General features: G+C 42.6%; 51 protein-coding genes and 2 riboswitches (2 of these 53 cut by a window edge). Of the genes, 44 read left to right on the top strand and 7 right to left on the bottom strand.

Translation table 11 applies throughout. The features are described 5' to 3' along the window. Positions 1-347: the 5' portion of a tungsten cofactor oxidoreductase radical SAM maturase gene (locus tag KHM83_RS01540; protein WP_213235138.1), read on the bottom strand. Its footprint begins 841 nt before the window's first position; only the first 347 of its 1,188 coding nucleotides appear in the window; the start codon lies at positions 345-347; the stop codon falls past the left edge of the window. 63 nt (positions 348-410) lie between these two features. Continuing rightward, positions 411-532, bottom strand: a riboswitch (molybdenum cofactor riboswitch). A 248-nt stretch (positions 533-780) separates the two neighbouring features. Here KHM83_RS01540 and KHM83_RS01545 point away from each other — a divergent pair. From KHM83_RS01545 to KHM83_RS01625, 17 genes are all read left to right on the top strand, one after another. Further along, on the top strand, positions 781-1,077 hold the full coding sequence (locus KHM83_RS01545; RefSeq protein WP_213235139.1) for a Nif11-like leader peptide family RiPP precursor: 297 nt from the start codon (positions 781-783) through the stop codon (positions 1,075-1,077). A gap of 15 nt (positions 1,078-1,092) precedes the next feature. Beyond that, the gene (locus KHM83_RS01550) at positions 1,093-1,365 is read left to right on the top strand and encodes a Nif11 family protein (RefSeq protein ID WP_213235140.1); all 273 of its coding nucleotides are present in this window, start codon (positions 1,093-1,095) and stop codon (positions 1,363-1,365) included. Positions 1,366-1,422: 57 nt separating this feature from the next. Continuing rightward, positions 1,423-2,847, top strand: coding sequence for a radical SAM family RiPP maturation amino acid epimerase (locus tag KHM83_RS01555; protein ID WP_213235141.1), 1,425 nt, complete (start codon positions 1,423-1,425; stop codon positions 2,845-2,847). A gap of 40 nt (positions 2,848-2,887) precedes the next feature. Beyond that, positions 2,888-3,148 carry a Nif11-like leader peptide family RiPP precursor gene (locus tag KHM83_RS01560; protein WP_213235142.1) on the top strand — a complete coding sequence of 87 codons (261 nt, stop codon included), beginning with the start codon at positions 2,888-2,890 and terminating at the stop codon, positions 3,146-3,148. Between the two features lie 247 nt (positions 3,149-3,395). Continuing rightward, positions 3,396-5,879 (top strand): LuxR C-terminal-related transcriptional regulator, encoded by a 2,484-nt coding sequence (locus KHM83_RS01565; RefSeq protein ID WP_213235143.1) that lies wholly within the window; start codon positions 3,396-3,398, stop codon positions 5,877-5,879. 147 nt (positions 5,880-6,026) lie between these two features. After that, positions 6,027-6,260, top strand: coding sequence for a DUF2442 domain-containing protein (locus tag KHM83_RS01570; RefSeq protein WP_213235144.1), 234 nt, complete (start codon positions 6,027-6,029; stop codon positions 6,258-6,260). Positions 6,261-6,271: 11 nt separating this feature from the next. After that, positions 6,272-7,162 (top strand): HlyD family efflux transporter periplasmic adaptor subunit, encoded by an 891-nt coding sequence (locus tag KHM83_RS01575; protein ID WP_213235145.1) that lies wholly within the window; start codon positions 6,272-6,274, stop codon positions 7,160-7,162. A 39-nt stretch (positions 7,163-7,201) separates the two neighbouring features. Then, complete coding sequence (locus tag KHM83_RS01580) at positions 7,202-9,340, top strand: NHLP family bacteriocin export ABC transporter peptidase/permease/ATPase subunit (RefSeq protein WP_213235146.1); 2,139 nt, start codon at positions 7,202-7,204, stop codon at positions 9,338-9,340. A gap of 49 nt (positions 9,341-9,389) precedes the next feature. Next, on the top strand, positions 9,390-11,570 hold the full coding sequence (locus KHM83_RS01585) for an NHLP bacteriocin export ABC transporter permease/ATPase subunit (protein WP_213235147.1): 2,181 nt from the start codon (positions 9,390-9,392) through the stop codon (positions 11,568-11,570). Positions 11,571-11,745: 175 nt separating this feature from the next. Continuing rightward, positions 11,746-12,849: an ABC transporter substrate-binding protein gene (locus KHM83_RS01590; RefSeq protein WP_213235148.1), complete on the top strand. Its 1,104-nt coding sequence runs from the start codon at positions 11,746-11,748 to the stop codon at positions 12,847-12,849. A gap of 23 nt (positions 12,850-12,872) precedes the next feature. Then, complete coding sequence (locus KHM83_RS01595) at positions 12,873-13,346, top strand: DUF3574 domain-containing protein (RefSeq protein ID WP_246542828.1); 474 nt, start codon at positions 12,873-12,875, stop codon at positions 13,344-13,346. Next, positions 13,343-14,269: a DMT family transporter gene (locus KHM83_RS01600; protein ID WP_213235150.1), complete on the top strand. Its 927-nt coding sequence runs from the start codon at positions 13,343-13,345 to the stop codon at positions 14,267-14,269. Before KHM83_RS01595 ends, KHM83_RS01600 begins: the two co-directional genes overlap by 4 nt. Next, positions 14,238-15,023: a QueT transporter family protein gene (locus KHM83_RS01605; protein ID WP_213235151.1), complete on the top strand. Its 786-nt coding sequence runs from the start codon at positions 14,238-14,240 to the stop codon at positions 15,021-15,023. Before KHM83_RS01600 ends, KHM83_RS01605 begins: the two co-directional genes overlap by 32 nt. 63 nt (positions 15,024-15,086) lie before the next feature. After that, positions 15,087-16,397: a helix-turn-helix domain-containing protein gene (locus KHM83_RS01610; protein WP_213235152.1), complete on the top strand. Its 1,311-nt coding sequence runs from the start codon at positions 15,087-15,089 to the stop codon at positions 16,395-16,397. Positions 16,398-16,906: 509 nt separating this feature from the next. After that, positions 16,907-18,442 (top strand): AbgT family transporter, encoded by a 1,536-nt coding sequence (locus tag KHM83_RS01615; RefSeq protein WP_213235153.1) that lies wholly within the window; start codon positions 16,907-16,909, stop codon positions 18,440-18,442. 56 nt (positions 18,443-18,498) lie between these two features. Beyond that, entirely contained in the window at positions 18,499-19,881 is a 1,383-nt protein-coding gene (locus KHM83_RS01620) for an amidohydrolase (RefSeq protein WP_213235154.1), read from the top strand. Between the two features lie 129 nt (positions 19,882-20,010). After that, positions 20,011-21,471, top strand: a complete 1,461-nt coding sequence (locus tag KHM83_RS01625; RefSeq protein WP_213235155.1) for an amidohydrolase — start codon at positions 20,011-20,013, stop codon at positions 21,469-21,471. Positions 21,472-21,584: 113 nt separating this feature from the next. Here KHM83_RS01625 and KHM83_RS01630 read toward each other — a convergent pair whose 3' ends face one another. The 5 genes from KHM83_RS01630 to KHM83_RS01650 form a co-directional block, all read right to left on the bottom strand. Then, entirely contained in the window at positions 21,585-22,256 is a 672-nt protein-coding gene (locus tag KHM83_RS01630; protein WP_213235156.1) for a GntR family transcriptional regulator, read from the bottom strand. Between the two features lie 107 nt (positions 22,257-22,363). After that, entirely contained in the window at positions 22,364-23,338 is a 975-nt protein-coding gene (locus KHM83_RS01635; RefSeq protein WP_213235157.1) for an ABC transporter ATP-binding protein, read from the bottom strand. Further along, positions 23,335-24,375 (bottom strand): ABC transporter ATP-binding protein, encoded by a 1,041-nt coding sequence (locus tag KHM83_RS01640; protein ID WP_213235158.1) that lies wholly within the window; start codon positions 24,373-24,375, stop codon positions 23,335-23,337. The genes KHM83_RS01635 and KHM83_RS01640 overlap by 4 nt, the downstream gene beginning before the upstream one ends. Before the next feature lie 16 nt (positions 24,376-24,391). Beyond that, entirely contained in the window at positions 24,392-25,258 is an 867-nt protein-coding gene (locus KHM83_RS01645; protein WP_246542820.1) for an ABC transporter permease, read from the bottom strand. A gap of 9 nt (positions 25,259-25,267) precedes the next feature. Further along, positions 25,268-26,200, bottom strand: coding sequence for an ABC transporter permease (locus tag KHM83_RS01650; RefSeq protein ID WP_213235159.1), 933 nt, complete (start codon positions 26,198-26,200; stop codon positions 25,268-25,270). 174 nt (positions 26,201-26,374) lie between these two features. On the opposite strand from KHM83_RS01650, the gene KHM83_RS01655 reads away from it, so the two are divergent. The 26 genes from KHM83_RS01655 (at position 26,375) to KHM83_RS01775 (ending at position 54,575) form a co-directional block, all read left to right on the top strand. Then, positions 26,375-28,336 (top strand): FAD-dependent oxidoreductase, encoded by a 1,962-nt coding sequence (locus tag KHM83_RS01655; RefSeq protein ID WP_213235160.1) that lies wholly within the window; start codon positions 26,375-26,377, stop codon positions 28,334-28,336. Further along, positions 28,323-28,607 (top strand): 4Fe-4S dicluster domain-containing protein, encoded by a 285-nt coding sequence (locus tag KHM83_RS01660; RefSeq protein WP_246542821.1) that lies wholly within the window; start codon positions 28,323-28,325, stop codon positions 28,605-28,607. Before KHM83_RS01655 ends, KHM83_RS01660 begins: the two co-directional genes overlap by 14 nt. A gap of 106 nt (positions 28,608-28,713) precedes the next feature. Then, positions 28,714-29,730: a M42 family metallopeptidase gene (locus tag KHM83_RS01665; RefSeq protein ID WP_213235161.1), complete on the top strand. Its 1,017-nt coding sequence runs from the start codon at positions 28,714-28,716 to the stop codon at positions 29,728-29,730. A gap of 18 nt (positions 29,731-29,748) precedes the next feature. Beyond that, positions 29,749-31,320, top strand: coding sequence for an ABC transporter substrate-binding protein (locus tag KHM83_RS01670; RefSeq protein WP_213235162.1), 1,572 nt, complete (start codon positions 29,749-29,751; stop codon positions 31,318-31,320). Positions 31,321-31,392: 72 nt separating this feature from the next. After that, complete coding sequence (locus tag KHM83_RS01675; protein WP_213235163.1) at positions 31,393-32,625, top strand: amidohydrolase family protein; 1,233 nt, start codon at positions 31,393-31,395, stop codon at positions 32,623-32,625. Between the two features lie 23 nt (positions 32,626-32,648). Further along, positions 32,649-32,783, top strand: coding sequence for a hypothetical protein (locus tag KHM83_RS19825; RefSeq protein WP_281415016.1), 135 nt, complete (start codon positions 32,649-32,651; stop codon positions 32,781-32,783). A gap of 328 nt (positions 32,784-33,111) precedes the next feature. Next, positions 33,112-33,555, top strand: a complete 444-nt coding sequence (locus tag KHM83_RS01680; protein ID WP_213235164.1) for a hypothetical protein — start codon at positions 33,112-33,114, stop codon at positions 33,553-33,555. A gap of 8 nt (positions 33,556-33,563) precedes the next feature. After that, positions 33,564-34,223, top strand: coding sequence for a response regulator transcription factor (locus tag KHM83_RS01685; protein WP_213235165.1), 660 nt, complete (start codon positions 33,564-33,566; stop codon positions 34,221-34,223). 87 nt (positions 34,224-34,310) lie between these two features. Then, a riboswitch (cobalamin riboswitch) is annotated at positions 34,311-34,495 on the top strand. Between the two features lie 161 nt (positions 34,496-34,656). After that, positions 34,657-35,751: an ABC transporter substrate-binding protein gene (locus KHM83_RS01690; RefSeq protein WP_213235166.1), complete on the top strand. Its 1,095-nt coding sequence runs from the start codon at positions 34,657-34,659 to the stop codon at positions 35,749-35,751. Then, positions 35,752-36,891, top strand: coding sequence for a FecCD family ABC transporter permease (locus KHM83_RS01695; protein ID WP_343213095.1), 1,140 nt, complete (start codon positions 35,752-35,754; stop codon positions 36,889-36,891). Next, positions 36,888-37,670: an ABC transporter ATP-binding protein gene (locus tag KHM83_RS01700; protein WP_213235167.1), complete on the top strand. Its 783-nt coding sequence runs from the start codon at positions 36,888-36,890 to the stop codon at positions 37,668-37,670. The genes KHM83_RS01695 and KHM83_RS01700 overlap by 4 nt, the downstream gene beginning before the upstream one ends. A 14-nt stretch (positions 37,671-37,684) precedes the next feature. Continuing rightward, positions 37,685-38,020: a CGGC domain-containing protein gene (locus KHM83_RS01705; RefSeq protein WP_213235168.1), complete on the top strand. Its 336-nt coding sequence runs from the start codon at positions 37,685-37,687 to the stop codon at positions 38,018-38,020. A gap of 251 nt (positions 38,021-38,271) precedes the next feature. Next, positions 38,272-39,504: a hypothetical protein gene (locus KHM83_RS01710; RefSeq protein ID WP_213235169.1), complete on the top strand. Its 1,233-nt coding sequence runs from the start codon at positions 38,272-38,274 to the stop codon at positions 39,502-39,504. Between the two features lie 417 nt (positions 39,505-39,921). Next, positions 39,922-40,860, top strand: a complete 939-nt coding sequence (locus KHM83_RS01715) for a carboxymuconolactone decarboxylase family protein (protein WP_213235170.1) — start codon at positions 39,922-39,924, stop codon at positions 40,858-40,860. Between the two features lie 743 nt (positions 40,861-41,603). Further along, positions 41,604-42,641: a tripartite tricarboxylate transporter substrate binding protein gene (locus KHM83_RS01720; protein WP_213235171.1), complete on the top strand. Its 1,038-nt coding sequence runs from the start codon at positions 41,604-41,606 to the stop codon at positions 42,639-42,641. A gap of 112 nt (positions 42,642-42,753) precedes the next feature. After that, entirely contained in the window at positions 42,754-43,302 is a 549-nt protein-coding gene (locus KHM83_RS01725) for a tripartite tricarboxylate transporter TctB family protein (protein ID WP_213235172.1), read from the top strand. Continuing rightward, positions 43,302-44,816: a tripartite tricarboxylate transporter permease gene (locus tag KHM83_RS01730; protein ID WP_213235173.1), complete on the top strand. Its 1,515-nt coding sequence runs from the start codon at positions 43,302-43,304 to the stop codon at positions 44,814-44,816. Before KHM83_RS01725 ends, KHM83_RS01730 begins: the two co-directional genes overlap by 1 nt. Then, entirely contained in the window at positions 44,816-45,661 is an 846-nt protein-coding gene (locus KHM83_RS01735; RefSeq protein WP_213235174.1) for an MBL fold metallo-hydrolase, read from the top strand. The genes KHM83_RS01730 and KHM83_RS01735 overlap by 1 nt, the downstream gene beginning before the upstream one ends. Before the next feature lie 248 nt (positions 45,662-45,909). Next, positions 45,910-47,988 (top strand): sigma 54-interacting transcriptional regulator, encoded by a 2,079-nt coding sequence (locus KHM83_RS01740; protein WP_213235175.1) that lies wholly within the window; start codon positions 45,910-45,912, stop codon positions 47,986-47,988. A 201-nt stretch (positions 47,989-48,189) separates the two neighbouring features. Then, the gene (locus tag KHM83_RS01745; RefSeq protein WP_213235176.1) at positions 48,190-49,152 is read left to right on the top strand and encodes a 2-hydroxyacid dehydrogenase; all 963 of its coding nucleotides are present in this window, start codon (positions 48,190-48,192) and stop codon (positions 49,150-49,152) included. A 16-nt stretch (positions 49,153-49,168) separates the two neighbouring features. After that, positions 49,169-49,864, top strand: coding sequence for an RraA family protein (locus KHM83_RS01750; protein WP_213235177.1), 696 nt, complete (start codon positions 49,169-49,171; stop codon positions 49,862-49,864). A 116-nt stretch (positions 49,865-49,980) separates the two neighbouring features. Beyond that, on the top strand, positions 49,981-51,114 hold the full coding sequence (locus tag KHM83_RS01755) for an amidohydrolase family protein (protein WP_213235178.1): 1,134 nt from the start codon (positions 49,981-49,983) through the stop codon (positions 51,112-51,114). 395 nt (positions 51,115-51,509) lie between these two features. After that, positions 51,510-52,226 (top strand): CoA transferase subunit A, encoded by a 717-nt coding sequence (locus KHM83_RS01760; protein WP_213235179.1) that lies wholly within the window; start codon positions 51,510-51,512, stop codon positions 52,224-52,226. A gap of 14 nt (positions 52,227-52,240) precedes the next feature. After that, positions 52,241-52,894 carry a 3-oxoacid CoA-transferase subunit B gene (locus KHM83_RS01765; RefSeq protein WP_213235180.1) on the top strand — a complete coding sequence of 218 codons (654 nt, stop codon included), beginning with the start codon at positions 52,241-52,243 and terminating at the stop codon, positions 52,892-52,894. A gap of 37 nt (positions 52,895-52,931) precedes the next feature. Beyond that, a complete protein-coding gene (locus tag KHM83_RS01770; protein WP_213235181.1) occupies positions 52,932-53,711 on the top strand; it encodes a short-chain-enoyl-CoA hydratase in 780 nt (259 codons plus the stop codon). Positions 53,712-53,726: 15 nt separating this feature from the next. Beyond that, positions 53,727-54,575, top strand: a complete 849-nt coding sequence (locus KHM83_RS01775; protein WP_213235182.1) for a 3-hydroxybutyryl-CoA dehydrogenase — start codon at positions 53,727-53,729, stop codon at positions 54,573-54,575. A gap of 329 nt (positions 54,576-54,904) precedes the next feature. Here KHM83_RS01775 and KHM83_RS01780 read toward each other — a convergent pair whose 3' ends face one another. Further along, positions 54,905-56,602 carry an HD-GYP domain-containing protein gene (locus KHM83_RS01780; protein ID WP_213235183.1) on the bottom strand — a complete coding sequence of 566 codons (1,698 nt, stop codon included), beginning with the start codon at positions 56,600-56,602 and terminating at the stop codon, positions 54,905-54,907. Positions 56,603-56,906: 304 nt separating this feature from the next. On the opposite strand from KHM83_RS01780, the gene KHM83_RS01785 reads away from it, so the two are divergent. Beyond that, positions 56,907-57,671 carry the 5' portion of an extracellular solute-binding protein gene (locus KHM83_RS01785; RefSeq protein ID WP_213235184.1) on the top strand. The gene runs 678 nt beyond the window's last position, so the window shows 765 of its 1,443 coding nt (coding positions 1-765); its start codon is at positions 56,907-56,909; the stop codon falls past the right edge of the window.

Genomic DNA, 57,671 nt, shown 5'->3' on the forward strand with positions numbered 1-57,671 from the left:
GGATGCATCATTGGTTCGCCAAAGCCGCCAAAGTGAATGGTGTCAAGTTCCGGCAGCAGGACAAGACTCTCCAAAATACTTTCAAAAGTTTGCCAAGGCATGTGGCAGTGAGAATCTGTCCATGAGTGTCTGATGCATGTAACGCAGTTAAAATTACAATCGGTTGTTACCTCTATATAGATTTTTCGAACATCTGGTTTAAGCGGAATCAGACGAATATCCTGCATGGTTTCAACCATCAGATAATCATTGGCTGTGTGATCAGCGTGCTTGCCACAGATACTGCCGCTGACGATTTTACCGGATGTAAAGAGTGAAACATCCATTGACGGTCTTGTTTTTTTCATCGTATACACCTCCCAAATTTGAAAGTCACTAACTGTCGAAAAGGCAAATTTATGCAGTAATCCCCTTAACAGCGTAAAATCCTTTCCAAATAACGGGAGGCGGCAACGTTTCCATTACTGCCTGTAGGTCATCGTCCATAGCACTCAGGTGCCTTAGCAGCGAGGACTCGGATAAACGCATTGGTGCATAAGGCCGTCTAAATGAAGGCCTTTAGAACCGCGATTCATAAAAAATGATTAGGTTTGATTATTTCTATTATAACATGAATAAACGATGCTTTGGGAAATCCTTTTTGGGAGGATCGCATTGGCACAAGCTAAACGTTAGCGTATAGTTGATAAAACAGTATCTTCAATAATATCGGATGCGATAATATACAGTATGCCTCAAATGTTGTAGTTTTATAATATAATTCGATGAGGAGGCAAATATATGGATGCATACAAACGTTTTCAAGAGGCTGTAAAAGCAAGTGAAGCGATGCAGTCGGAAGTAAAAGCTTTAGGAAATGACGTGACAAAGATTATTGCATATGCCAATGCAAAAGGATTCGATTTTACATATGAAGATGTTAAATCGTTGATCGTTGGCGACAGTGAATTGTCTGAAGAAGACTTGGACACAGTTTCGGGTGGGAGTGCGACAATTATTGCAGGTGCAGTTGTCGATGTAACGAAAGATACCTCTGTTTTGGCATCTGGTGTTGCCAGTACTATTTTTATTATGTAGTGAAAGGAGTTTCCTATGTCAGTTGAAGCAATCAAAGCATTTCAATTATTCTTAGAAAAAGATGAAACGGCGCGCAATGAAGTTGCTGCGCTAAAAATGGATGATGCTGCAATCGTCAGCTATGCCAATGCCAAGGGTTTTGATTTTTCACTTGAAACGCTGACGGCACTTCGAAAGGGTGAAGCAGAACTCGATATGGAATCGCTTGGCGATGTATCAGGCGGTACGCGCGTTGGTGCACTGGTGACAACTGTAACGGCTGTTGGCGTGGTGCTGATTATCAGTTGATTTATGGCACGACGTATTGAAATAGGGTTAACGAAGTGCAATAACGAAAGGAAAGAGATGCCAGAAAAACTTTATTTTTGCGGCGATCTCAACGAACGGCTCTCCGATTCTGAAAAGCAGCTGCTGCCAGCCTTAAAGCGGTTCTTTGAATGTATTCAAGGGATGCCTTCGTTTCGAGAAGCAATTGAACAAAAGAAGCCGTCAAATACTGACATGCTCAATGAATGGGGCATACGCGGCATTGATTTGGCGGAAATATATCGCTATATTGATCAATACGGCATTGATGGTGATACAAGCAATTTTTCAGAAGAGACATTGGCGACATTTCCACAAATTAGCGTCTGGCTAAAATGGCAAATAGCGGTGAGAGATGAACGCGATCGTTACATTAGCAAACCATTTCATGCAGTAAGTCAAGATTTCAATGCATGGCGTGAAAGACAAGTGAGACGCTGCAAGAGTCAGATGCCTAAGGCGAGTGCCGATGCGATTATTCACGCTCCGCTCGCATTTGAACTCAGTGATGGCTGCTCGAGAAAATGTCCGTTTTGCGGTTTGGCTTCCGAACCGCTGAGAGGTGTTTATGCCCACACTGAAGCGAACCAAAAGAAGTGGCTTGAGATTATTCAAACACTTCAGCAATACTTTGGAGAAGAAACGGGAAAAGGCGTGTGTTACTGGGCGACAGAGCCCTCTGATAATATTAATTACGTAGACTTTTTAAATGATTTTGGTGCACTCACGGGGCAATACCCTCAGACGACAACGGCTGTTGGAGCACATCGTATTGCATGGATTAAATCGCTGCTTGAAAATAGAGCTTCACATCCGAGAACATCTGCGGATCGATTTTCAGTGTTGTCCGAAAAAGAATTTCGAACGATTATGAAGAGCTATACAGCAGAAGAACTCTTTTATGTTGATTTGATCTTACAGTACTCAGAAGGCAGACTTAGAGGTATGGCATTTTCCGGCAGAAATCAGGGCAATCGCGATAAAATCCCGGAAGGCGAAGTTGTACTTGAAGATCATACGATTGCCTGTTTGTCCGGTTATTTGATCAATATGGTGATTGGTACGATTAAACTGATTACGCCTTGCCCGCCGTCGGAAGCTTATCCGCTTGGTTATATGACCCTAGCAGAGGGCAGGTTCGAGAATGCTAGTGATGTCGGATCGTTCATTGACAAGACGATCGAAGAACATATGTCGCAGAGTTTGTTTGACAATCATATTGTCAGTTTTCGCGATGACATTGCCTACGAAATATTACCCGATGGTTTTAAGCTCAATGCAAAGTACAAGGCATATCAATACAAAGGTGAAAAGCACCTGCCTGATTTAGGGGCGTTAATTGCAACGGCGTCGTACACGCTTCAAGAGATTACCTCTGAGCTTATGTCGCGTCAGTACGACGTGTTTAAAGTTATTTATGCATTGGACCAATTACAAAAAGAAGGTCTGCTCATAACCAAATAATCATGTGCCAGATTGTGCACCCAGAAAGGAAGGAAAAATAATGGAAGAATTAAAACGTTTCAGCAATGATGTCATGGAAAGCTCTGATATGCAAACAGAGATCAAGGAAATTGGCAATGATATTGAAAAATTAATTGCTTATGCCAATGACAAAGGCTACAATTTTGATCTGGAAGATGTTAAAGGCATTAAAGCCGGCGCAGGTGAATTATCAGAGGATGAACTCGATTCAGTTGCAGGCGGTGTCATGGTCGCAAAAATAGCGGCATCAGGTGTTGCGAACGCGTTGTTTATCTTTTAGTGTGAATAAAATGTCAGCGCATTGACAAACAATACCGAGAAAGGCTGTGCCATCTAAATCGTTTAGAATGGCAACAGTCTTTTTTATCACTTCATTTAAAAGGACGCTTATTTTCCCCGACTTTAGCTGTGATTTTACAACCATTTTGATATAATATGTATGTACGATTAGAATAGGACCTTAATAACGGCGTGACACCGTATAAAGGCTCATAGAAAAGTGTAATGACGAGCATCATGGGGGGCATATGCAAAATCAGCAGTCAGTCTTAGACCGATCAAAGATCAACACCGCGCTTAAAGGGGTATATGATTATCCGTTAACCGTTGTCGTAGCCGCAATGGGATACGGTAAGTCGACAGCTATTCGATCTTTTTTAAAGACCATTGAAACACCGCATTGCTATTTGTCGTTTGAGGGTGATGAATCATCACCGCAGTTTATCTGGAGCATGTTGACACGCCAGCTTACCAAATACAATGCACCTCTTGGCGAACAATTTGGGACATTGGGGTTTCCTGCAAATACATCGCAATTTGACAAGATTGTTCAAATATTGGATGAGCACACATTTTCCAGCAAGGTATTGCTTGTCATTGATGATTATCACTGTTGTCATTCGCCTGCTTTTGACAATTTTGTTTCAAGGCTGGTGAAAATGTCGATAACAGGACTTCATATTGTTATTTTGAGCCGGACAATGCCGGATATCAACACAGAAGAATTAAGGCTCAAGGGATACTGCTACCAAGTACCAAGTGAACTCTTTGAACTGGATCCTGAAGGGATACAGCGTTTTTTTGAGCTTTATGGACATCCGCTTTCTGAAAAACTGGCAAAGGAAGCTTATGAGGCTTCTGAAGGTTGGATTGCCGCCATTTATCTTATGTTGCAGGATTATATGCAGACGCATCGTATCCGAACGGGTCTGCATATTGAGCGGCTTATTGAAACCGCTGTGATGCATCGTTATCGCGATGAAGAAATAAAGCTATTGAAAGCATTGAGTATATTGGATACGATTGCACCAATGCAGGCGAATTTTATGATGGAAGATGCAATGAGTGCTATCACGCTTCAGCGATTGAGTGAAGGCAATGCCTTTATCCGATATGATGATGAAGCCGATGTCTATCGCATTCACAATATTTTCAACAATTATTTACGGAAATGCCTTGAACGCGAGCCGCTGATGCGCTCTATAGAAGCGCTTTACCGGAGAGCCGGTACATGGTGTATGGAGGCATCCGATATACTGACGGGTCTTACTTATCTTTCTAAGGCAAAGGCCTATGATTTGATTCTAAAAGAGTTTGAAAAAGTTCATATCACAAAAGTAATTGACAATAATCCAGACTTTATCATGTCTGTCTTCAAAAAAATTCCGGAAGATGTTCGTTTTCGTTACCCGATTGCCTATTTGAGTTATATTGGTTTTTATGTAACCAATATTGATGTGGCTTCAGGTGAGCGCATGCTCCAAGAAGTGGAAAATAATTTGATTGGCACAGAGCGCGTTTCTCAGGATCTGGAAGATCGAATATTTGGTGAAATTGAATTGATCCGCGGATACATGCAGTTTAACGATGTCAGAAAGATGTATGAATATTTTAAGCGTGCCTCACTGATGATGGGTGGCAAATCGGTGGTGACGAACCAAAATAAAATTATTACCTTTGGATCACCGCATTTTTTATATATGTATTATCAGAAAGCGGGCGGTTTTAAATCAGCGGAACGTTGGCTTTCAAAGATGTTTCCATATTATACCGAAATGGCAGGGGGATGCGGCAAGGGGATTGAAGAAGAGATGAAAGCTGAGATTCATCTTGAGTGCGGCATGATTGATGAGGCGGAAAATTATGCTCAGAAATCAATTTACAAGGCAGAGACATTGCAACAGGTGTCCGTTGTGCTTTGTGACCGCTTTATTCTCGCAAGGGCGGCGCTGGCACGCGGCAATATGGAGAAGGCACTTGAGATTATAGATGATCTCGGCATTGAAATTGAAATGTGCAACAGTCCCATTCTCACCAGTGCACATGATTTAGTCATGGGGTACATTGGCGGCATTCTTTGCAATGGTGTTTATTTTTCTAATTGGCTGAAAGCAGGAGATTTGGAAAGCAGTGACGTCTTATACCAAGGTGCCGGGTTTGCTTATATCGTATATGGCAAGTATCTGCTCTTTTTAGAGGATTATATTAAACTAGAAGTTGTCTGTGAGGATATGCGCAGCGCTTTTGATATTTATCACAATATGTTGGGCTATCTGCATATGTACCTGATGTCAGCTATTGCAAAGTTTCAAATGGGTGAGCTCGCAGCTTCTGAGCTATCGCTGCAGCGAGCTGTTGAGATCGGCATGGCAGATCAACTGACGCTGGTGTTTGCAGAATACAGTAAATATTTGCATCCGCTGTTTCAAGCGTTTAAATTTTCCAATGAACAGCAAACGTTTGTCGATAAGCTTACGTCTGTCATGAAACAGTATGCGATACAGCTTTATACTAAGACGTATCCCGACGATATAAAGCCGAAACTCACAACACGTGAAAAAGAAATTTTAAAGCATATCGTCAGCGGCAAAATCAATCGCGATATTGCGAAAGCGCTGTTTATTGCAGAAGTAACTGTTCGTAAAAATATTACTTCCATTTATCGTAAACTGGAAGTAAACGGCCGTGCAGCTGCGGTGAAGAAGGCACTTGAAATGCACTTGATCGAATAAATGCTGAGATCAGCAAATGCTCTATCGCGTGATCGTTAACAATTGAAAAGTATCTTATGCGATAATTACACGCTAAAAAAAACTCTGTTATGATGAAAACAGAGTTTTTTGTTATGTCAATTAAACCATGAAATGGAAGCGATAAGAATGACGAAAATTATTGAACTAATGCCAAAAGATGACTTTACACTTTACATTGAATTAAGCAATCATCATAAAATTATATATGATATCAAACCAAGACTGCACACCATTCGGTTTATGATGCTAAGGGATCTGGAACTTTTTCGAAAAGCGAGAATCGAAAACGGCAATACCGTCGTATGGGATGCACAGTGTCAGCTAACCATTGATGAAATTATGACACAAATAAAGCGATAGGAGGTGTTGCTATGTCAAATACCATTTTTCGAAAGAATTCTTTAGATCAAATTTCTTCACCGGAGCACCTCAGCGAGTACGTTAAAATTACGGGAACCGGTGTCTGGAGTTTGCTTGTCGGAAGTATAATTCTCTTGTGTGCGATTGGACTGTGGGCAGTATTTGGCGATATTCCCAATACGATTAATGCCAATGGTGTTATTTTTCCGCAAAATGGGGTGATCGCAACGATTCCTGTAACAGGCGGACGCATTAATGATATACGTGTTAAAGTTGGCGATTATGTTGAAGCAGGCCAGATTATTGCGGTTATTGATCAGGAGGAGCTCGTCGATGCCATTCTAGCGTATCAAAACAGCGATGAAATAGACGAAGCGACACTGCAATCGCTTTACAGCAATTATGAGCGCCAGGCCATTCTTTACGCGCCGGTATCTGGAACTGTGATTTATGCAAGAAACACCAATGAGACGGTCTCGGATACTGAGCCTGTTGCGAGAATAGTCAAACAGTCGCAATATGCTGATAATCAGCAAGTGGTGTGTTATGTGCCGTCGGCAACGGCCAAACGGCTTAAAGAGGGCATGGCGGTTCAAGTATCCCCAGATTTTGCTTCAAGAGAAGAATATGGTTATATCTATGGACATATAACCAGCATTGGCGCCTATCCTGTGACGAAATCAGGGATATTGGCATCGCTTGGCAGTGAGCAATATGCGGAGGATTTATGGTCGGGGACAAATGCCGTCGAAGTGCGTATGACACTCGCAGTGGATGCAGATGCGCAAAATAAACTGAAATGGTCAAATCCGAAAGGAGCTTCGCTATCTCTCGGCATTGGTACTTATACGAATATTCAAATTGTTTTAAAGCACTATCATCCATATGAGCTTATTTTTTAGCTGATTATGGAAGTGATGCATTGACAGGGAGGACATGAAGTGGCAAAAGTTGCAAAAGTACCCGTAATCATGCAAATGGAAAATCTCGAATGCGGTGCGGCAAGTTTATGCATGGTACTGGCATATTACGGCAAATGGGTGCCGCTGGAACAAGTACGTGTAGACTGCGGTATTTCAAGAGATGGCAGCAACGCCAAAAATATTATATTGGCAGCACGCGGTTATGGGTTTAAGGCCAGCGGATACCGCAAAGAGCCCGCCGCATTAAAAGCGTTGCCGCTTCCGGCCATTATACACTGGAATTTTAACCATTTTGTCGTTCTAAATGGGTTTAAGAAAAACAGTGCCGTTATCAATGACCCGGCACGCGGCACTGTGGAAGTACCGATGGAAACGTTTGATAAGGCGTTCACGGGAATTGTACTTTGCTTTGAGAAAACAGAGGATTTTGTACAGAGCGGACGCCCGAAACGCGTTACGGATTTTGTACGCAGCCGCCTTTCAGGTGAAGGCCGTTCATTTGCTTTTGCTGTTGTATCGGGCTTTGTTCTGGCGGGTATCACAATGGCAACGCCGCTTTTTTCGAAGCTTTTTATGGACTATGTTTTGTCGAAACAGCATCCGGAGTGGCTGTTGCCGCTGATGGGTGCAATGTTCTTTGCGATGTGTTTTCAATTGCTTGTGCATGCGGTCCAGGATTACTATCTGATGAAGCTGCAGGGCAAGCTCGCCATTGCAGCAAGTACGAATTTTCTTTGGCATATTCTGCATCTGCCCGTCGATTTCTTTTCTCAAAGACATATTGGTGATATTGTCAATCGGCAGGGTCAGAATGAAACGATTGCCTATACAATGATCAATCAGCTAGCACCGGTTTTGCTCAATATGCTCATGTTGCTGATCTATGTTGCTGTTATGAGTCAATTCAGTTTGCTCCTCACAGCCGTTAGTGTTTTTGCGGCACTTACGAATGTTGTTGCGATGCGTTATATTGGCAGAAAAAGAGCGGTTATGAGTCAGGGGGTCATGCGTGATGCCGGGAAACTCAGCGGTGTGACGATGTCAGGTTTTGAAATGATGGAAACCATCAAGGCCAGCGGTGCTGAAAACGGTTTTTTTCAGCGATGGGCAGGCTATTTTGCAAAATACATGAATGCTTATACGACATTTCAAAAATCAGATCGCGTTTTAGCGGTGCTGCCGTCACTTTTACAGCAACTCACGAATACGGCAGTACTGATGATTGGCGTCTACCTTATTCTCGAAGGCCATTTTACCATTGGGATGCTTTTAGCATTTCAAGGATTCTTAGCCGCTTTTTTAACACCGGTCAATGAACTGGCGGGAACCGGACAGGCATTTACTGAGATGCAGGCATCCGTTGCAAGAATTGATGATGTTTTGAAGTATCCGAAAGATGCTGCTTATGAATATTCGAAACAGGAAGAAGGCATTATGCCGCTGAGAGGAGATTTAACGCTTAACGGGATTACTTTTGGTTACAGCAAGCTGGCACCGCCATTGATCGAAGATTTTAATCTGACCTTAAAACGCGGACAAAGTGTTGCATTTGTTGGAGGATCAGGCAGTGGTAAATCGACACTGGCCAAGTTGATTGCAGGGTTGTACCAGCCTTGGTCTGGGACGATCACTTTTGATGGCAGATCGGTATCGACTATTCCACACGACCTTATCACGTCGGGCATTGCTGTTGTCGATCAGGATATTGTGCTATTTGAGGACAGCATTGTCAATAATATTACAATGTGGGATGATACGGTCGATACGGCAGATGTTGTCAATGCGTGTAAAGATGCTGAGATTCATGAGGACGTGATGAGCCGTCCCGGCGGCTACACATACCAAGTGCGCGAAGGCGGCAAGAATTTTTCCGGCGGACAGCGACAGCGTTTTGAAATCGCAAGAGCGCTTGCCGGAAACCCGGCTATTATCATCATGGATGAGGCGACCAGCGCACTTGATACGAAGACGGAGATGGCGATTATGGATGCCGTCAAGCGGCGAAATGTAACGACGATTATTGTAGCCCATCGTTTATCGACGATTCGAGATTGTGATGAAATCATTGTATTGGATCGCGGTAAAGTTATTGAACGCGGCAGTCACGAGACGCTTATGACGCTTAAAGGCCGCTATGCGGCATTAATAGAAAACTAATAAAAAGAAATTAGAGAATGTTTACAGGCATAAAGTGAGGATGGCAAATATGGCACTTAATCCATTTGAAAAGACACGTAAAAATAAAATGAGACGCGAGCAAATGGCTTTTGCCGGTGCGATTGGCGAACTGATGGCGATTATTAATGATCGATCTGATTCGGCAATAAGTCATTTTGAAGAATCGCAGACATCAAATGCTGTAAGAATCATTTTGAAATATTTTCACATTGAGGCGCCAGATGTTTTGGTGTCTTTTGAGAGTATTGATGAACTGCTTGCCTATTATTTGGGGCCTAGCGGCATTATGAAACGTCGCGTCGAATTAACAGGCAAATGGTGGCGTGAGACGACGGGGCCGATCCTCGCATCTGATATGTCAGGTGAAGCTGTTGCACTGATGCCGACGGGGTTTGGCGGGTATCGATTTTACCATTCGGAAATGGAAAAAATCGTTCGTGTTAATGCGGGGAATGCAGCATTGTTTGACGTGGATGCCTTCACTTTTTATGCGGCGTTGCCGAACAAGTCGCTAAAGATTATTGATTTAATCCGATTTATGCTATCACAGCTGAACGCTTCAGATATTGTACTCTTACTACTGATGTGCTTATCCGTTAGTTTGCTGGGGCTCTTTACCCCCTTTGTGAATCAGCAGGTTTTTAACAATATTATTCCTAGCGGTACAAAGGGGGATGTGGCGCCGATTGCCATTTTGCTTGCCGGCGCAGCCTTTGGAACAGCTTGTTTTCAAATGTCTCGGAATATGATTCTCATGCGTTTAAAGGAAAAAGTTGTCATTGCGGTTCAAAGCGCGACAATGGCTAGGCTTTATGCATTGCCAACTTCTTTTTTTAAAAAATATGCAGCAGGAGAGATGAGCAAACGCGTTATGAGTATCAATGAAATGTCGATTAAATTGTCAGATACGGTATTGTCAAGTTTATTGACGGCACTTTTTGCCATTGTCTACATTTTTCAAATGGCCTATTTTGCTCCGATGCTAATGCCGACAGCTATCGGTGTTCTTTTTTGGATGTTTGCCTTTTCAATATGGATCGGCATGCTTCAGCAGAGACTTTTAAAAAAGCGGTTGAAGGCGTCTGCAAAATTAGAAGGGATGGTCTTTGGACTTTTCTCAGGTGTCCAAAAGATAAAACTAGCGGGTGCGGAAAAGCGAGCCTTTTCCAAATGGGCATCGCAGTATCGCGTACAGGGCACACTGGATTTTGCACCACCAATGATCTTGCGTATTCAAAAGGCATTATCAGGGATGCTCGTGTTGGCAGGAACGATCGCCATTTACTACAAAAGTGCAGTTGAAGGTGTTTCGGTTTCAAATTTTATTGCTTTCCAAGTTTCCTATGGTATTGTAAGCAGCGCTATTATGGCACTGGCAAATGCCGCCATGACCTTAGCGAGTATAAAACCGCTTATGGATATGGTTGAACCAATCCTTGAAGCTGTGCCGGAAGTCAATGCGCAAAAAATACAAGTGACATCACTATCGGGAAAGATTGAGCTATCAAATGTTTCCTTCAAGTACGATACTGACGGACCGACAATATTAAAAAATATTCAATTACAGGTCCAACCGGGTGAATATATGGCAATCGTCGGTGGCTCCGGTTCCGGCAAATCGACATTGATGCGCTTGTTGCTTGGGTTTGAATTGCCAACCGCTGGTGCTGTTTATTACGACGATAATGATCTTTCGTCATTGGATATTCAATCTGTCAGGCGGCAAATTGGCACCTGCCTGCAGGACGGCAAGCTCTTTGCCGGTGAACTGTTCTCCAATATTATCGTTTCAGCACCTTGGGCGACACTTGAAGATGCGTGGGCAGCGGCAGAAATGGCTGGACTGGCTGACGATATCAAGGCGATGCCAATGGGGATGAACACCATGATCTCTGAAGGAAGCGGTAATGTGTCAGGTGGTCAAAAACAGCGCATTCTCATTGCACGTGCATTGATAACGAAGCCGAATATCCTTTATTTTGACGAAGCGACTTCAGCACTTGACAATATCACTCAAAAGGTAGTAACTGATCAGCTGAATGCCCTTGGCTGTACGAGAATAGTGATTGCACATCGACTTTCAACCGTAAAGGATTGTGACAGAATCGTCGTTTTAGAAAAAGGAGAAATTGTCGAAATGGGAACCTATCAGTCGCTAATGGCTAAACGCGGCCGATTTTACGAACTGGCCATCCGTCAGATTACTTAATAAAGGAACTTGAAAACGCAATCGGGAAGCGTTATATGTCTGATAGATGGCATTAGACGTTTAAACCATTTTCAGCAGTGTTTGATGTTGGGATAGATCGTTATAAAAATTGCAATTATTTGCGGTGAAAGTCTTTACAGCTAAAGATAAATTGCATGAGGAAAAGGAGTACACCATGAAAAAATGGCTCATTTTATTGTTTGTCATATTGCTGACAGGCTGTGCGAAGCAGACAGCATCTGTTTCCAATGAAATCTACATGCCGATTATTGCCGATGCTTCGTGGCTTGAAGCGGATGGCGCATTTCTCAATGGCGTCCATTTGGCAGTGGAAACAATGACAGAAAAATGTGCTGCGGAAGGTTATACCATACGTGTTGAGATCATTGACGACGGTGCTGTCTATGAGCGTGGTGTGGAAGCGGCAACGGAACTTGCGAATGATCCTGCCGTAACCGCGGTCTTTAATTTGCAAAACTTTGATGTTTCCAAAACGACAGCTGGTATTTTGTCTGATGGCGGCAAAATGACGCTCTTTGCTTATGGCGCGTACGACAGTTTGTTTGAACAGAACGACCCATTACTTTTCTGCGGCGTTGCAGCCTTTTCCGATCTCGGAAAAGCGATGGGGCAGTACGCCGTTTCACATGGCTATAATCGAATAGCCGTATATCACAATGGTATTCAGTCTCAAGAAGAGCTGGTAACGGCATTTGAGCGATCACTTCTCAATACGGATACCAAAGTTGTAGATTATGTACCACAGATTGCTTCTTCTGGTGATTTTGATCAAATTGATAAGCGATGGACGGCACTTGGCGTTGATTGTGTGGTTATTTCACAATATGGCCTTGATGAAGCCTTTAGAGTACTGGATCTCATACGGTCAAAGCAGGCAGAACGCATGGTAATCGGCGAACCCATTTTTAACCGTGCCAACGCACTGGCAGATTTTAAAACCATTGCCGAAGGTATGGTCGTGCCGACGACACAAGTTATTGAAAACAGTCAAGCACTTGAAGACTTTGCATTACGATATCAGGAAGTTTATGGCGTCGCTGCTGATTCATGGGCGATACAAGGCTATGATATGACGTCGATGATCATTGAGACAGCGCTTCAAAATCATACAACAGACAGTTTGACCATTGCAAAAGCTCTGCATGCAAACGGTTATCAGGGTGTTGGCGGCAACAAAACCTTTTTAGAAGGCGGTGCTTTAGTGGTAGATATTGATGCACTTGAGATGCTGACATGTCATGATGGCATGTTTCAATAAATGTGAAGGGACGTGTGAGCGAAATGATGATTAAAATGATGGGCGGAAATACAGCTGTCAGACGAAAGCCTAGAAGGCACGCCATTGTGACAGTACTTTGGCTTGCACTCATGCTAACGGGATGCCAGATTGAGTCGTCGAATGAGCAGCCAAGCAATCTGCTGACGGAGACGGGGACACAGTATACGATGTATATAGGGCTAAATGATCAGGACACCTATCAGCAGGTTATTGAAACGGAAGAGGCCGAAACGATTATATCTGAAATCGCATTGGAATACGTTGATGGTTTTACAATGACAAATGGTACAGGCGCCTACAAAGATGAAGATAATGTGATTACGTATGAGAACAGCATTATTCTGACGTTCATTGATGTTTCTGAAGATCAACTTCAGGCCATTATGGATGACGTTCGCACTGCATTGAATCAGCACGCAGTCTTACTTGAAAGTACTGCGATGCACTATACGTTTTATGAAGGGACTGTCCAATGACAAAGACTGAAACCAATATCGTTCTCTTTTCGATTACGCTTTGCTGGGCATCCTCCTATGTGTTTATGAAAAATTTGCCGAGTGATTTTTCTTCGTTTGCATATTTAGCGATTACATCAGGGATTGCCAGTGCTATTTTCCTCGTCGTTTTTTTTAAGCGGTTAAAGGGCTTTAACAAGTCGCTTTTGGTTAAGAGTTTTCTTACTTCGGTGGTCTTGAGTATTACACTTATTTTTGAGAAACTCGGCGTAGCGTCGATTCCAGCATCACAGGCGAGTTTTATTGCGTCACTAAATATTGTAATCGTGCCAGTGCTGCTGCTATTCTTTCGGAAAAGACCGACACGAAATAATTTGCTCGGGATTGCTTTTATTTTAGCCGGACTCTTTTTTACAAGCGGCGTCAAATTAGGCGCAGGTCAGATGAATGCGGGTGTACTCTATATGCTGGCAGCTTGTGTGACGACATCAGTTTATACATTGATGATTGATCGCTATGCTAAAGACAGTGACCCGCTTTTGCTGGGGATTGGACAGATGATTTTTTCAACCGTGATTGGACTCGTACTTTGGTTTTTTGAAACACCGTCATTGTTTGCGACGATTCATTTTACAAAGATACTGATTGCCAATATTTTTCTGCTCGCATTTTTTGCCAAAGCCTATGCTTATATTATGCTGATGTATTCACAAAAATATGCCAATCCCATTAGCGTCACAGTTATTGCAGCGACAGAACCCATCATTACGCTAATCTTGGCAAGTTTGATACCGAGTACTTTCGGCACGAGTGAAGTGTTTACAATAACAAAACTGACAGGTGCGCTGTTAATTGCAATTGGCGCCTTTTGCGCGGGAACGAATTTCTTAGACCGGAAAGGAGGGCATTCGTTTGATAGAGCTCATTCAACCGTTCGCTCATAAGCGCGGCCTCGTCAATATCATAATAGTAGCGATGGTTTTTGCCTTTATGGCGGTGCCGTTTAAGGCAATGACGCTTGTTGAAGGCTTTACGGAAGTCAGACCAGTCAATGCGGTTCCGATTGTCGCGGGGCTGCTGTTTGGACCGGCAGGTGCCTGGGGATGTGGCATTGGCAATGTGATTGCAGATTTGTTTGGTGACTTTTCATGGTATTCTGTATTAGGCTTTGTTGGCAATTTTGCCGCCGCCTACGTGCCTTATCGTATTTGGCATATTATCAGAGGCGAAGAAATGCCTAATGTAAAAACACATGCTAACTTATTGCTCTACGTTTATTTATCAGTTATTGGTGCGATGGCAACCAGCATTCTCATTGGCTGCGGCCTTGATGTTTTTTTTGGTTTTTGGTCATGGGAGCTTTTTTTTATTATCTTTTGCAATGATTTTCTTTTTCCTGTTTTTTTGGGATTGCCCGTGCTAATTGTCTTTACAAGTGACGATCATCAATTTGAGGCTTATACCGCTAAATGGACACATGCAATGCTGAACACGCAATTGGAGACTGGTCAAGAGACAAGCAAAAAAGCTGTGTATCGAAACACTGAGAAAATGATTTGCAGGGGATTTGCCTTTGCGACGATTGGCATTTTTGCAGCCCTTAACTTTGGCTGTGTAATGTCATCAGAAATATGGTTAATGCTGCTTGGCGTTGTTATGTGTGTTGGAATTATTGGATTGATGGCGACTGACCAGTGAGTTTCGCTGTTGTGAAATACCTCTTATTTTAGTAAAATAGATGCAGAACGTTAGGAGGTCAGTGTGAAGATACGCATTGGTGTTATTGGCCCAAAGGATTCTGTTGAAAAAATTGGCGCTGTTACAAAAGAATACGAACACAAAGCGCAGTTTGATCTAAGGGAGTATGCGCGCTATCCTGATGTTCTCGAGTTGACATCGGCTATTCAGCAGGATTGTGATATCGTAATGTTTTCCGGCGAGGCACCATATGCCGTGGCTCAAAATTTCGGCGTTCTCAATAAGCCGGCGGTCTTTATCCCTCGTGAAGGGACCAGCTTTTATCGAACGGTTTGGGAAATTGAAAAGAAGCAGCCGGGATTTAAATGCTTGAGCTCTGATATCGTCCTGCCGGATGCCGTACAGGAAACCATGGAAGAACTGGGGATCCCATACGATCAGACCTATCACTTAAAATATGAATTTAGTTTAGACAGCGATACGATTATTGCCTTTCATACGAAATTGTGGGAAGCGGGCAAAATTGATGCAGCTGTCACCGGCTTTACAAGTGTTTATGAGGCGCTTAAGCGCAAAGGTATTCACGTGTATAAAGTTTATCCGACGAAACCGTTAATTCGAGAAACCATTCAGAAAGCCATTTTGCTGGGGACGGTAAAAAAGGAGCAAGCCAGTCAAATTGCTATTCAAGTGGTTCGCATGCGCAATTATGATGAAGCGCAAACCTCTGATTATCACTTTATGCTCATTCGAAATCAATTGGAGCAGTCCTTGATCCGTTATACACAGACGAACTTTGGTGCAATCTTTCCATTTGGACGCGATGAATTTATGATTTTTACCAATCGCGGCGCGATTACAGATGTTGATGCCATCTACGCGACACAGTTTGGCGACTTAAAAGAAAATGCCATACTTTCCTCGGGTATTGGCTTAGGTCAAACGGTATATGAAGCAGAGCGAAATGCACGCCACGCGCTGCATTATGCGCTTCAAAAAAAGGTGAATTGTATCTTCTTAAAAGATGGCGAGGGTGTTTTATCTGGACCGTTTATGCAGGAATCTGAACGCTGGTTATCGTTTCATACCACATTGAGAAATGATGAAATGGTTGCAGAAATTGTTGAAAAATCTGGGATCAGTGCTGCTTATATCATGAAGCTCCGAGGATTGCTCGAAAAGTTGAATCATCGTGCTGTCGATGCCAATACGGTCGCCGATTATCTGGGCATCAGCCCAAGGAGTGCGCGACGCATATTAACAGATCTCGTTACAGCCGGATTTGCCGTCATTGTCGAAGAAGCCAGTATTGCACAGACGGGCAGGCCCCGCAAGATTTACGAACTGAAAATAGAAACTGGTGAGCGGCACTAATGTTAAAAGACGAAAATCCAACTTAATGTTGTGAAAGATCAACGAAAAGCAACGATGTCATATCCTTAATTAATAGTGCAAAACTCAATAATAAACAAATAGTTAGTAGCAAATAAAAATAAACCGAAATGGTTTGATGTAATAATCAAAGTGTTTCGGTTTTTATTGTGTATTTTCCTCATTTAACATGCGAAAGTGCAGTCTTAAACATCTCTATCGAAAATTATTAGATAATTAAGATAATTGTATCATACAAATTTTAATCCTTTTACTACAATATGTATCGTTTTCGAAAAACGATAATACAATATATTGTAGTTGTGGTACGGCTAAAGGTAATGATATCATTGCCTTAATTCAAAAAAAGGGTGCAAAATATTATGATTTTGGTATAATATTGTTAGCAATAAAGGACATAACCGAAACAAGACCGAAACAGTGTTGAAATGAAGTTGAAAGGTATTAACAGAAGGCGATGGGTGGATCGCTAATGACAAAGGGAGGAAACAATGGCGGATTTGAAATCAAATGAAAAGTCTTCACGCATGATGAAGGTATTCAAATGGGTTGAAAAAGTTGGCAACAAATTGCCGCACCCGTTTACGATGTTCTTATGGCTGCTCGTCATCATTATTATTTTATCAGCGGTTTTCGGCAGTATGGGGGTTGCCGTACAGCATCCTGTGAAGGATGAGACAGTTGCCATTAAAAGTTTGTTGACAAAAGAAGGCATTCAGTACATTATTCTCAATTTAGTTAAAAACTTCTCTGGTTTTGCGCCGTTGGGATTAGTGCTTTCTATGATGCTCGGGATCGGGCTCGCAGAGCAGTCTGGTTTTATGGATGCTTTTATGAAACGCTTTATCTTGGGGGCACCCGAGAAATTATTGGTGTTTATGGTGTTTTTAATTGGTATTTGTGGTAATATTGCTTCGGATGCAGCCGCGGTAGTTGTCCCAGGACTCGCCGGTGCTATTTTCTACGGTGCCAAGAAGAACCCGATTGTTGGTATCATTGCAGGTTATGCAGCAGCAAATGCCGGTTTTACAGCCAATATCATTGTCGCGGGGACCGATGTGCTGCTCGCTAGTATTACAGGTGAGACGGCTAAGATTATTAACCCTGCAATTGAAGTATCACCGCTTTCAAATTATTATTTTATGATTGTATCGACGCTTGTGCTCGCTGTGGTTGGCACTTGGCTGACATCAAAAGTCGTTATTAAAATTGCGGGGGATTATCAGGCTGAAGATCAAGTATTAGATCAAACGCAGGATTATGAAGTGACAGAAGAACAGCGTAGAGGCTTAAAGAGTGCGGGGCTTATTTCGATTATTTTTTGGGGGCTGGTTATTGCAGCGCTAATCCCGACAAATTCGCCGCTTAGAGGTGAAGGCGGCAGTTTTATTTCGTCACCATTTATAAAAGGGATCGTGCCTTTTTTACTGGTGTGGTTTGTTGCTGTGGGCGTTTCTTATGGCCGTAAAGTCGGTACGGTTACGAAAAGCGCGGACGTACCAAGACTAATGACTAAGGCAATTGAAGGGATGTCATCTTATATTGTGCTGGTTTTTGTAATGGCTCAATTTATCGGTTTCTTTAACTGGACGAATATGGGCTTAGTTTTGTCTGTAAAGCTGGCGGATCTGTTGAAAGCCTCCAATTTTACTGGTTATGGTATGGTTGTAGCAGTGATTTTTATTACGATGTTTATCAACCTATTTATTGGCAGTGGTTCGGCAAAGTGGGCATTGCTCGCGCCAGTATTTGTACCAATGTTCATGATGCTAAACTATTCACCGGCTTTTGCACAAGTTGCTTACCGTATTGGCGATTCCACAACCAATGCAATTACACCGCTCAGTCCGTATTTTGCCATTGCGCTAGGTTTTATGCAAAAATATAAGAAAGATATCGGCGTCGGAAACTTTTTCTCACTCGCACTGCCATATGTGTTGGGGTTTGGCATCATATGGATTATATTATTGGCGATCTGGTTCTATTTAAAACTGCCTTTAGGGCCTGGAGCAGGTATTTTTATGTAAGGTAAATTACGAATGATCCAAAAAAGTTGTGTTCGATAGAGATGAAAGAGGTCACAATGAAAAAAGAAGAAATGACATTAAGCAAGCAGGAAAATCAGATGAAGGAAGCAAAAGCAGGTAGGATTGATCGGACATTTGTTAACCGAATTTTGGATGGGTTGACAGAGCAGATTACAGCAGACAGAAGACAGTTTCATAAAAATCCTGAAGTTGGCTGGACAGAGTTTCAAACAGCTGTGACAGTGAGTCAGCGATTAAAGAAGCTCGGCTTTAACGTTAGCGAGGGGAGAGCCGTTATTCACGACGCATCTAGGATGGGCGTTCCCCCTGAAAGCACCTTAACAGAAGCTTATCAACGTGCAATTGATAATGGTTTTGATAAAAAGGCGCTCGAACCTTTCAAAGGTGGCTTTACGGGTGTTGTCGGAACGATAGTCTTCGGTGAAGGGCCAGTGATCGCGCTTCGCTTCGACATGGATGCTTTAAAAATTGAAGAGAGTCGCTCAGAAGCGCATTTACCGGCACGTGAAGGCTTTCTCAGTTCAGTTGCAGGGATTATGCATGCTTGCGGTCACGACGGTCATACAGCCATTGGCTTAGGTGTTGCAGCAGTGCTGAGCAAGCTGAAGCCTTTCATGAATGCAGGGACTGTGAAACTCGTTTTTCAACCTTCGGAAGAAGGGGTTCGCGGGGCAAAATCGATGGTTAAAGCAGACATATTTGAAGATGTAGATGATGTGTTGGCATGCCATCTCATCGGCAACGAAGCGTTTGGCAAAATCATATGCGGCTCAAATGGCTTTATGGCCACAACGAAAATGGATGTTCGGTTTTCAGGACGCCCGTCGCATGCGGGATCTTCGCCGAACGCAGGAAGGCATGCAATTTTAGCGGCAGCCAGTGCAGTGGTGAACATGCATGCAATACCGAGGCATGAAGCTGGTGCCAGCCGCATCAACGTTGGAACATTCAATGGCGGTACTGACCGCAATGTGATCCCAGAAGAAGCGCTGCTAAAAATTGAAACGCGTGGTGAACAGACGGAGATTAATGATTATATGCGGCAATATGCCTTGCGCATCATTAAAAATGCGGGCGAGATGCATGGTGTTGAGACGGATGTAACCCTTATGGGGGAAGCAATCGGCGGCAAATCCGATGAATCGCTCGTTGCAGTGATCAAAGAAGTTGCCGAGGCGATGACAATATTTGACGATATCGTTGGGATTGATAGTCATGCAGGCGGCAGTGAAGACTTTTCCTATATGATGTCTGCTGTTCAGGCACATGGCGGTAAGGCGGCCTATTTTATGGTTGGTGCAGCACCGGTGGGAACAAGCGGTGTTGGGCATCATACCCATGAGTTCGATGTTGATGAACGGGCTCTGATTGCAAGCGTTCAAGTCATGATTGAAACTGTTGTCAAGCGATTGTCGTAGAAAATTTGTGGTAAAGCGATGACGAGAAGAGCACGCGAATGTCAATGAATTAAATTAAATGGCATCATCATGTATATTGTGACAGAGGCTAAGCGTTAATTGCAGCATTAAAGGATTGGAGTTTGATAAATGAGTGCTTTAAAGAGCTATTTTGATAAAACGGCAGAGCGGTGGTACGAGGTCAGTGATCGGATCTGGTCATTTTCAGAACTAAAATTTGATGAATATCAATCGGCGAAACTTTTAGCCGATGAATTGGCGCAAGTGGGATTTGAAATTGAACTGGGGATTGCGGGGATACCGACGGCTTTCAAAGCGTCTTACGGCAAAGGTGAGCCAGTGATTGCAATCTTAGCAGAATATGATGCGCTCTCAGGGATGAGTCAATGTGCTGATGTGGATTACCCGCTAAAACGTCATGGCACAGAAAACGGTCACGGCTGTGGGCATCACTTGTTGGGGACTGCATCGGCAGCGGCAGCTGCGGCAATAAAGGATTATATGATGCAGCATGAAACGTTGAAAGGGTCAGTTATCGTCTATGGATGTCCGGGAGAAGAGGGTGGATCCGGTAAAGCATTTATGGCAAGAGCTGGTGTCTTTCAGGCGGTCGATGCTGCCTTAACATGGCACCCTGGAACACATAACGGTGTTTTTTCTGCATTTTCGCTTGCCAACTATCAAGTCTATTTTCGATTTGAGGGCGTCAGTGCGCATGCAGCGGCCAGCCCTCACCTTGGAAGGAGTGCATTAGACGCCGTAGAACTTATGAATATTGGCGTCAATTATTTAAGAGAGCATATGATTTCTGAGGCGAGGATTCACTATGCGGTGACCAATACCGGTGGCTTTTCACCTAATGTTGTACAATCGGAAGCCGAAGTGCTCTATTTGATTAGAGCGCCAAAATTATCGGAAGTCGAGGCACTTTACCAGCGTGTATGCGATGTTGCATCAGGTGCGGCATTAATGACGGGGACGAAAGTTACGGTAGTTTTTGATAAAGCGTGTTCAGATTACATGCCCAATGTAACGCTGGGACAAGTTATATCGGATAAAATGCTGGCGATTGGCGCACCACAATTTTCAAAAGAAGATGAACTGACCGCAGAGAGTATCCGCAAGACATTGTCTCAAGCCGATATAGAAACCGATATGGCACAGGCAAAACAGATGATGGGAGCCTTATCGGACGTGATGATGCCTTCATATCAAAAGAAGTGTTTAGCAGATTGTGTTATTCCCTATGATGTATCGCCTCAGCGCTTGTCGGGTTCAACTGATGTCGGCGATGTCAGCCAGCTTGTTCCGACGGCACAGTGCTTTGCGGCATGTGCGAGCATCGGGACGCCCATGCATACTTGGCAAATGGTTTCGCAGGGAAAATCGGGCATAGCGCACAAAGGGATGCGCTATGCAGCTGAAGTGCTTGCAGCTGCAGTCGTTGAACTTTTAGAACATCCCGAAAAGATTGAAGAAGCCAAAGCAGAACATTTGAAATCTCTAAATGGCAATAGCTATCAGTCACCAATACCAGCTGATGTAATGCCCAAAATTATTGCTAAAAACGGCATGTTATCTAATAAATGATAATTGTGATTTAAGAAACCGTTTGTGGCATTTGCCATGCTGCTGCAATGACAAATAAAAAAGTCAGCATCCCTAAAACAGTGGATGCTGACTTTTTTGGTATTGTTTATTGTTTATTGCTTACCGTTCAACTTCGCCGATACGTTAAGCGCCAATGTCATATCTTTATCAAGATGAGCTTTAAAAAGGCTTTTAGCAGTGTCAATATTGCCGTTTTGCAGTGCTGTGTTAATAGCTGCGTGATCTTCTTGAATATGCAGAGCATTTTGCGATTCAAACTGATAGAGATTATAGAGCAGCGTCGTTTGCGCACGCAGTTTTTTTGCGGCAATTTCAAGCCTTGAATTGTTGGCATACGTATAAAAGATTAGGTGAAAGTCATCAGAGTAATCGCGCCATTTAGCCATGTCACCACTGGCAAGCGCATCTTCAGAATCTTGAATAATCAGATTGAGTTTGGCTAAAAACTCTAATTTTTTTGGACTGTTCATTGCATATTGCAGTGCGAGGCAATCCAAGTCGCCATTAAACTGAAAAATCTCTTTAATGTCGTTTTCATTTAATGTGACAACGGTTACGCCCACATTTGAATAATAGGTAACCAAATTGTCTTCAACCAGCCGCGTCAAAGCTTCGCGAATAGGTGTATGACTGACATTAAAACGTTCTTTCAATGCTTTAAGCGTCAGTTTTTCGCCGCATTTTATTTCCTGATTGAGAATATCCTCTCTTAAAATCCTGTAGATTTGCTCTGATAGCGTCAATTTATTGATGGTCAATGACATACACTTCTCCTTCTATCTCTCTGTATTTACTTTAACATTTTGATATGTTGAAAGCAACTGCCGAACACATGACTTTACCGCTCCATTAGATAGGTGGCAATAAGGGGTCATTTTTGCGCCATATAGGCTTTAACAGCACTTGGACAAGCGACGAAGTGTTTTGGTTCAACTTCAATAAGTTCAGATTCATAATGGGCACATTGCTCGCCGCAGCCGGGACAACGCTGTGCAAAACGACATCCGGGAAGCGGGTTAATTGGACTGACGACTTCGCCTTTTACGGTTTCGATTGCCTTATGCCGCATGCTTGAACTCGGAATGGGAATAGCGGACAACAAGGCTTTTGTATAAGGGTGAACAGGATTTTTAAAAAGTACCTTTGAAGGTGCCATTTCAACACACTGGCCAAGGTACATGACCGCAATATTGGTCGAAATATGTCTGACAACACTTAAATCATGTGTGATAAAAAGATAAGTCAGAGAGAGCTCTGCCTGTAAATCCATCAATAGATTCAAAATTTGTGCTTGGATGCTGACATCCAGTGCAGAAACGGGTTCGTCACAGACGATGAAACGCGGTTTCATCGCAATAGCGCGCGCGATTCCAATACGCTGACGCCTTCCGCCGTCAAGTTCATGGGGATAGGCCATGGATAGACGCTGTGAAAGACCGACGAGTGCCATAAGACGATCCACTTCCTTCATTAACTCTTTTTTATTTGAAATAATTTTATTGACAATGAGCGGTTCTGCAATAAGTTCTTTAACAGTCATTCTCGGGTTGAGAGAAGCGTAAGGATCCTGAAAAATAATTTGCATATCACGGCGAACATCTGCGAGTTCTTTACGGTTTAACTTGGTAATATCGCGACCATCGTAGCGGATAATGCCATCGGTTGGCTCGACGAGTCGCAGCAGTGTTCTACCAAGCGTACTTTTACCACAGCCCGATTCGCCGACGACGCCGAGGGTTTGCCCCTCAAAAATGCTTAGACTGATATCGTCAAGGGCGTGTAATTTTCCCTCTTTGACGGGAAAGTATTTTTTTAAGTGTTCAATTTCTATAATCGGCTGTTTCATGGATTAGCTCCTTTATCGGGTTCGGCGGTATTGGTATCAGCTTTGCCGGAATCCGACGGAGATTGCGCGATGTCGGAAAACAGGTGGCACTTGATCTGATGCTTGCCGGAGATCGTATACGTTTTAGGGGCTTCTTGACAAATTGGCATGACTTTAGGACAACGGTCCATGAATTTGCATCCAACAGGCAAATTAGTCGGATCCGGCATTAAGCCGTCTATGGTATAGAGGCGTTCAACATCCTGATCAAGGCTTGGAATAGAGCCAAATAAACCTACCGTATACGGATGATGTACAGGGGCATCAAAGATATCCTCCATCATGCCGTATTCAACGATTTCACCGGCATACATAACGGCGACTTCATCGCAGGTTTGTGCGACAATGCCGAGGTCATGCGTGATCATAATCATGGCTGTTTGCAGTTCAGATTTCAAATCGTTTATCATTTGAAGGACTTGCGCCTGAATGGTGACGTCCAGCGCCGTCGTTGGTTCATCAGCGATAATAAGTTTTGGCTTGCATGCCAATGCAATGGCGATGATAACACGCTGTTTCATACCGCCTGAGAATTGATGCGGATAGTCGCCTTTACGCTGAGGTGAAATGCCGACCATTTTAAGCGAAGCATCGACGCGATCTTCAATGTCATCACGAGACATCCCGTCTGGATTGTGGAGAATCAAAGCTTCGGCAATCTGTTTGCCAATGGGAATGACGGGATTTAATGCTGTCATAGGATCCTGAAAGATCATGGCGACTTTTTCACCGCGAACTTTTCGCATGGCTCTTTCAGAGTAAGTGAGTAAATCTTCGCCTTCAAATTCAATTTTGCCGGATTTAATGATCCCGGTTCTGTCCGGCAGCAGTCTTAGAATTGACAGTGCCGTCGTCGTCTTGCCGGCACCGGTTTCGCCGACGATTCCCAGCGTCTGCCCTTTATGAATAGCAAACGAGATGCCGTTGACTGCGGCGACTGTTTCCAAATCCGTCTGATAGGCGACGGCAAGATTTTCTATAGAAAGTAATGGTTTCAATGGATACCTCGCTTTTTCAGTTTTTCAGTTTAGGGTCTAGTGCATCACGCAGACCATCGCCAACTAGGTTAAAGGAAAGTGCCGACATGAGAATGGCAACCCCAGGGAAATAAAGCAAATAGGGTGCTTTAAACATATACTGACGTGCTTCTGAGAGCAGTGACCCCCATTCCGGCGATGGCGGCTGAACCCCCATCCCAATGAAGGAAAGGCCTGCGGCAGAAAGAATCATAACAGCAATACTCATGGTTGTATTGACGATAATTGGTCCCATGGCATTTGGCAAAATATATTTTAATATAATGCGAAAATCCGAAGTGTTGTAAGACTGTGCGGCTTCAATATAATCTTGATCGGCGATTGAAATGACGACAGACCGTACCAGCCGTACTGTGCTTGGAATACATGAAATCGTAATGGCAATCAAAAGATTTCTAAGGTTGGCACCTAATGCGGCGACGACGGCCAATGATAAGAGAACGGGGGGTATCGACATGATGACGTCCATCAGTCGCATGACAAGATTATCAAAACGACCGCCGTAATAACCGCAAAAGGCACCTAATAAACCTCCAATAATGAGGGAAATAACACTGGTTGAAATACCGATAAGCAATGAGTAACGTGAGCCGTGTACGACTCGGGCGGCAAAGTCACGTCCTAAGTGATCGGTTCCAAAAGGGTGCGCCATACTTGGACTTAAAAGCCGGTCCGTACCAACTTGTTTAATGGCTTTTTCATAAGGCACGATGAGATCGGCAAAAATGGCGACAAATAAAATAATAAGTAATAAATATAAACCAATCATGGCAGAATGATTCTTTTTAAATCGGCGCCAGATTTCTCTGAGCGGATGATTGTCTCGTAATAATTTCAGTTTCAAGCGTGCCTCCTATTTTGCGTACTTGGATTTAATGCGCGGGTCGATAAAGGCATAGAGCAAGTCGACGATGAGCATAATAATGGAAAAGAGAAATGCCAGTAAAAGCGTACTAGCCAGTACGACTGGTATGTCCTTTTGCCGGATCGCCGTTACAATATGTGTGCCTAGACCAGGCATGCCGAAGACGGATTCGATAATGATTGCACCGCCCAATGAAGCGCCAAAGTTCATCCCAAGTGAGGTGATAACTGGGAGCAGGGCGTTTTTAAGCGCATGGTGAATGATGACGCGTTGTTCGCCGGCACCCTTTGCTCGCGCTGTGCGAATGTAATCCTGCCGGATAGTCTCCAACATGGTTGACCGCGTTAAGCGCAACAGGCCGGCGGCACTTCCCACCGATAATGTAATGGTTGGCAATACGAAATGTTTCCATGTATCGACACCGTTTGAGGGAAGCCATCCGAGTTTTAGTGAAAATAGCAGCATGAGCATGAGTCCGAACCAGAAGCCGGGAATGGCTGCAAAGAACATCGCTAAAATAGTAAAGAAGCTGTCAATATAAGAATATTGCTTGACGGCAGAAACGATGCCAAGCGTAATCCCTGTAATGGAGCTGAGGATAATAGAAGCCACTGCCAGTTTAAATGTGTGTGGAAACTTTGATAGGATTTCGATAAAGACAGGTGTACGTGTACGGTACGAGATACCAAAGTCAAAATGCACGACGATGTCTTTAACGTAATTGAAAAATCGAACCAAAAAAGGCTGATAATAGCCAAGTTCCGTATTTAACTGCACAATGTCCTTTTTGTCTGCGGTCATGCCGAGTATCAATGTGCCCGGATCGCCAGGTGTTAAACTCATAATTGCAAACACGAGGAAGATAGAGCCCAAGAGTACGGGGATCGTCAGAACCAAGCGTTTAAATACATACCTTGCCATATGTGCCTCCTAAAAAGAACTAAAAATTTATCTTAGCTTAGCACAAATATTAAAATTCAGCAATATATTTTGTATTTAATATGTTGCAAAATCCAAAATAGTCTGATAATATGACTGAAAAGGTCACAATTGATGAACAATCGCTGATGACCAATCTAACGAAAGGAAAATATCATGAACGATATAGAATGGCAGTATCAATCTGAAATTTCAAAAACAGCTTATCATGATAGCGACGTTCTGGTACTTGGCGGCGGTATAGCAGGCTGTATGGCGGCAATAGATGCAGCAAAGAGCGGTATGCGCGTAACCGTGGTGGAAAAAGCTGGCATTAAGCGCAGTGGCGCAGGTGGCTCAGGTTGTGACCATTGGGAAAATGCAGCGACTAATCCGGGTTCGACCGTTTCAGCAGAAACGTTGACCGCTGCAATGATGGATGATAATGACGGTTACAACAATGCTATATCACATTATATAGAAGCACGTGAAGGCTGGCATTATCTCTCACAAATTGAAACAATGGGTGGCAAAATCAGAGATGATGAAGATCTCTATAAAGGGGCCGCTTTTCGAGATGAAAAGACGAAACTCCTTTACGCTTATGATTATGATAGCAAAACGACGCTCAGAATTTGGGGGTCTACTTTTAAACCGGCAATGGTTAAAACGATGCGTTCACTTGGCATTGAAATTGTCGAACATACGATGGTAACTAGTTTGCTGACAACGGAAGAAGGTGTGACAGATTCGCAGCGTACAAAACGTTGTATTGGTGCAATGGGTTTCCAGACGCGAACAGGCGCTTTTCATGTATTTCATGCAAAATCTGTGATTATGGCAATGTCAAGACCTGCAAGGATCTGGTTGTTTTCCGCTTCATACCCCGGCATTTGTGAATTTAGGCCAATGTCTTGTATTGGTGACGGCCATGCGATGGGCTGGCGTGCCGGTGCAGAGTTTAATATGATGGAAAAGTCAGTGCGAGCACAGTTTTCTTCATCCGGACGTTCTTTTCCGCCTTACAGTACGGGAAATAATCACAATACGTGGTATCCTGCTTCCATGGTTGATTCAAGAGGAAAGACTATTCCGTACATGGATCGTGACGGCAATGTACTCGAACGCGTTGAAGATCGTTTTAAACCAGCGAACAATCAAGCCTTTTTCTTAAAGGGCGGTAATATTGAACAGGCAAAATATGCTTATGACGGTCCGGAGACAATGCCTTATGAAAAACTAAATGAGCTGGGGTACAAATTGCCGTTTTATGCTGATTTAACGGATATGCCTGAGATGGAACGCGATATTATTTGGGGCATGATGGTTGGTGAAGAAGGCAAAACGAAAATTCCTGTGCTGAAGCATCATACAGATGCCGGTTTTGATCCGAAACGCGATGTTCTGCAGTGCTATGGAGTCGGCTGGCAAAGTGCTTCATTCTTGCCGCAAGAACGCCAGTTATTTGGTCTTCCAGGCGGTTTTATGAACGACTGGCACCTTGAAACAAATATTGAAGGCCTTTATGCTGCCGGTGATGCATTATTCTCTTCAAACTGTTATGGTCATGCCGCTTCAACAGGCGGTTATGCCGGCAGACATGCTGCGGAAGGCGCTAAAAATCGCACACTTCTCAAAGTATCACCTGAAACTGTTGAAGCTGAAAGAGCGCGTGTTTATGCACCGCTTTACAGAGCATATGAAAGCGGCATGACGTGGAAAGAACTCAATCACGGTATTGCCAAAACGATGCAGCTGCATTGCGGCGAAATAAAAGAAGCCAATCTTTTAAAGGCAGGTCTTTCAATGCTTGAAACGTATGAAGCAGAGATGATCCCGCAGACAGTTGCAGCGAATCCTCACGAGCTGATGCGGCTGCATGAAGTCTACAATATTTTAACGGTATCTCAGTTGATACTCGAAGCATCACTATCACGAAAGAAGAGTGTTCCGAAACTGGAGTTTTATCGTAATGACAGTGATGAAAGCGCAGAAGAATCATTTATCGTCATTAAGCAAGAAGCGGGTAAAGTCTATTGTCGCGATGTATCACTCAATTTTGCAGGCGATGATTTAAAAGCAGCCTATGAACGTTTTAATCCTTCAATGGCTGCTGTGAAAGGAGATGATGATCATTAGTGCCTTTTCATTAAAACGCGTTTTACCGGCAATGCCAATTCACATTGATGAAGCTAAGTGCATTGGCTGTATGAAATGTGTGGATAATTGTCCCATTGATCTCTTTATGCCCTCAGCACAAAAGGGCGCAAAACCAATCGTCGCCTATCCGGAAGAATGTTGGTATTGTGGCGTCTGCGCTATGGAATGCCCCAAAGATGCCATTCGCCTTCAGCACCCGCTTATGAACAGACCTAAATGGGTGGCGAAGACATCTTTGCATGAAGAATAACAATCACCATGAGAAAATGCGAATCACCATGTGGTAGAATGGTGATATTGCCAGAGAAGACGTTGGCGAAAAACATAATTACAATCATATGATATAGGAGAGACTCATGGATACTTTAAAGGAATTGACACAGTTGTGGGGTGTCGCAGGACGTGAAAAAGCTGTTCGCTTGTATATTAAAGATGCCGTTTTGCCATATGTTGATGCTTGTTATGCAGATGCACTTGGAAACCTGATTGCCGTTAAAAAGGGTAATGGCAAAGGTAAAAAAATCATGATGGCTGCGCATATGGATGAAATCGGACTCCAAGTCATTAAAATTGAACCGGATGGCCGAATTAGAGTGCATGCTGTCGGCTGGGTGTGGGCTGCATCGCTTTACAATGACAAAGTGATTTTTCAAAACGGCGTCATCGGCGTCGTTGGATGTGACGGCAAAATTGAGGATGCAAAAAATGACAGTGCGAAACTGTACATTGATATTGGTTGCAAAACGAAAGAAGCGGCAGAAGCACTTGTCAATATTGGCGACTATTGCGGTTTTATCGGGCCATACTACGAACTTGCCAATGACTGCATCTGTGCGAAATCGATTGATGACCGCGTTGGCTGCTATATTTTAATGGAAGTGATCAAAAACATTAAAGCGCCCATTGAAAATGATCTGTATTTTGTATTTACAGTACAAGAAGAAGTGGGCTGTCGAGGGGCAGTTGTCGCAGCAGAACGCATTAAGCCGGATATTGGACTCGCCATTGACATTACGCCGGATCATTTTTATCCAAGCGACTTGATGGGGCAAAATCAAGTTGGCGGCGGTGTAGCCATTAAGATTGGCGATCCATCGGCAATGGTTGATGAAAAACTCTACGATCAGATGATTGCTTGCTGTGATAAAAACGATATTAAGTATCAAAGAGACGTGATCAATCGCGGCGGTACCGACATTTCCAGTATCAATCAGTCTTATGAAGGGGTTCGCGTTGCGGGGATGTCCGTTGTGACACGCTATCCGCACAGTCAAAGCGCATTGATTGCAAAGGAAGATGTCAAGGCTACAATAGACCTCATCAAACATTATGTACAAGAGTCTTTTGTGTTTGATGATGAGATATACAAATAAATCCATGAGGGGGATACTATGAAAAGAAATTTAATGTTAATGCTGATGATTTCAGTGCTGCTTGTAGCGCTGACAGCATGTGGCGGTTCGTCAAGTGAACCGGCAGGAGAAGCGCAATCAAATGAATCGAGCAATACAGCTGCATCATCTGGTGGGGAGGCAGCCGGTGCTGTCAAGGATTCAATTGTCCTCGCTGTCCAATCAGACGTGACAACACTGCACCCATCCGATACGAGTACGACACCGGAAATGGACATTACGGATCAGATTTATGACAAATTGATGGACATTGCACATGACGGATCAGGCTTTTATGTACCGAGAATTGCCGAAAGCTATGAGATCAGCGAAGATGGGCTCGTGTACACTTTCCATCTTAGAGAAGATGCAACATTCCATGACGGTACTCCGGTTACAGCGGAAGATGTAAAATTCTCAGCAGAGCTGTATCAGGCTTCAAAATTCCAGGGGTCGTTGGTAGACGGTCTTTCATCCATTGAAGTGATTGATCCATATACAATCGCGTTCAAGACGGATGAGATGTATTCGCCGTTTTTAGAAAATGTTATCAGCATTAAAATCGCTTCAAAAGCATACCACGATTCTGTTGATGAGATGACATTTGCCAATAATCCAATTGGGTCAGGCCCATATCAATTCGTTTCACATGATGCCGGCAGCAAAATCGTCTTAAAAGGTTATGAAGGCTACTACGAAGGGGCACCAGCCATTAAAGATGTAACGTATAAAGTTCTTACGGATGATACAACGGTAGCCATTGCACTTCAAACAGGTGAAATTGATTTTTCCGATATTACGGAATCAAATTACGCCAACCTTGAAGGCGTTGACGGCATTGTCATTGAACAAGTTCCTATGTCTCGATTTGGTTTTATATCAATGAACTATGATAAAGCACCATATAATGACGTGAAATTTAGACAAGCAGTCTCTTATGCCATTGACAGAGAAAAACTCATCAATCTTGCAATGGATGGACTTGGTATAGTCAATTCCAATATTTTGAGCCCACTGCGATTTGGTTACTCCGAAGATCAGCCGGAATATACCTATGATCCTGAAAAAGCAAAACAACTGCTTGCCGAAGCAGGGATTACGACGCCTTATGATTTAGGTGTTATGTACATTGCAGAATCTTACAGCACGCAAGCACAAGTTATCCAAAGCGACTTAGCAGAAGTTGGTCTCAATGTAACACTTGAAATCTTGGAATTCAATGCTTATATTGACAAACTAATGAATGGCGAATGCGGCATTACAATGCTGTCGATGAGTCTTGAAGGTTCAACGCAACAATATGCGATGGCATTCCAATCACAATTTATTGGTGCTGCGAATAATGTTCGTTACTCAAACCCTGAAATTGACAAACTCTTTGATGAGGCTGCAAAAGAAGTTGATCCGGTTAAACGTTTTGACCTATACAATGCGATTTTCACAAAAGTTCAAGAAGATGCTGTCTACGTTGTTCTTTACAATAGCATTGGGTTATATGCACATAGTGATGAACTGACATGCCATCCATTTGTTCTTGAAGGACGCTACCGTATTTACGATTTTACATGGTAGTAAATGATTGATAAAATCAGCATTTGCATTTTGACAACAACAGATATTGCTAACAGTTGATTAGGAGCGGTCATGATTTTAATTCAAAATACCAATGTCCTTACCATGCAGGGCGATGAGGTTCTAGAGAACGTTGACGTTCTGACGGATAAGGGTAAAATTATAAAATTGGTAAAACATGCACCAAATTATTCTGAAAAAGATGTGCGAATTGTCAAAGGCGAAGGGCGTTATTTAATGCCCTCGCTATTTGATGCACATGCGCATCTCAACTCAAGTGAAATGAGTTACTTGTTCATCGCCAATGGTATTACGGGGATTCGTCATTTAAGTGGTGGCGAAATGGCCATGGCTTTTGCCGCTTCCATTGAACGTGGTGAGCATATTGGGCCTAATGTCTATGCATCCGGGCCAATATACGATGGTTCAGAGGCGATAGATAAATCACCGACATACCGATATATCGCAACAAAGGAAGAAGCGATCAAGGCGGTTGATGATACCATCGCCGAAGGTTACCGATGGGTAAAAACATACCCTGCTATTTTACCGGAACATTTGGAAGCTTTAATGGCGCACGCCCGTGAACGAGGGATTAAAGTCTGCGGCCACATGAGCTATCATGTTGATCACAAGACATTGTGCGACTGGGGTTACCACTGCTGCGAGCACAGCAGCAGTTTACCGAATGATCCGGAATCGATTGCCTATTTAGCAGAAGCCGGCATGTGGTTTTGTCCAACACAAGTTGTCTGTGAAACGTTGCCGGATTATGTGTGGAATAGGAAGAAGCTGACGGATTTGCCGCATTATGAGTATGTGCCGCAAAAAATTCGCGACTTTTGGGAAGCTAAAAATGAGAAAATCATCGAAGGCTATAAAAGACGTGGTATGAAACCGGACATTAACGTCGTTATTAATCGCGGCAAAACTTTTATGGCGCATTCAAAACGCGTCATGGCAGGCAGCGACACGATGTATCCCGGTATGATTGCTGGTTTTTCACTGCATGATGAACTCTATAAATTGGTACACCTCTATGGTCAAACCAACGGGGATGTCTTAAGGATGGCTACGGTTAATCCCGCGGCCTATATAGGGCTTTCGGATTGCAAAGGACAAGTACGTGTAGGCTTTGATTCAGATCTGCTCTTGCTAAACGGCAACCCACTTGAAGATATCACAGCAACACAGAAAATTGAAGGTGTCATGAAGGGTGAAACCTATTACGACAGATCTGCGCTTGATGACTTGTTAAAACGATCTCAGACGGAACCCGTTGATTTTTTTGAAAGATTGTTTTAACATGAAAGCAGGGGCGGATGACCATGTCAAAGTATAAACGGACACCTGAAGAGCGACAAAATTTGATGCGCATTGTCAAAATGTTTATGAAGAGTATGCTGGTGGGGATTGCAATGGTTCTCGTTGCAGTCTGTATTTACCAGTTCTTTATCTTTTGAAATTCGCAGTCATCATAAAATAAATAATTGAGACAATTGCATTATTGACAATTTCCTCAATTGACAGACTGAGTCTGACCAGTTAAACATCTGCGCCAATGCGCAGATGTTTTTTGCATAAATGGGATGATACGAAAATATGTCTGTAATATGGAATAATATGCCATAATATGCCTGTGCTACGCGGAATTATGCTTGTAATATACGAAAATACGCCTATAATATGTGATAATACGCTTGAAATACGCCCGCTGGTGTATAGTCGAAGCAGCGGCGGTTGCGTTATGATGTGTCAAAAGGAACGATTATATTATTCTAGGAGGTAATAATGATGTATTTAATTGGAATTGGTATTTTTCTAGCTTTTGTCGTCTTTTTGACTTTTGTAGCTTCTGGTTACGCGCTCTACATTGATTTTCCAAGCGTTATCGTTATACTGGGAATGACGATTCCGGTGTTGATGGCATCTGGACTCATAAAAGATTTTGTGAATGGCTTTAAACTGATGAATCAGCGAGAAGTGATGTTTTCTAAAATGGAAATTCATAAAATTGTGATTGCAGTGACATTGGGGATTCGTACGATTCTGGTTTCATCGTTTTTGGGTGTACTCGCGGGCGGTATAACAATTTTGGCACAACTCTCAACAATCGAAAGTATTTTGCCCTCTCTTTCTGTCGATTTTATCATATTATTTTATGGCCTTATTTTTATAACCATTTTATTGCCGATTCGCGCTAAAGCGGAAGCTGTGCTTAAAACGATGGATTAGGTGAGCAGATGCAGTTTAATCATTTGAAATGGATGGGACCGATTGTCTATTTGATCGTCGTCATCACACTTTTTAAAATAAATATTGGCATTCTGATCCAGCCATTGCCGCTGATAACAGTTTTGGGAGGCGGCGTAATTCTAGCAGCCAGCCGTAGGCGTGACAGCACTCGATGGTTGGACGCTTTTGGCACAGGCGTGCTGTATGCGGGGGCACTAGCGAGCTTACTGCTTTTGTTATCGGCGGCATTAAGTGGTTTGAACGCGCTGGCTGAAGCATTTGTACCGGGAATCTATGCGGGTTTTGTCTATTTGATTATTCATTTTTATCAGGGCAAACCGGAAGGCGCCGTTATAAAATCGGAAGAGCCTGAACAAACACAATTGGCAGGTGATGATCGTTCCCCAGTGAATACCTTGCGATCGGACTGGGATTCTGAACGTACTGCGACGCCGTTTTTGCTTGCTTATGCCCTGACACCTCGTGAATCACACGTAGCGCTGAAGATGATTCAAGGTATGGACAATCGCAGTATTGCAGAATCGCTTTTTATTTCAGAAGCAACCCTTAAAAAACACGTTCAAAATATCTATCGGAAATTGGATTGCCACGACCGTCAAAGTTTTATGACGGCATACATGACGTTTATAACCGCTAAAAGGGGATAAAAACGCGCGAACAGGCTGTATTAGTGAATTATAGCTTTTTCCTAATTGACTGCAACGGTGAAACGAGATACAATCTACTTAGTAAAAATGAATAACGCCAATATAGGTCCGCTCATTCCTTGCGGATAATAGGGAAGTCAGGTGAAATTCCTGCACAGTCCCGCTGCTGTAATAGCTGAGTCGTTTGCAAATGCCACTGTCTTCTAAAGATGGGAAGGCGCAAATAATGAAGATGCTTAAGTCAGAAGACCTGCCTGTATTGATTTGCTGAAAACTCTACGGATGATAGAGGGCAATCAAGGTCTGTTTCTTTTAGATTCTTATAAGCTGCCATCATACCGATGTGCAGTTTTTTTATTTAGATAAGACGTTTTCCGCCATCCGACAGCATTGCGATTTCATTTTGTTATCAGTATGATTTGAGGAGGATATAATGAAAAAAACAATGTTTAGTGTCGCACTTGTATTGGTCCTGATCTTTGGCATGACAGGATGCGGTGCAAAAAGTGAGACCCCAGTACCTGAAAGTTCCCCCGCAGAGAACACCCCAGCTGAAAGCACTCCTGCTGAAAGCGATGCCGCTCAAAGTGAAAGTGCTTCAAATGAAACGTCAGCGTCTTCTGAAGGCGATGATTCGTATTACCCAGTGACGGTAACGACGTATACGTATGCAAAAGAACCCATTGAAGTAACGTTTGAAAAGGCACCTGAAAAAGTATTTGCCGTCTATCAGGATTCTATTGAGACACTGCTGGCACTAGGGCTAGAAGAGCGAATTGTCGCTGGCGCAGGTCTGGACCAAGATGTGAAGGCAGATTACCAGTCTGCATTTGAAAAGGTGAATTATCTTACAGAATTTACGCCGGATAAAGAAAGTGTTATCATGCTCGAACCCGATTTTATTTTGAGCTGGTATTCTTATTTTAGTGATAAACGGTTAGGGGAAGTAACTTACTGGCATGATCGCGATATTCAAACCTATATTATGCTCAATTCTGGATGTGCGCCTGAAAGAGTACTCGAAAATGAATATACGGATATTCTTAATTTGGGGATTATTTTCAATGTAACGGATAAAGCAGAAGCCATTGTAGCAGAAATGCGTGAAGCTGTTGAACAAGTTGCGAAAAAAGCTGGAGAAATGGATGTGAAGCCAAGTGTACTTTTGATGGAAGTTGAAAAGGACGGCATTCGTGTTTACGGTGATAATACACTTGGCGGCGATATGATTAAGCAGCTTGGCGCGGACCTCGTCGTTGCACCAGAAAACCATATGAGTAGTGAAGACTTAATTGAGACGAATCCTGATGTGATCTTTACCGTCTATTTCGGAAGTTCGGATAGTATTGCCGATGCTGAAGCTGCGGTTTCAAAATTAGTGGATGATCCAAAATACCAAAGTCTTACGGCTATTCAAAACAACCGCGTTTATGCCATTTCCCTTGGCGAAATGTATTGCAGCGGTACGCGGACATTAGACGGCATCAATCGATTGGCAGAAGGTATTTATCCGTCGATGAGCGAATAGATGATGACGACAAAGCAAGATAAATTGGCAGAAGGTACTGTTCACTTGAAGGAATCGACTGCTGAAGAAAATGTAAAAATGAAAAAGATGCGTTTAAGAATTGGTTATGGTCTGACCGTATTGCTGCTGATTGTCGGTATTGTGATATCGGTTGGATTGGCTGTTGCCATTGGATCGACGACGATCCATGCAAAAGATGTCTATCGCGTTATCTGGTATGAGTGCTTTCATCCGTCTGCGCTTGCAGACTACGCATCCGGTGCAATCCACGATGTAATCTGGCTGATTAGATTACCGAGGATAATGCTTGCCGTTGCCGTCGGTGGTGGACTGGCGATTTGCGGTATTGTTATGCAGGCATTGGTGAGAAACCCGCTGGCGGATCCTTATCTGCTGGGCATCTCATCTGGTGCGTCACTGGGGGCTACCGTTGCTATACTGCTTGGCGTGGGCACATTTTTTGGAGAGAATTATGTGGGGATTGTCGCCTTTATCGGCGCATTCTCCGCATCCATTCTCGTTTTAACCATTGCCAATACAGGATCAAGGGCAAATCCCGTAAAACTTTTACTGTCAGGTCTTGCGGTCAATGCAGTTTTCTCGTCGTTTTCAAGCTTCATTGTCTATGTGGCAAATGACAAGGATGGTATCCAAGATATTACCTTTTGGCTGATGGGAAGTCTAGGCGGGGCGAAGTGGTCCAATGTCATTTGGATTTATATCGTCGTCTTTGCAGGCATGTTCTTTTTCATGACGCAGTATCGCACCCTGAATATGATGCTGCTAGGTGATGAAGTGGGCATTACCCTTGGGATATCACTGCATGCACCAAGACAGTATTATATGATTATCACATCCTTGATGATTGGTTTTATTGTCTTTGCATCGGGCATGATTGGCTTTGTCGGTTTGATGATGCCGCATTTTGCCAGAATGCTCTTTGGAACGGATCATAAAAAAAATATGCCCATTGCCTTTTGCTTTGGTGCGATTTTTATGATCTGGGCAGATGTATTGTCGAGGATTGTGATTCCCTACACCGAACTTCCCATCGGGATATTTGTTTCTATGTTTGGCTCACCATTTTTTATCTACATGCTCGTACGCAGACAATACGGATTTGGAGGCGGGAAATCGTGAAATTAACCTGTGAAAATATAAATGTAACGCTGGATGATAAGGAAATCGTCAAGTCGCTGACACTGCATGCAGCGGATAACGCCTTTGTCGGTATTGTTGGGCCCAACGGATGCGGGAAGTCGACGTTCTTGAAAACGGTTTATCGGGTGTTAAAACCAAAAGCGGGTACTGTCTTTTTAGATGATGCCAATGCATTAAAAATGAGCTATCGGCAGTCGGCGCAGAAACTGGCAGTCGTTGCACAGCACAATCATCAGGACTTTGATTTCACGGTGGGAGAAGTGGTGATGATGGGACGTGCACCACATAAACGTGCATTGGAAAGGGATCACGCCGAGGATTTTAGAATTGTCAATGATGCACTTGATCGCGTTCAGATGGGTACATTTAAGGAACGCTTGTTTGCCAGTCTATCCGGTGGCGAACAGCAGCGTGTCATTCTAGCAAGAGCGCTGGCACAAAAAACACAGTGCCTTATATTGGATGAACCAACCAATCACCTCGATATAAAATACCAGCTTCAAATGCTGGAACTCGTTAAGTCAATGAAAATGACGGTTGTTGCCGCGATTCACGATTTAAACCTTGCTATGATGTATTGTGACTACGTTTATATTATGGACGCCGGCAGGATTGTAGGGCACGGCAAACCTGAGGATGCATTGACAGAAGCGATGATCGAAAAAGTATATGGTGTTCGTGTTAAGCATATGACGGATCCTGAAAGCGGTTGCCGCATGCTGGCATTTTTGCCGTCCAATAAAACGCATATCATATAAACGAGGGGTGGATCATGAAACGCATTGCAATTTTATCATGTTTGGAAGCAACCGCCGTATGTAGCGGCGCAGCATGTTTCAAAGCACTGAACAGCCGAATGGCGTCATTTGAACGGTATCGCGATGAGGCTGTTGAAGTCGTTGCTTTCTGGCACTGCAACGGATGCCAGTGTGACTATCAAAAAGACGCTGCTTTTCTCGAAAAAATTGAAGCAGTTGTTGCCCTTAAACCCCATGCCGTACACATTGGGAAATGCACCGTTACAAATGGGCAGCGTTGCTCAGTCATAACCGATATAGCGTCATATTTGGAAGTGCATGACATTCAGATTATTCAAGGTACACATTAGGCGCTGTTTTTAAATAGAAACAGTCAAGAGTACGGAATGAATCGTTTGAGGATCGGCATTGTCCTGAGAATTGGATTCTCATTGGAAAAATGTACAGAAATTTGAACAGTTTTTTGATAGGATAATACGGTGTTTGAATAATGCCTTGGCATTTCCAACGCTTTCGTGTTTTGGCATCGGATTTGCAATATGTGTTCACAAGCGTTTGTTCTTTATAGGGGTATGAAGACAAATTGAAAGGTTGGGGTGAAATGAACACATATCAAATCGAAAGAAGATTTAAGAATCCTCTTGTGAGCGGCGTTATCGCCGTCCTTTTGGCGACGGTAATTGCATCGGTTTTTTGGCCGATTTGGGGGCTGATCGCTAAAAGCATTATCTCAGTGCTCGCTGCAACGGGTTTAGCGCAGTGTGAACCGGCTGCGGCGAGTGCATATATCAAAGATGTCACTGAAGGGACTTTCTTCTGGATGTCCATTAATTCTTGGATCTGGTTTACACTTATCTTTAGTAATTACGGTAAGTATGCAAAAACGCACAGTCAGCCTGCTGCCGGTTTCCGCTACAGTATCCTCGCATTTTTATCAGGTATTTTGGGCTATTTCATTCTTGTAGGTCTTATTGGCATATGGTGGAAACCGTTTAATCTAGGCATTATGCTGATGCCGAAGACAGCAGCAGAAGTTGCGCTGGCAACAGAGGGATGGGCGGCTGCAAACTTCTATGCAGTACCTGTACTCATCTGCCAAATTGCATACGTTGCACTCTTTGGCAAATGGCCATTCACGAAAGCGGGCGCACCTTGGGATAGCTTTGGCGCTATGATGACTTCAACCGTAGCGGCACTACTTGTCTGGTTCGCCATGTTTGTGCCTTCATTTCTTAAGTTTCAGCTTGCAGGTGAAGCTGCTGTCATACAGCCAATGGGCTCGTTCCCATCGGTTTTGGCATGGTGTCAGTGTTTTATCGTCTGGTTTCTGTTTCCGGTTATTTGTACAGAAGGATATCCGGCAAAAATCTTTGCAAAAGAACAGCCGGCAAGAGGTTTTATCGGTTTTGCGATTGCCTTTGTCATGGCATTTGTCATGCGTGCTGCACTAAGAGTCGTTTTAGGACCGTTGGATTTATTAAATGGTCAGCCCGTTGACTTGGTGGTAACGTCGTTTGTACTTTCTATTATTACAGTTGGTTTGACATGGCATCATCAGTTCTTCGACTTTCCTGATAAAGAAAAGATGCCAAATGAAGTGCCGCGCGTTTTAACCAGATTGCTGATTGTTCTTGTCCTCGGGTCAATTTTCGGTGTCTTTTGGATGAAGACATACACTTATCTGCCATTTGGTGCCAATGATATGGGACTCGGGTATCCGACGCTGGGCCTTATTGCAGGTCAGTTCCTGTATATGATGCCAATGCTGTTCCTGAACACGTTCTTCGACAAATGGCCATTGACAAAAGTGGTAATGGTCAAGGAAGACAAGTAATTTTTAGACAGCTGTATGCAGAATAAGTTGTATAAAAAGGTCGTACAAAGTGCCTGTAGAATAAACATCTGGTACAAATACCGCTCATTTTGAGAAGCAGTGATTGAAAAGCCTCGATTCTTATCGTCAGAAGAATCGAGGCTTTTTGCGATACAATTCATAACGTTTAATACACGAAGCATTAAACGTTATGGATTATTGCTGCAGGCAGTAGATAAGCAGCTGCTCTCACATCTTCCTCACATTTGCCCGCTATACTTTCAGTAAACGAATGTGTATGAAACACAATGACAAATTGGAGGCAAATCATGAAGAGAATGAGCTATTTTTTCGCTAATATCCGGCTGGGTAGTCGATTTAGCGTTTCAATAAACTGATGGATGAAATAAAACAGATATGATGAATGAGGAGGTTCAAATGAAATTTTTTAAGCGTTTTGTTATCAGTTTTACAGTATTCAGTATGGTTATAGCCAATGCCGGATTTGGTGCGGCGGCGACAGCACAGACGGTATCCGAAAATGCAGCGGCAAACGATACAATGATGGAAACGGAGGTTGCTGTTGAAGGAAGTGTGTGGACACCACTTGAAACGACGGCGCGTACTGAGCAGGCAAAAGTTAATTACGATTTGCTGTTTGGCGACCTGACGTCAACGATGAATGTTGATAATCCGGAATATGTAGACAGCATTAATAATTTTATTTACGGTGATATCTTCAATCAAAGTGATTTGCTGGATTTTAAGCAAAAAGAAATGATTGCACTGGTTTCACTGACAACAAATCGTTCCTATGAACTGTTAAAACTGCATGCTGTCGGTGCTGTTAAAGCGGGATTAACACCTGAAGAAGTGATGGAAGCTGTTTATCATTGTACGCCTTACGTCGGCATTGCAACAACTTATGAAGCGGTCTATGCGGTTACAGAAGCATTTAAAGAAAATGAAATTGAGATGCCGCTGACGCCTCAGACAATCATTGAAGACGATATGCGCTATACTGCCGGAAATGAAGCACAAGCAGCTGTGTTTGGCGCATTTATGCGCCGTGACAAAGATACTGTTCAGGATGATATTTCAGTATATGTGACAGAATGGTGCTTTGGTGACTTTTACACACGCGGTACAATTGATCTTGAGACACGCGAAATGTTAACCATGTGCATTTTAGCGAATACGGGCGCCGATCAACTGCGTGCTCATGTTTTTGGTACGCGCAATGTCGGATTCTCACAAGAAGCAATTATGGCGGCCATAACGCAGTGTATGCCCTATATGTGGACACCACTGACATTATCGGCAGTGAGCGTTGTCAATGATGTATTCGCACCTGAAGATTCAGAAGCTCAGGAATAAGTTCTTTATAACAATTACTTCAATAGAAAAAGAATGAAGCACTATTTAACAAGCAGTTAATTCACAAGGCTGTTACTGTTAAATGGTGCTCTATTTTTTGTTGGGATGTATTTTTTTATTAGTAGTTAAAAGCGGTTTGACAACAATGTCACAAAATTTGAGAAACTGCATACAAAGCAGATTAACCTCTTTGCCTGAGTCCAAATCGCCGCTGTTTTCAAGGATTCTGAGAGTATAATAAGGCGAAAATTGCTAGGCGGCGTCGCCCCAGCATGTTACAATCAATAGTGTCAGAAACGATGCTGATACTATCTTAGATAATAAAACCGATAAAGAGCGGCGTCAAAACATTCAAATGTGAAATGTCGTGGTTTCAATCGTGAAATTATCATGACACAAAATTAACATATCTGATATGAGGACATTGTATTTTCAATAGATTAAGCTAAAAATTGAAATTGGCATCAATTTTGCAATTATATTTTAGTAACGTCTATTGAAAGGGGGAAAAGTGTTTCAAACGATGTTAATACTGACATGTTATCTAAGCAAGATGTGAGGCTATAAGGTTTGGCTAATGAAAGCATTGATTAAATTGGGATGTTGATGCATCAAAGAAATGGCTATGCATTTGGCAGTGTAGACAACCAGAAGGGCCAAGTTCTCATTATTAGAAAGAAACATGTCTTAAATGTTGTAAATTCATATTTGGTATTTGAAAATTAAAATGCAAAGAGAGGTTTATGATGGGCAAATTAATCAACAAAAAAGTATTGGTATTAGGATTGATTGTACTAATGATGATGATGACTGCGTGTAGTCAAAGCACACCTGACCAACCAAAAGCTGAGACTCCCGCAACAACTGAAACGACCGAATCAACTGAGCAGCCAGCTGAAACTGAAAATGCAGCAGATGAGTGGCCAAATCAGCCAATTAACATTATGGTACCGGCATCTGCAGGCGGTGCAACCGATATTTTCTCTAGAACGTTAGGCGAATATATAACGGAAGCAACGGGTGCCCCAGTTGTTATTACAAATATGTCAGGGCTTTCCGGTTATGAAATGGTACGTACCCAAGAACCGAATGGCTATAATTATGCAATGGCAATTACAGGACTTTTAATATCAAAGGCCCAAGGTGATTTGCCATATGGTCATGAAGCGTTTGACCCAGTGACATCAATTACAGCAGATCGTACAACGGGTATTATCGTCAGAGGCGATTCCCCTTATCAAACACTAGCAGATTTATTTGAAGCCATTAAGGCTGATCCGCAGTCTATAACAGGCGGTATTTCAATGACGGGCTACCCATACCTTTACATGCTCGCTATTGAAGATATGCTTGGCTCTGAAATGTACTGTGTCGATGCAGGAAACTCAGCAGAAAGAAATACAGCGCTTCTTGGCGAACAAGTTGATTTTATTATTTCAAACGCTGCCGTAACAAAACCATATTTAGAATCAGGAGATTTTAGATATTTGGGAATCGCAGCACCTGAGCGCAATGAATTTATCCCTGATGTACCAACATTTGAAGAAGAAGGGTATGACCTTGTATTCCCAAGTCAAGGAGCCTATGTTGTTGCACCAAAAGGGACAGATCCAGAGGTTATCAAAAAATTCAATGCGATACTGTCTGAAATATTTGATAAAGATGACTATCGCGAAAAAATGATGGGTATGAATTTTGCAGTTGGCGCTGGGCTTACAGTGGAAGAAACGCAAGCTGAACTTGATGAATCTGCAAAGGTCTTTGAAAAATATACTGAATAATAATACGACAGCCAACTTTGGCTAGATATTCAAAATAGTGTTTAGAGCAGCTTGGATGAATCGATCTAAGCTGCTTTAAAAAAGATTACGTGATTTTTGGAGGTAATAAATTATGGCGAAAAGGATTGACGCACTGATTAGTTCAATCATATGTGCCTTTCACCTGTACAGTGATATTGTCATGGGTGTTCTCGTAGCTGGCGCATCTGCTTTGCTATATGTCAATGCATCTCACTTAAAAATATCATCTCAGTCAATAACATCATTAGACAGTGCGCAATTTGTACCAAAACTGACATTTGGCATTTTGATTGTTCTGGGAATTATAATCGCTTTGCAAGGCATAAAGAAAATAAACGCAAACAGGGAGACGCTGCCAAGTGGCGATGTATTAGCCGCGTCTATTATAGGCTTTAAACGTTCTTTTATAGCCGTTTTGAGTATTGCAATCTTTATCTTTTTAATGACGCGATTAAGCTTTATTATAGCGGCGATTATCTATTTAGTCTTTAGTATGTATTATATGGTGGAAAGACGTGGTTGGAAACACAAAACTTATTTTATCGTTGCGATAACGATTTCGGTATCATGTTACTATTTATTTGACCGATTCATCTACGTTAAGTTACCATTAGGATTTTTAAAAGGGGTGATTGGCTAATGACAGCACTTATAGGTGGTGCGGTTGCGCTGTTGACCGCAAAAAATATTATTCTGATGTTTGTAGGTGTCGTTGTCGGCATACTCTTTGGGGCTATCCCAGGTCTCAGTTCAACAATGGCCATTGCGCTCTTTTTGCCGGTTACGTTTGGTCTTAGTACTTATGAATCATTTGCACTATTAGTGGCATTATATATTGGCGGCGTCTCTGGTGGGTTAGTGTCTGCTATTTTGATTAATATTCCAGGATCTGCAATGTCGATTGCGACGACTTATGATGGTCATCCAATGGCAAAAAACGGTCAGGCTCACCGAGCACTTGGCATTGGCGTCATGTTTTCGTTTCTGGGAACGGTCTTTGGCCTTGCGATTATGATCTTTGCTGCACCTGTATTGGCGAGTTTTGCCATTACCTTACAGCCATTTGAATACTTTGCACTTTCTTTTATGGCTTTGACATTAATTGCCAGTGTCAGTGGTCAAAATATATTTAAAGGCCTTTTAGCAGGCTTTCTGGGCATTGCTTTTTCGACAATTGGCATGGCGCCAATAGATGGTGTTGTCAGGTTTACATTTGGCAATATTCAGTTGATGAATGGTTTTACCCTTCTGCCGGCCGTCATCGGTATGTTTGCTGTAACTGAAATTATGTTGAATGTTGTGAAACCAATTTCGGCGGATAAAATTGACCAACAGGAGCGAGAACATATTAAAGGCTTTGGCTTTTCAATGAAGGAAATGCTGGGACAAGCGAAAAACTTTATCGTTGCTTCGACCATCGGTACTGTCGTAGGCTTTTTGCCGGGAATGGGCGGCTCACTGGCGAATCAAGTGGCATATGTTGCGGTGCAGAAGACATCGAAACATCCTGAAAAGTTCGGGACGGGTATCATGGACGGTATCGTCGCTTCGGAATCTTCGAACAATGCCTCTATCGGTGGCGCAATGATCCCGCTTCTAGCACTCGGTATTCCCGGTGATGGGCCAACCGCGATGCTTCTAGGCGCTTTTATGATCCACGGTCTCGTAGCGGGACCGATGCTCTTTAAAACAAGTGGTGATCTCGTCTATCTTATTTTCGCAGCGTTGATTATTTGTAGTGTTATTATGGTGGTTGTTGAATTCTATGGTATTCGGCTCATCGTTAAGGCGCTGGATGTACCGAGAGAAATATTATATCCAGTCGTTATTACCATTTGCGTTGTCGGTGCCTATGCAACCAATAACAACATGTTCGACGTTTGGACGCTATTGGTCTTTGGTTTGTTAGGTTTCTTTATGGCAAAAGTAAAACTGCCTCGTGCATGCTTTGTCCTAGGATTTGTACTTGGGACGCTGGTTGAAACAAACTTAAGACGTGCAGTTCAACTTAGTCGAGGTTCTTTTATGCCTTTTGTAACGAGGCCTATTACGGCGGTATTGCTCGTTGTTGCCATCATTATTATTATAAGAACAGTTTGGGTTCAAATTATAAAACCGATGAGAAATTCAAAAACAAGTAAGGAGTCAGCATAATGTCTAAAGAGATAAAAGCAGTAAAAGAAACATTAGAAGAGCGGACACTTCGCATGCTGAATAATCCTTGGGATTTGTATAATGCACCTTTTAAAATCGTCGATGATGTTTATTTTGTAGGGACAAATTGGGTTTCGATCTTTTTGCTGGATACAGACGAGGGACTCGTTCTAATTGATTGCGCGATGCAAGAGACGCTTTATCTGCTCATTGATTCCATTCATCGCTTGGGATTTGACCCGCGTGATATTTCTAAAATATTATTGACACATGGTCATTTTGACCATGTTGGTGCAGTGAGATCACTTCAGGAAATCAGTGGCTGTGAAGTGTGGATTGGTGAAGGGGACGGCTTTTTCTTTACAGAACGTCGCGATCTAATTGTCTTTGAGGATCGTGTGCCGCCTTTTAAAATTGACCATTATTATGACTATAACCAAAAGATCCAAATAGGCGATTTTTCTATTGAGCCCGTTCACTGTCCGGGTCATACGCCGGGTACCTCGTCACTGTTTTTCGACATAGAGCGTAATGGTGAAGTGCTAAAGTGCGCTGTGCATGGCGGTCTTGGCGCAGCAGTCATGTCTAATGCATATCTAACGGCGAATAAGCTGCCGGTGTCGCTTCAAACTGATTATTTAAACAGTATTGACAAAGTTGTTGACCGAAAAGTCGATATTGTTCTGCCATCGCACGCAGGGCATTGTGTCGATCATGATTTCTTAAGCTTCGCCAATACAGATGGAAGCAAATTCATTGATCCTAGTGCGTGGCGACGCATGCTGCTTGCCAAAAAAGCGGAAATCGTTAAAATTATTGAAAATGAAAAAAACGAAACGCTATAAATCGTCATCATGATCCCCCTCTAAACAGCCATTGCAAATCACAGTTGATTGATTTGTAGTGGCTGTTTTTATCAGTCGAAAAATGATGGTACAGTACAATGATTAGCTGATTGCGAGATTGAGAAAAGTATTTGGATAAATCGAAAACTGCCATAGAAATATGGTATGATCAAAGAGAAAAAGCTATTGTATAGAAAACTGAAATAGTGTGATGGTATTGAAAATGAAGTTGAAAAGAGGTTTGTCCGATGAATAATGAGATAATTGTCATATCAACAACGGCTGCCGTTACAAAAAAGGTACATGAAGTACTCATTGCGCGAGCGTTGCCTTTTCCGGTATTTGAAGCAACAATGGAAGCGGCGCTGCAAATTTCTCAACGTGAAATTGCAAATGGCACGAAAGTCATTATTTGCAGGGGGGGGACCGCAACCTACCTTAGGGAACGCGTCGATGTTCCCGTAGTCGATATTCGCCATGGCTTTATTGACATTTATTTTTCTGTGAAAGAGGCAAAACTCATTTCAGATAAGATTGGCGTCGTCGGTTATAGCAATTTATGTGAAGCAGCTGCGGATTACATTAAAATTATGAATATGGATATGCCAATCTCTATCGTCAACTGCGATGAAGAAATCGAAGCAAAGCTGCTTGAATTAAAAGAACAGGGCATTGAAGTCTTTATCGGCGGTTTTCAGTTATTGGGGATTGCAGAAAAACACGGCGTTGCGCATATTATGGGTGAAGCAGACCCGGCAGCCATTAATCAATCAATTGATGAGGCACTACATGACTTGAAGATAGAACACGAACGAAAAGAAAAGTTTGAAACCATTAACGCTATCTTAAACTGTACTTCTGAAGGGATTATCGCAATTGATCAGTTTGGCAAGGTTTTGCATATCAATGAAATTGCGAAAAAGATTTTTGCCTATCAAAATGAAAGGCATATCAATGAAATTATCCCGAGCTCTCATTTGTTGGATACAGCGATCAATGGCAGTGAACATCTAGGTGAGTTTTTAAAGTCTGGCAGTGAAGCGATTGTTGTCAGCAGTGTGCCTATCAAAATGGAGAACCGTACGATTGGCGCGGTTGCGACGATACAGGAAGAAGTTAAAATACAGACGATTGACCATGAAATCAGAAAGAAAGACCTCGGGATCGGACACTTTGCAAAAAAGACGTTTAAGGACATCGTTGGGACATCTGTTGAGATTAATCAGGTGATGCGGCAGGCATCTCGATATGCGAAAGCGGACAGCACTGTTTTGATTCATGGTGAAACCGGCACCGGGAAGGAGATCTTTGCACAGAGTATTCACAATTATTCTAAACGCAGTGAGCAGCCTTTCGTTGCCATTAACTGTGCGGCGCTTCCAGAGAATATTTTGGAGAGTGAATTGTTTGGCTATGTAAAAGGCGCTTTTACAGGTGCGAGCAAGGAAGGGAAAGCGGGCATTTTTGAGCTTGCACATAATGGCACTGTTTTTTTAGATGAAATAGGGGAAATATCAACAAATGTTCAGGTAAAACTACTTCGCGTTATCCAAGAAAAAGAAGTCTCTCGCATCGGCGATGATAAAATCATTCCAATTAATGTAAGAATATTAGCGGCCACAAATAAGAATCTTATAGAAGAGATCCACAAGGGGAATTTTAGAGAAGACCTTTACTTTAGATTATGCGTCTTAGAACTTGAGCTCCCCCCTCTTAGAGCACGACGAAGTGACATTAAAGAGCTTGCAAACTATTTCATTGAGGAAAAGTCGTTAAAGAAAATTCGATTTACAAAAGAGGCACTCGATGTTTTTGAATCCTATGATTGGCCCGGAAACATCAGACAGCTTTCGAATGTCATCGAGCGGCTGATTGTCATCAGCGAAGACGGAATGATTTCAGAAGCACTTGTTCGAGATGCGTTAAAAGGTGCCAATATGCTGAGGCCGGATCGAAAACCGAGCAATCAAAAAACGTCTGATCTTGAAGTAAAACTCATTCGCATCATAGAGAACATGTTATCGGTCGACACGCAACTGAAGGTTGGTGAAAAGCCTTCTGCCAGTCAAATGGATGAGGCGGCTTCTGAGAATGACCGTGGGGATGACGATGGCGTTGAAGTAGCAGAAGCGAACAAGAAACCTGATATTATGCATCTTCGAAATGGCTTGGATATTGATCGCTATCTTGAGCAGCGGGAGGCTGAAATTATTGTAGCAGCTTTGGAGCGCTATGATGGCAATCGAGAGAAGACAGCTGAATTTCTGGGGATTAGTAAAGCGACCCTTTGGCGTAAAATGAAAAAGTTAGATTTGCTGTCGTCATAACGACAGCTTTTTTATTGCATTTCATTTTTGAAATGCTATCACAAAATTGAAATTAATGCCTCTTCAAAATCGAAATGAATTGTTGAATAATTCACGAGAACGGACTAAAATCAGGCGAATTTCAATGAAAATAGGGCATAATCTTTTGGCATGCTAATTGCTATATATAATAGCAACGTTATGTTGAAAGGAGAGAATCGTTTGAAAATCGCTTTAATTGGTATTTTTCCAAGTGGCACATATGAAATGTTCGACGAAATGATACCAAAAGACCTATTCGAAATTGAGATCATTGATACTCAAGAAAAATACGAAGCCCTGACTGATGCCGAAATTATGGTTTTAAGATTGTTCAAAATCACGAAAGCGGATATTGAAAGAAATCAGAATTTAAAACTCATTCAAAAGTGGGGGGCGGGTTATGACACCGTTGATATTGAAGCTGCCGGCAAACAAGGGGTTTATGTTGCCAATTCTCCTGGTGCAAACGCATATGCTGTATCGGAAATTGCAATATTGCAGATTTTAGCTGTCTACAGAAACCTGATTATACAAGATGAGGCGATGCGTAAAGGTGAATGGACCAAAACGGTTTACGTTGATCGCTCATACTGTATCCTAAATAAAGTTGTTGGCTTAGTTGGTTGCGGCAATATTGGGAAAGACGTTGCAAAGAGAGTCCAAGCTTTTGGTGCAACGGTACAATACTATGATATGTATCGTATGAGTCAAGAAGAAGAAGCAAAACTGGGTATGACATATGTTGAGATGGATGAGCTGTTTAAAACATCAGATATCATCAGCTTGCATTTACCGCTCAACGAACACACAAAACACATTGTCAATCGCGACAAGCTGGCATTGATGAAAAATACCGCAATTATTATTAATACTTCTAGAGGTGGCATTATTAAAGAGGATGATTTGATTGAAGCACTTGAAAAAAATCAAATCTTAGGTGCGGGGTTAGATTGTATAGAAAATGAACCCGTTCAAGCAAGCGACCCAATTTTGTCAGCGCCAAATGTAACATTAACACCGCATATTGGCGGTACATCTGCTGATTTGCTGGTACACATGGTGCCGTTAATGGTGAACAACATTATCGCATTTGGTCGAGGCAATGAAGTCAATTATGTTGTCAATAAACAATATTTAAAATAATTTTGGAGGCACGAAAATGAGTGTAGGCAATAGAGTGTATTTAAAAAGAGAATTACCGTCAAAAGAGATTATAGAAGCATTTAAAACTATTCCGGCTGCTAATATTGAAGATTGCATGAACAGAATTTACGGTTTAAACCCTGAAATTAAGCGCATGTCAAACCCTGGAAAGAACATGGTTGGTGTCGCATTGACCGTTAAAACGCGTCCTGGTGATAACTTAATGATTCATCAAGCGCTCGAAATGGCTGGCGAAGGTGATATCATTGTCGTTTCAAATGAAGGTGATAGAAGCAGAGCGCTCATTGGTGAAGTCATGGCACAATATGCGCAATGCACGCGAAAAGTTGCAGGGCTCGTCTTTGACGGTGCTATTCGAGATATTGATGAAATTGCACAAATGGCTTTGCCGGTATATGCTTCCGGTTATACGCCTAGCGGCCCTTTTAAAGAAGGTCCTGGTGAAGTGAATGTTCCGATTGCAATTGGCGGTGTACCAGTGATGCCTGGCGATATTCTCGTCGGTGATGGTGATGGCGTTATCGTTATTCCAAAAGCTGATGCAGCAGCTGTATTGGCAGAAGCAAAAGTTGTATGTGAGAAAGATGCTGAAAAAGTCAAAGCGGCTAAAGAAGGCACATCTAATAAGCAATGGGTTGGTGAAAAATTAGCGAAAAAAGAATGTGAATTCATCGATGATATCTGTAAGTAACCCCTGATTATTTAAATGATACCGCTGATCGGTCAAAGGATAGTATCACTTGACTGGACAATTGACAAGAGGCATGGTAACGTGAAAAGTATTCAAACTGCAAAAAGGAAGATAAGATGATTGACTTGATTATTAGAAACGGTAGGGTCATTGACCCCTATAATGGACTGGATAAAATATGTGATGTCGCTATTCACGGCGGAAAAATAGCCAGTGTCGGTGATTTGAAAGATCTTGTATCGGAAAAGGAAGTGAATGCAAAAGGGTGCTTGGTTACACCTGGTCTCGTGGACTTTCACGCGCATGTGTCGCCTTTAGCAGAAATTGGTATTCCGGCAGAAGTGACGTGCTTTACATCTGGTATAACGACGATTGTCGATGCAGGCAGTACCGGCTGTGCTAATTACGAATCTTATCGCGGTTTTTTAGCGAACAGCAAAGTCAGAATCAAATGCTTTCTCAATATGTCTTCTGCTGGGCTTGTCACGAGCAGTTATCATGAAAACATTGATCCCGAACACTTTAATTTGTCGAAGATAGAACGCCTTTTCGAGAAGTATCCCGGCGATTTGCTAGGGCTAAAAATTCGATTTTCAAAAGCCCTCGTCGGAGAAATGGGACTCAAACCACTAAAGCAGACCATTGCACTCGCAGATAAAATAGGTGTACCGGTTGTTGTTCACTGTACTGATTCACCAATTCCAATAGCCGCTATCCTCGAACAGCTTCGTCCCGGCGATGTCCTGACGCATGCGTTCCACGGCATTGGCAATACGATTTTAGATGAAGATGGTAAAATTGCAAATGCTGTCTTTGCCGCAAGAGAAAAGGGTGTTATCTTTGATGTGGCAAATGCGCGATTTCATTTTGCTTTTAAAACGGCGAGGGTTGCACTTAACAGCGGATTTTTGCCGGATGTGATCAGTACGGATTTAACGGTGAAAAGCCTTTATAAAAAACCGCAGATCTTTAACATGATGTTTTTGCTTTCAAAGTATTTAAATATGGGAATGAGTGTTATGGAAGTCTTTGAGCGATGTACCAGCAGACCCGCGGAACTGATGGGAATGGCCGGTGAGATTGGTTGCCTTTCGCCGGGTGCATCCGGTGATGTTGCTGTGATTAAGTGTTTATCGCGCAACGTTCATTTTGAAGACTGGGAAGGCGGACAGTTAGATGGGAATAAACTGCTGCGTACGATGATGACTGTCAGAGACGGGCAGATTGTTTTTCGAGATATTGAATTGTAAATCATTTAAAGAGCATAAATCGAAGTTGATATTGGCTGAAATTTGAGGCATCGCAAACCTGATTAATGAGGAGAAGCGATGTCTTTTTTTCGTTTTGAGAACTTTATATTTAACCCTTAATTTAGGAGAATTATGCAATATTGTTTTGTGAGATGAAAAGGAAGGCATTCAAATTTTTTATGTATCTGTACAAAATATTGTACATGCTGTCCAACTTATTACACAAGTGCAGCGTATTATAGATTTGATAGAAATGTTGAAATTTCAACACTAGATGACTGCTTTTCGTCTTGGCACTGAACTTGCACTAAAGGAATATATCACAGAAACGCTCAAACATACCCCTAAGAAAGAACGGCTGTGATTCATCCATAATATTTTTCGGAGGTGTAGGAATGGCTGAAGTAAAAACAGTGCAAGAATGTGCAAGTATGGTTGCGGATGGCGCATCCGTAATGGTTGGCGGTTTTCTAGGTGTTGGTGCACCGCTTCAAATGATTGATCAGCTCGTAGCAAATGGCACAAAAGAATTGACGCTGATCAGCGTTGTCGGTTCTTATCCGGGCGGTGGATTCGATATCGGTAAATTAACCGCAGGTAAACAAGTCAAAAAATTTATCGGTGCACATATTGGGACGGACCCAGCGCTGGTATCCGGTTACAATACGGGAGAAATTGATGTGGAATTCAACCCAATGGGTACGTTTATTGAACGTATTCGTGCTGCCGGTGCAGGACTTGGTGCTGTTGTAACACCAGTTGGCATAGGTACTGAGGTAGAAGAAAATGCATCAAAACAAAGTTTTTATGGGAAAGACTACTTAGTGTTTCCGCCGTTGGGGGCAGATTTTGCCATTATTAAGGCCAAAAAAGCGGATCACTATGGCAACTTATGTTATGATGGTACATCAATGAATACCAATACAACAATGGCGACAGCGGGCAAAGTTGTAATTGCAGAAGTAGATGAGATTGTTGAAGTCGGCACATTGGCTCCTAACGAAATTGGCACGCCCGGCATATTCGTCGATTATATCGTCAAGGGCTTTTCAACGGATGAGCGCAAGGCAATATTCGGCGAAATATGGCAAAAGGGCAATAAATTAAAATAAGGGAGGATGTCAATATGAACAGCAGAGAAATTATTGCAAGAAGAATAGCGCAGGAATTCAACGACGGCGAAGTCGTCAACTTGGGATTTGGCATGCCGACCATGGCGGCCAATTATATTCCAAATGGAATCAATGTCATTTTGCAGACTGAAAATGGCGGACTTCGATTTGGCGGGGCCCCAAAAGCCGGTGAACAAAATCCGGATCTGGGCAATGCGGGTGGTGAGCCGATTACAATGCTTCCCGGCGGTTCTGCATTTGACCTCGCTTTTTCATTCTGTATCATTCGCGGCGGCCACGTTGATGCAACGGTTCTCGGAGCACTCGAAGTAGATCAAAACGGTAATATTGCAAATTGGAAAATTCCAGGTAAATTTGTACCCGGCATGGGAGGCGGTATGGATCTCCTCGTCGGCGCCAAAAAAGTGGTTGCCGCCTTGGCACATACGGACAAAGCAGGAAACTCCAAAGTACTTAAGTCATGTACACTGCCGCTTTCGGCAGCAGGTGTCGTGAAACGAATCATTACTGATAAAGCTGTATTCAATGTATCGTCTAAAGGACTTGAATTAATTGAAATTGCACCGGGTCTTACAGAAGCAGACGTAAAAGCGGCAACTGAAGCGGATTATCAAGTGGCAACAAACGTTAAAACAATGACTTTTTAGAGGGATCAATCTTTTATGGATTTGAGGAGGAAGTCTTATGCAGTTTGAAACGTTGACCATTGCGATAGAAAATCGCATTGGCATATTGACCGTCAATCGTCCAAAAGCATTGAATGCGCTTAACAGTCAAGTGCTTGAAGATTTGGAGAAAGCCGTCGAAGCCATTGAAGCCAATAAAGAAATTGATGTTGTCATCCTGACAGGTGAAGGCAAGGCATTCGTGGCGGGTGCAGACATTACGGAAATGAAAGATATGAATGCTGATGAAGGACGGACGTTTGGTGCGTATGGCATGCACGTCTTTCGAAAAATAGAACTTTCATCAAAACCCTATATTGCCGCTGTCAATGGTTTCGCACTTGGTGGCGGATGTGAACTCGCCATGAGCTGTGATATCCGCGTGGCAAGTGAAAAGGCAAAATTCGGTCAGCCTGAAGTGGGCTTGGGAATCACACCTGGATTTGCTGGAACACAGCGCCTTGCGAGGCTGGTGGGAACCGGAAAAGCAAAGGAACTCATTTTTACGGCAGATATTATCAGTGCTGTGGAGGCTGAAAAAATCGGCCTTGTCAATGCGGTTGTGGCACCGGATGATTTAATGCAAACCGCGAAGACCATGGCCGAAAAAATTGTCGCCAATGCACAGCTTTCTGTTCGCTATGCCAAAAGCGCCATTAACCGTGGTTCAGAGACAGACATAGAGACGGCGATGGTGATTGAACAGGATTTATTTGGTCTTTGTTTTGCAACTGAGGACCAGAAAGAGGGGATGACGGCATTTGTTGAAAAACGAGCGCCGAAGTTTGTAACCCGATAAAGAGGGAGGCATTTTATGAAAAAAGCAGGTGTAATCGGCGCCGGTACAATGGGTTCGGGTATTGTTCAGGCTTTTGCCGCAAGTGGGTATGAAGTTATCATGCGCGATATTCAGGAGTCCTTTGTCGTGAGAGGGATGTCGATCATTGACGGGAACTTATCGAGGAATGTTAAAAAAGGCAAAATGTCAGAAGGTGAAAAAGAAGCGATTATGGCGCGTATTCATCCGACAACTGAAGTAGAAGATTTGGTTGATTGTGATATTATCGTTGAAGCAGCCGTAGAGGACATGGCGATTAAAAAGAAAATATTTGCTGAACTTGATGATATCGTCAATGAAAAGGCTATTTTAGCGACCAATAGTTCATCACTGTCTATTACCGAAGTGGCAAGTGCAACGAAAAGACCCGAAAAGGTTATCGGAATGCACTTCTTCAATCCGGTTCCCATGATGAAGCTCGTCGAAGTCATTCGGGGCATTAAGACGTGTGATGAAACCAATCAGGCGGTTATCAAACTGTCGGATGCGCTTGGCAAAGTGCCTGTTCAAGTTGATGAAGGCCCAGGGTTTGTGGTCAATCGAATTCTCATTCCAATGATCAATGAAGCTATTGGCATACTAGCTGATGGCGTTGCAACGGCAGAGGATATCGACAATGCTATGAAACTGGGCGCGAACCATCCTATTGGTCCATTGGCACTGGCAGATCTTATCGGCAATGATGTCAATCTGGCAATTATGGAAGTACTATATCAGGAGTTTGGCGATCCCAAGTATCGTCCGCATCCATATCTGCGAAAAATGGTGAGAGGCGGTATGTTAGGTCGTAAAACAGGAAAGGGTTTTTATGACTATCAGTCATAAGACTGATTGTCGTATGGTGATAGCATGAGCATGTTTAGACGGATTCAACAATCGAGATACGCCTTTCTGTCATAGGATGGTTTTTTTTATAAGGCGGTAGTGTTGGATAATCCCTATCCGTCGTATGGTCATGCGCACCGCGAAGATTCAATTGTTGATCCCGGACAATAACAATGTGTAAATTGAATAAACCACCTAGCTGACAGGTGTCTACCATGGGCTCAGTCTCTGTTTGCCATACAGAGGCCAAGGAATGACATGAGAGACCCGTCAATTAATAAACCCGCGCATTTTGCGCGGGTTTTTCTATAGAAAATACAGATGTTGAATTAACGAAGTTTTTGCTGTTCACTTTGCTTCTTAAAAATTTGTCGAAAGATCTTATCGCGAACGCCCTCTGAAATGCTCTTGTATTCAAAATCGAAAATAGTAAGTTGAGCACTTTTGTAAGACCTCGAAATTTGTCCGGGAATGGCAAGTGTTTCGCCGTCATCAAAAGTAATATTGAGATGGTATAGCTTTTCTTTTGCAACAGCGATTTCTTTTAATGTCTCGGTATAGAGATAAAAAGTAATGGCATTGCCGCCGATGCGTTGAATCGTCATATTGAGGCTTTGGCTTCGATCCATTAATATTTGTCCGGATAATTGCCAATACAAGGCAAAGTATTGATCAATTGGTTTTAAAACGAGATCAGAAATATAAACTGTATTTTCATGCATTCGCCTAAACTTGACAATGAACTCATATAGGGCGCCGCCGCGAAAGAGGACGAGCGAACAGTTGGTAATTTCGGTCTTATTAAAATAACTTTCATCATCAAAATTGTAGTGGTTGGTAATAAACTTATAACCGTGTTCAGTCTTAATCACATCACCTTGTACGTTATTAAATCCAATAGGTGTCGTAAAGAGCAATGTTCCCCATGAGATGGCACCGATCAGATGATCTAAATCAACTTTTCGACTGCCAATGATTTTAACAATGATATCGGTGAGTTTTGGGTCAAATTGTTTGCCGCTGCATCGCTTGAATTCTGCAATTACTTCACTGAGGGTTTTTGATTTTTTATATTTCCGATCAGAGAGCATGGCATCCAGTGAATCGGCAACACAGATAACACGGCTAAACAGGGGAATGCTGTCGTCTTTCAGACCGTCTGGATACCCCATGCCGTCATAGCGTTCATGATGATGTCGTATCACATGTGCGATATGGGAAAGGTCTGCGGCATCATAAGCAAGTTCTTTAACAATGTTGGCGCCATAGAGTGTGTGCATGTGCATCATTTGCGTATCGACATCATCGTAAACTTCTGATTTGTTAATGAGCTCGTTTGGTAGGTAGAGTGTCCCGATATCGTGGAGGATTGAGGCAATGTATAGATTGAAGTGCTCTGTTTCACTTAAATTAAGCTCTGCGGCAATCATCGTGCTCCAATACGCGACATTATAGGGATGATTGACTTGAGCGTATTGATTATTATAGATTTCACTGAAAATATTCATTTGAGAGAAAAAGCGGTTACGTTCATGATAGGCTTTGTATTGGATTGTAAAGGCGTTGAGCACATTACCTAAGACCGTTTGATCAATCTCTGCCATTGCCTGCTTGTATGTAATTTTAGGTTTATGATAGAGAAAGCCCAGATAAATACAACCGATGACTTTCAAGGAGCCGTCTTGGTCGGCGAGAACCGGCAGGTAAAACTCATGCTCCATATGAATGTTAAGCGGGTTATAACAATGATCGTTGTAGAAAAGTACTTTTTCATCACTTGACAGTACCGATTTTGATTCGCAGACGATATTGAGATATGTATCATTGGCTGAAATGTCAACGATGTTGCTGGTGTGCTGAAATTCCTTTCGATTTGGGAGTGTTTTAAAAATTGTTGCTACTTTTTTGTGTTCGTCAAGTAAAAAAAAGTGACAAACATCAAATTGGTACATTGCCTGAAATTTTGAAAAAGCGTTTTCAAAGATCATTTCGGGGTCCGTTATGACTGCTTTGTATTGTTTATGCAACTTGAACCTCCTTCTATATGCATTTTTAATGGTTAAATACCCTTTACAGATATGAGGGCTTGGCGATGTTGTCCGATTGGATTGAATGAACCGGAGATGTGCGTACATATCTGACCTTTATTATTATATTTATATCTTTTTTTTGACCTTTGAAACGCAATAAATGACAGCCTAACCCAGAATGGGGTATAATGATGGCATACAATAGAGGCTGTGTGACGGTTTGAGCCGTAAATACTTCCTAAAAAATAATTGTAATTTTAAAAGCGTATGGATTGGGTATGGGCTAAGGAGGTATGAATACGTGAATAAGTTTGTAAAGGCGATGTGTTTGAGTTTAACCATGATGAGTATCATCATAACATTAGCAGGATGTACAGATGATAAACAAGGGGATACACTACTTGATCCTGATAAACCGATTATTGTAACGATGTGGCATTATTACAATAGCAGTTCTAAAGAAGCGTTTGACAGGCTTGTTTCTGAGTTTAATGAAACCGTGGGAATGGAAAAGGGCATTGTCGTGGATGCGAAGAGCCAAGGCGATATCAGTCAGCTGGCAACGGCAGTTTTTGATGCGGCAAACGGATCGATTGGTTCATCGCCGATGCCGAATATTTTTGCCTCTTATCCTGATAATGCTTTCCGTGTTAATCAAATTACACCACTGGTCAGTTTAGACACCTATTTTTCGGAAAGCGAACTTTCAGTCTATCGAAAGGAATTTCTGGAAGAAGGTAAATTTATGACGGATCAACGTTATTACATTGTCCCCATTGCAAAATCTTCTGAAAATTTATACATCAATAAAAATCTCTGGGAACCATTTGCATTATCAAATGGTTATACCAATGAAGACCTTTCAACATGGGACGGATTGTATGATGTTGCAAAGACATATTATGAATTGACTGGCAAAGGCTTTTTCAGCTTAGATGCCAGTGCCAACTTTATGCTTGTTACAGCGATGGCATATGGGCAGGAAATGTATATTTACAATGAGGATGGAACGGCGCGTTTTAATATGTCGGAAGAAGCGGCACACAAAATATGGGATATTTATGCC

This window comes from Fusibacter paucivorans (genome assembly GCF_018390735.1).
Taxonomy (GTDB): domain Bacteria; phylum Bacillota; class Clostridia; order Peptostreptococcales; family Acidaminobacteraceae; genus Fusibacter; species Fusibacter paucivorans.

Excerpts from the sequence above, each read along its gene's own strand:
- KHM83_RS01545 (WP_213235139.1), top strand. The coding sequence starts at position 781 with ATGGATGCATACAAACGTTTTCAAGAGGCTGTAAAAGCAAGTGAAGCG.
- KHM83_RS01550 (WP_213235140.1), top strand. The coding sequence starts at position 1,093 with ATGTCAGTTGAAGCAATCAAAGCATTTCAATTATTCTTAGAAAAAGAT.
- KHM83_RS01555 (WP_213235141.1), top strand. The coding sequence starts at position 1,423 with ATGCCAGAAAAACTTTATTTTTGCGGCGATCTCAACGAACGGCTCTCC.
- KHM83_RS01560 (WP_213235142.1), top strand. The coding sequence starts at position 2,888 with ATGGAAGAATTAAAACGTTTCAGCAATGATGTCATGGAAAGCTCTGAT.
- KHM83_RS01565 (WP_213235143.1), top strand. The coding sequence starts at position 3,396 with ATGCAAAATCAGCAGTCAGTCTTAGACCGATCAAAGATCAACACCGCG.
- KHM83_RS01570 (WP_213235144.1), top strand. The coding sequence starts at position 6,027 with ATGACGAAAATTATTGAACTAATGCCAAAAGATGACTTTACACTTTAC.
- KHM83_RS01575 (WP_213235145.1), top strand. The coding sequence starts at position 6,272 with ATGTCAAATACCATTTTTCGAAAGAATTCTTTAGATCAAATTTCTTCA.
- KHM83_RS01585 (WP_213235147.1), top strand. The coding sequence starts at position 9,390 with ATGGCACTTAATCCATTTGAAAAGACACGTAAAAATAAAATGAGACGC.
- KHM83_RS01590 (WP_213235148.1), top strand. The coding sequence starts at position 11,746 with ATGAAAAAATGGCTCATTTTATTGTTTGTCATATTGCTGACAGGCTGT.
- KHM83_RS01595 (WP_246542828.1), top strand. The coding sequence starts at position 12,873 with ATGATGATTAAAATGATGGGCGGAAATACAGCTGTCAGACGAAAGCCT.
- KHM83_RS01600 (WP_213235150.1), top strand. The coding sequence starts at position 13,343 with ATGACAAAGACTGAAACCAATATCGTTCTCTTTTCGATTACGCTTTGC.
- KHM83_RS01615 (WP_213235153.1), top strand. The coding sequence starts at position 16,907 with ATGGCGGATTTGAAATCAAATGAAAAGTCTTCACGCATGATGAAGGTA.
- KHM83_RS01620 (WP_213235154.1), top strand. The coding sequence starts at position 18,499 with ATGAAAAAAGAAGAAATGACATTAAGCAAGCAGGAAAATCAGATGAAG.
- KHM83_RS01625 (WP_213235155.1), top strand. The coding sequence starts at position 20,011 with ATGAGTGCTTTAAAGAGCTATTTTGATAAAACGGCAGAGCGGTGGTAC.
- KHM83_RS01630 (WP_213235156.1), bottom strand. The coding sequence starts at position 22,256 with ATGTCATTGACCATCAATAAATTGACGCTATCAGAGCAAATCTACAGG.
- KHM83_RS01635 (WP_213235157.1), bottom strand. The coding sequence starts at position 23,338 with ATGAAACAGCCGATTATAGAAATTGAACACTTAAAAAAATACTTTCCC.
- KHM83_RS01650 (WP_213235159.1), bottom strand. The coding sequence starts at position 26,200 with ATGGCAAGGTATGTATTTAAACGCTTGGTTCTGACGATCCCCGTACTC.
- KHM83_RS01655 (WP_213235160.1), top strand. The coding sequence starts at position 26,375 with ATGAACGATATAGAATGGCAGTATCAATCTGAAATTTCAAAAACAGCT.
- KHM83_RS01660 (WP_246542821.1), top strand. The coding sequence starts at position 28,323 with ATGATGATCATTAGTGCCTTTTCATTAAAACGCGTTTTACCGGCAATG.
- KHM83_RS01665 (WP_213235161.1), top strand. The coding sequence starts at position 28,714 with ATGGATACTTTAAAGGAATTGACACAGTTGTGGGGTGTCGCAGGACGT.
- KHM83_RS01670 (WP_213235162.1), top strand. The coding sequence starts at position 29,749 with ATGAAAAGAAATTTAATGTTAATGCTGATGATTTCAGTGCTGCTTGTA.
- KHM83_RS01675 (WP_213235163.1), top strand. The coding sequence starts at position 31,393 with ATGATTTTAATTCAAAATACCAATGTCCTTACCATGCAGGGCGATGAG.
- KHM83_RS19825 (WP_281415016.1), top strand. The coding sequence starts at position 32,649 with ATGTCAAAGTATAAACGGACACCTGAAGAGCGACAAAATTTGATGCGC.
- KHM83_RS01680 (WP_213235164.1), top strand. The coding sequence starts at position 33,112 with ATGATGTATTTAATTGGAATTGGTATTTTTCTAGCTTTTGTCGTCTTT.
- KHM83_RS01685 (WP_213235165.1), top strand. The coding sequence starts at position 33,564 with ATGCAGTTTAATCATTTGAAATGGATGGGACCGATTGTCTATTTGATC.
- KHM83_RS01690 (WP_213235166.1), top strand. The coding sequence starts at position 34,657 with ATGAAAAAAACAATGTTTAGTGTCGCACTTGTATTGGTCCTGATCTTT.
- KHM83_RS01695 (WP_343213095.1), top strand. The coding sequence starts at position 35,752 with ATGATGACGACAAAGCAAGATAAATTGGCAGAAGGTACTGTTCACTTG.
- KHM83_RS01705 (WP_213235168.1), top strand. The coding sequence starts at position 37,685 with ATGAAACGCATTGCAATTTTATCATGTTTGGAAGCAACCGCCGTATGT.
- KHM83_RS01710 (WP_213235169.1), top strand. The coding sequence starts at position 38,272 with ATGAACACATATCAAATCGAAAGAAGATTTAAGAATCCTCTTGTGAGC.
- KHM83_RS01715 (WP_213235170.1), top strand. The coding sequence starts at position 39,922 with ATGAAATTTTTTAAGCGTTTTGTTATCAGTTTTACAGTATTCAGTATG.
- KHM83_RS01720 (WP_213235171.1), top strand. The coding sequence starts at position 41,604 with ATGATGGGCAAATTAATCAACAAAAAAGTATTGGTATTAGGATTGATT.
- KHM83_RS01725 (WP_213235172.1), top strand. The coding sequence starts at position 42,754 with ATGGCGAAAAGGATTGACGCACTGATTAGTTCAATCATATGTGCCTTT.
- KHM83_RS01730 (WP_213235173.1), top strand. The coding sequence starts at position 43,302 with ATGACAGCACTTATAGGTGGTGCGGTTGCGCTGTTGACCGCAAAAAAT.
- KHM83_RS01735 (WP_213235174.1), top strand. The coding sequence starts at position 44,816 with ATGTCTAAAGAGATAAAAGCAGTAAAAGAAACATTAGAAGAGCGGACA.
- KHM83_RS01740 (WP_213235175.1), top strand. The coding sequence starts at position 45,910 with ATGAATAATGAGATAATTGTCATATCAACAACGGCTGCCGTTACAAAA.
- KHM83_RS01750 (WP_213235177.1), top strand. The coding sequence starts at position 49,169 with ATGAGTGTAGGCAATAGAGTGTATTTAAAAAGAGAATTACCGTCAAAA.
- KHM83_RS01755 (WP_213235178.1), top strand. The coding sequence starts at position 49,981 with ATGATTGACTTGATTATTAGAAACGGTAGGGTCATTGACCCCTATAAT.
- KHM83_RS01760 (WP_213235179.1), top strand. The coding sequence starts at position 51,510 with ATGGCTGAAGTAAAAACAGTGCAAGAATGTGCAAGTATGGTTGCGGAT.
- KHM83_RS01765 (WP_213235180.1), top strand. The coding sequence starts at position 52,241 with ATGAACAGCAGAGAAATTATTGCAAGAAGAATAGCGCAGGAATTCAAC.
- KHM83_RS01770 (WP_213235181.1), top strand. The coding sequence starts at position 52,932 with ATGCAGTTTGAAACGTTGACCATTGCGATAGAAAATCGCATTGGCATA.
- KHM83_RS01775 (WP_213235182.1), top strand. The coding sequence starts at position 53,727 with ATGAAAAAAGCAGGTGTAATCGGCGCCGGTACAATGGGTTCGGGTATT.